Genomic DNA, 57,671 nt, shown 5'->3' with positions numbered 1-57,671 from the left:
GTAGCCGATGCCCTTGACGGTCTCGCGCACGATGCTGGGGATGTCGACGTAGGTGTCCGTCGTGATCTCGCCCACGACGATGACCTGGCCGGTCGTCACGAGCGTCTCGCAGGCGACCCTGGCTTGGGGGTCCTCGGCGATGATGGCATCGAGCACGGCATCCGACACCTGGTCGGCCATCTTGTCCGGGTGGCCCTCGGTGACGGATTCGGACGTGAACAGCGTTCGACGGGGCACGTGAGCTTCCTGGGGGCGACGTGGAGGAGGAGGTTAACCCAGGCGTGTGACGACGAGGTCCCAGAGCTGGCCGGCGACCGCGGACTTCGAGGCGCGGGCGAGGTCGTGGCGACCCCCGTCGCGGTCGAGGACGAACACCTCGTTTGTGTCCACCTCGAACCCGGCATCGCGGCGGCTGACATCGTTGACGACGAGCAGATCCGCGTTCTTGCGTTCGAGCTTGGCGCGAGCGTGTGCCTCGACGTCGTGGGTCTCGGCGGCGAAGCCCACCAGGAGCGGTGGCCGGCCCGCCACGTGGTCCGCCCCCAGTTCGGCGAGGATGTCGGGGTTGCGGACCAGTTCGAGCGCTGGCGGGCCGCTGTCCTTCTTCAGCTTCGTCGCGCTCGTCTCCGAGGGCCGGAAGTCCGCGACCGCGGCGGCTTTGACGATGACGTCGGCGGTGGGGGCGAGGTCGATGACCGCCTTCTGCATCTCGACGGCCGTCACGACGTCGTGACGCTGGACCCCGGATGGCGTCGCGAGGTGGGTGGGGCCCGCGACCAGGTGGACCTCGGCGCCTCGCCGGGCGGCCTCGGCCGCGATCGCGAAGCCCATCTTGCCGCTGCTGCGGTTGCCCAGGAACCTCACCGGGTCCAGCGGTTCCCGCGTTCCGCCGGCGGTCACCACGACCCGGCGTCCAGCGAGGTCGGAGCGGCGTCCGAGCTCGGTGACGATGACCTCTAACAGGTGCTCGGGTTCGACGACCCTCCCGGCGCCGACATCCCCGCCCATTAGCTCGCCCTCGGCCGGACCGACGAGCACTAGCCCGCGTTCGCGCAGTGTCTTCGCGTTCGCTCGGGTGGCGGGGTGGTCCCACATCTCGGTGTGCATGGCCGGTGCGACGACGACGGGGCAACGCGCGACGAGAACCACGTTCGTGAGGAGGTCATCCGCGAGGCCGTGAGCGAGCTTGCCGATCACGTGCGCCGTAGCCGGCATCACCACGATCACATCGGCGTCCTGGCCGAGGTGAACGTGCGGCGCCTGGTCGACGTCGTCCCACACCTCGGTGCGGACGGGGCGCCCCGTGATCCCCTCGAACGTCGCGGCACCCACGAAGTGGGTCGCGCCGCGGGTGAGGATGGTGTCGACGGTCGCGCCGGCCTTGACGAACAAGCGCGCGAGGATCGCCGCCTTGTAGGCCGCGATGCCGCCGCTGACCCCCAGGACGACCCGGGCACCTGTCAGCGTCGACACGGTCGGCCTACGCCTCGTCGTCCTCGCCGCCGATGAAGGCGAGCGGGTCCTCGACCGTCTCCGCGGGCTCCGACGGGACGATCTTGGCCTGACCGATCTCCTCGAGCGCGATCGACAGCGGCTTGTTCGACTCCGTCGTCACCAGGGGCGGGACGTGCTGGGCCAGGCCCTCCCCGAGCTGGGCGTAGTACTCGTTGATCTCGCGGGCGCGCTTGGCGGCGAGGTGGACGAGCGTGAAGCGGCTGTCGACCTTGTCCATCAGGTCGTCGATGCGTGCGATGGTGCGACCTCCAGGAGGAGAGAGAAGGGACTTGCGCACAGGGTACCGGGCTAACGGCCCGACTCGATAGCCGTCACCACATCGTCCACGCACGTGTCGAGGTCGTCGTTCTCGACCACGTGGTCGAAGTGCCCCTGGGCCTCGAGCTCCTCGCGTGCGGTCGCGAGACGAGCGGCGATGGCCTCGTCCGCCTCGGTCCCCCGGTGTCGCAGGCGCCGCTCGAGCTCCTCGAAGCTGGGCGGGGCGATGAAGACGAGGATCGCCTCGGCGCTCGCCGCCCTGACCTGCAGCGCTCCCTGGACCTCGATCTCGAGCAGGACGTCGAGCCCGGCAGCACGCGCGTCGGCCACCGGCTGGGCGGGGGTGCCGTACCGCGCCCCGGCGTAGGGCGCCCACTCGAGCAGCGCGTCCGAGGCCACGAGTGCATCGAACTCGGCGTCGTCGACGAAGTGGTAGTGGACACCGTCGGTCTCCCCCGGGCGCGGGGCGCGTGTCGTGACCGACACGGACGGGATCGCGTGCTCGAGACGTTCGACGACGCGACGCAGGACCGTGCCCTTGCCCACCCCGCTGGGTCCGGACAGCACGACGAGACGACCGGTCCGCCCGCCGTCGGTCACGTGTCGAACGCCTCGAGGAGCGCTTCCCGTTGGTTGGCGCCGAGCCCCTGGACGCGGCGGTTGGAGGCGATCCGCAGCTGCTCCATCAGCTGGCGGGCGCGGGTCTTGCCGATGTTCGGCATGGCCTCGAGCAGCTCCACCACCTTCATCTTCGCCAGCGCGTCCGTGGAGTCGGCCCGCTCGATGACCTCGCGGAAGGACACCTCGCCCGTCTTGAGCATCTGCTTGAGCTCGGCACGGATGCGGCGCGCCTCCGCGGCCTTCTGCAGAGCCGCACGGCGCTGTTCGGGATCGAGTCGTGGGACGGGCACGATCACCGACCCTAGCGCCTCGTCGATCCCTGGACGGGAGCGCGCAGTCCGGCTCGCGCCCCGACCTCCGCTGCGTGGAGGTTCTGCCTCACCGGCGAGGCCAGGTCTCCACGGAGCGGGGGTGGATCGCGCCTACGCTCGGTCAGGCGATGGACGGGAGCCGGGGCGGTCGAGAGGCTGGCCCTCGGCGCAGAGCGGGCAGCCGTCGGGGTCCCAGGTCTGCGCCTCGACGCGGAGCAGGGCGGTGAGGGGGAAGTCCTCGCTGCGGTCGACGATGGCGGCGTAGCCGACCACCTCGCCGCCCTCTGCTTCGACGACGACGGCCGCTTCCTGGGCGGAGCCGCCGGTGGTCACGACGTCCTCCACGACCAGCACGCGCTCACCGACGGCGACGTGCTGGCCCCGGCGCAGGGTCATGCGGCCATCGCGGCGCTCGGTGAACACGAAGCGCGTTCCGAGCGCCCGCGCGACCACGAACCCCGCGAGCACTCCACCGAGCGCCGGTGATGCCACAACGCCGACCGCGAGATCGGGGCGATCCTCGCGGAGGCGGTCCGCCAGCATCTCCCCGAGCCGGAGGGCGAGATCGGGGTCCTGCAGCGCCAGCGCACACTGCAGGTAGGTGTCGCTGTGCCTGCCGCTCGACAGCTCGAAGTGGCCGGTGCGGTGGACCTGCAGCCGGCGGAACTCCTCGGCGACGTTCACGCGGCGATCTCCGCGAGGATGGAGCGCACGGCGGCCACGGGGTCGTCGGCTCGGACGATCGGCCGGCCGATCACCAGGTGGTCGGCGCCGGCGGCGATGGCCTCGGCAGGTGTCGCCCCGCGCGCGTGGTCGTCGTTCGCGCTGCCGCTCGGGCGGATGCCCGGCGTCACGACGAGGGGTCCGTCACCGAGGACGGCACGGACCACGGCAAGGTCGCGGGGTGCGCACACGACCCCGTGCGCTCGTGCCGCGACCGCGAGGCGGGCGAGGCGGGGCACTTGGTCCTCGGCGGCGGGTTGTCCGACGTCGTCGAGGTCGCGGTCGCTCATGCTCGTCAGTGCCGTCACAGCCAGAACGAGCGGGGACATGCCGTTGCCCACTGAGGCCCCCGCGGTCAAGCCCTCGACCGCAGCCTCGACCATGGCGGTCCCCCCACTGGCGTGCACGGTCAGCATGCGGACCCCGAGGCGTCCCAGAACGCTCGCCGCACGACGCACGGTGGTGGGGATGTCGTGCAGCTTCAGATCGAGGAACACGTCACCGAACCGCCCGACCTCGGTCACCGCGTCGGGGCCGTGCGCCCCGTACAGCTCGAGCCCCACCTTGAACGCCCCGACCTCGCCTTCGAGCCGGCGCGCGAGGTCCACCGCCTCGTCCAGCTCGTGGACATCGAGCGCGACGATCAGCGGGTTCACGCCTCGCGGTCCGGCATCTGCACCGCGCCCCGCAGCTCGGACAGCTTGGCCACGCCGTGGTCGGCCATCCACGTGCGCAGGCCCGCCAGCAGATCGTGGGCCGCGAACGGATCAGCGAAGTTCGCGGTGCCGACGGCGACGGCACTGGCACCGGCGAGCAGGAACTCGACGACGTCGCGAACGGTGCGCACGCCACCCATCCCGATGATCGGGATGTCCGGCATCGCCTGGTGGACCTGGAAAACGTTGCGCACCGCGACGGGGCGGATGGCTGGCCCCGATAGCCCACCGAGGACGTTGGCGAGGGTGGGGCGCCGGGACTCGACGTCGATGGCCATCCCGAGGAGGGTGTTGATGAGTGACAGGCCGGTGGCACCGGCGTCGATGACGGCACGCGCCACTGAGACGATGTCGGTCACGTCGGCGGTGAGCTTGCCGAAGACGGGGACGTCCACGGCCCGCGTGACGGCGGTGATCACGTCGGCGGACGGCTCGGGGTGGCAGGCAAAGACCAGGCCCCGGTGGTCGACGTTCGGGCAGCTGAGGTTGACCTCGACCCCGACGACACCGGCGCGACCACGGAGCCGGCGGGCCACCTCGGCGAACTCGTCGACGCTCGTGCCGGCGATGGAGACGATCACCGGAACGCCCTTGCCCTGCAGCCACGGCAGGTCCTTGGCGAGCCACCCGTCGATGCCGGGGTTCTGCAAGCCGATCGCGTTGAGCATCCCCGAGGGGGTCTCGGCCATGCGCGGCGGGGGCAGTCCCTCGCGCGGTTCGAGCGTGATCGACTTCACCACCACCGCACCCAGCGTCGCAACGTCGTAGAAGCGGTCGATCTCGGCACCGCTCGCGAAGCAGCCCGACGCGGTGACGATGGGGTTGTCCAGGGACAGCGCCCCCAGATCGGCACGCACGTCGACGGTCACTCGTCCGCGCCTTCCTCGATGGGCGTGCCGGGCTCAGCCACGTCCTCGACGGCGTCACCGTCGGGCACGTGCCACCGCGAGACGTCCCATCCGACGCGTGTTCCGCTGAACACCGGGCCGTCGATGCACGCCCGCTTCATGCGGAGCTGGCCCGTCTTCGCCGAGCGGATCGGGATGACGCACGTCCAGCACACGCCAACGCCACAGGCCATGTGCTCCTCGACCGCGATCTGGCAGGGGATGCCGCGTTCCTTGGCGCGGAGGCTGACGGCACGGAGCATGGGCATCGGTCCGCAGCCGTAGATAACCCGCGTTCCGGTGGCCGCGATCACGTCGTCCATCGCGTCGGTCACGAGTCCTTCGACGCCCAGCGAGCCATCCTCGGTCGTGAAGGTCACGCTGGCCGTCATGCGCTTGGCCTCGATGGCGTTGTAGATGCGCTCCGCGTTCGCCGCCCCGACGATCATGTCCACGCGCAGCCCCGCCCGGGTGAGGACCTCGGACAGGAAGAACAGCGGGGCGACGCCGTACCCCCCGCCGACCAGGAGGCACGGCACGTTCTGTTGCGGGATCGGGAACGCGCTCCCCAGAGGCCCGACGACGTCGACGATGTCGTGGGTCTGCCGCTCGGCTAGCCACGCCGTGCCCGGCCCGTGCGCGTCGAGGACGAAGTCGATGGTGCCGGCGATCGGTCCCTGGCTCGACACGCGGTGGATCGAGAAGGGGCGGCGCAGGATGGTGCCGGGGCCCTCGACCGCGACGTTGACGAACTGACCCGGCTTCGCGCGTTCAGCGATGTCGGGCGCCGCGACGGTGATCGTGTGGTAGGCGCCGTCGCGACGTCGCTGGATCACCTCGGCGAGGACCTTCAACGGCCCGTCACCCGGACGCCCGAAGACGTTGGGGTCGCGGCTGCGCAGGTAGGTGGTCACGCCGTGCCCGACTGGTAGCGGTACTGGTACTCCTGGAGCGATCTGACCGTGCGACGACCACCGAGCGACTCGATGCCCTGGATCGCCGCGAGGATCCCCGCCATCGTCGTGATGCAGGGGATGCCGTTCTGGACCGCGTACTGGCGGATCTCGTAGCCGTCGCTGCGCGCCCCGATGCCGAACGGGGTGTTCAGCACGAGCTGGACGTGGCCGTCCTGGATCAGCTCGCCCACGTGGGGCGAGCCTTCGCTGACCTTGCCGACGACCTTCGCCGGGACCCCGGCGCGGTTGAGCACCTCGGCCGTGCCCTCGGTGGCGACGATGTCGAACCCGAGGTCGATCAGACGCTTGACCGGGAAGACGATGTTGCGCTTGTCGCGGTTGGCGACCGAGACGAAGACCGTGCCGGAGGTGGGAAGGACCATCGAGCCGGTCCCGGCCTGCGACTTGGCGAACGCGGCGCCGAAGTCGAGGTCGATGCCCATGACCTCGCCGGTCGAGCGCATCTCCGGACCGAGCAGCGCATCGACGCCCGGGAAGCGGTCGAAGGGCAGCACGGCCTCCTTGACCGCGATGTGCTCGGGGCGCGGACCGGTCACGGCGTCACCGGCAGGGAGCAGACCAGCTTCGCGGAGTTCGGCGAGCTTCTCCCCCACCATGACCCGGGCAGCGATCTTCGCCAGGGCGACCCCGGTGGCCTTCGACACGAACGGGACCGTCCGCGACGCCCGAGGGTTGGCCTCGATGACGTAGAGCAGGTCGTCCTTGAGCGCGAACTGGATGTTGACGAGCCCCACGACACCGAGGCCCGCGGCGATGGCCTGGGTGTGGTCGCGGACGGCCCCGATCTGGCTGCGGCTGAGCGTGATGGGCGGGACCGTGCACGCTGAATCGCCCGAGTGGATCCCGGCCTCCTCGATGTGCTCGAGGACGCCGCCGACGAAGACCTCGTCGCCGTCGTAGACCGCGTCGACGTCGATCTCGATGGCCCCTTCCAGGAACCGGTCGACCAGGATCGGCTGGTCCGGAGCGGCCTCGAGGGCGCTGGCGAGGTAGCCGCCGAGCATGTGCTCGTCGTAGACGATCTCCATCGCCCGTCCGCCGAGCACGTAGGAGGGCCGGACCAGGACCGGGTAGCCGATGCGCCCCGCGATGGCTCGGGCCTCCTCGAAGCTGCGTGCGATGCCGCCTGGGGGCGAGGGGATGTCCAGCCGTTCCAGCAGCGCCCCGAAGCGCCCCCGGTCCTCGGCGGCGTCGATCGCGTCGGGCGACGTACCCAGCACCGTGACGCCCGCCCGCTCGAGCGCATGCGCGAGCTTGAGCGGGGTCTGGCCCCCGAACTGCACGAGCACGCCGACGGGCTGCTCCCGGTCGCAGATCGCGATCACGTCCTCGAACGTGAGCGGCTCGAAGTAGAGACGGTCCGCGGTGTCGTAGTCGGTCGAGACCGTCTCGGGGTTGCAGTTGACCATGATGGTCTCGTAGCCGGCCTCCGCGAGCGCGTAGACCGCGTGGACGCAGCAGTAGTCGAACTCGACCCCCTGCCCGATGCGGTTGGGGCCGCTGCCGAGGACCATCACCTTGGGTCGGTCGGAGCCGGTGACCTCGTCCTCGTCCTCGTAGGTCGAGTAGTGGTAGGGGGTGTGGGCCTCGAACTCCGCCCCGCAGGTATCGACGGTCTTGAACACCGGGGTGACCCCCGCCTCGAGGCGCCGGCGGCGGACCGCCTGCTCGGTCGTCTCGAGCAGGTGCGCGAGGTGGGCGTCGCTGAAGCCGTCCCGCTTGGCCGCTCGCAGCAGCTCGACGGGCATAGCGTTGAGGTGCTCGGCGGCGCGCACCTCCTTGCGGCGCTCGATGAGCTGGCGCAACTGGTCGACGAACCACGGGTCGTACGCGGTGAGCTCGGCGACGGTCTCGACCGACCACCCTCGGGTCAGGGCCTCGTCGACACCGCGGAGTCGCGCGACGTGAGGCCGCGTGAGCCACGCTTGGAGCGCCTCGTCGTCGATGTCGAGCGCGGCATCCGCCCCGAAGCCGACACGCCCGTCCTCGAGCGAGCGCAGCCCCTTGTTGAGCGCCTCCTTGAACGTCCGGCCGATCGCCATCGCCTCGCCGACCGAGTGCATCCGCGTCGTGAGCGTGTCGTCGACGCCGCGGAACTTCTCGAAGGCGAAGCGCGGGAGCTTTACGACGACGTAGTCGATCGTGGGCTCGAAGGCGGCGTAGGTCTCCCGCGTGATGTCGTTGGGGATCTCGTCGAGCGTGTAACCGAGCGCGAGCTTCGCCGCGATCTTGGCGATCGGGAACCCGGTCGCCTTCGACGCCAGCGCCGATGACCGTGACACGCGCGGGTTCATCTCGATGATGAGCTGGCGCCCGGTGGCGGGATCGACCGCGAACTGCACGTTGCTGCCACCGGTCTCGACCCCGATGCGGCGCAGGCACGCGAACGCGGCGTCACGCATCTGCTGGTACTCGCGGTCGGACAGCGTCATCGCGGGTGCGACCGTGATCGAGTCGCCGGTGTGGACACCCATCGCGTCGAGGTTCTCGATGGAACAGATCACCACGCAGTTGTCCGCGCGGTCGCGCATCACCTCGAGCTCGTATTCCTTCCACCCGACCACCGACTCCTCGACGAGGATCTCGTGGACCGGCGACTCCGCGAGCCCCTGACGGACCTTGTCGATCAGTTCGGTCTCGTCGTAGGCGATGCCGCCGCCCTTGCCTCCCAGGGTGTAGGACGGCCGCAGCACCAGGGGGTAGCCGAACCGCTCCGCCGCCTCGAGCGCCCCGTCCACCGAGCGCACGTAGACCGACCCGGGGCTCTCGAGCCCGATCTCGGTCATCGCGTCCTTGAAGCGTTGGCGGTCCTCGGCGGTCTGGATGGCGTCGAGGCTGGCCCCGAGCATCTCGACCCCGAACTCCTCGAGCACGCCGGCCTCGGCCAGGTTCACGGCGAGGTTGAGACCGGTCTGGCCGCCCAGTGTCGGCAGCAGCGCGTCGGGGCGCTCCTGGGCGATGACCTCGCGCACGGTGTCGACGGTCAGGGGCTCGATGTAGGTGGCGTCGGCGAACGCCGGGTCGGTCATGATCGTGGCCGGGTTGGAGTTGACGAGCACCACGCGGAGGCCCTCCTCGCGGAGGACCTTGAGCGCCTGGGTGCCCGAGTAGTCGAACTCGCAGGCCTGACCGATGACGATCGGCCCGGATCCGAGGACCAGGACGGAGGAGAGGTCGGTGCGCTTGGGCATGTACTCCCTAGGTCACATCGACGAGCCGGGCAGCAGCGGCTCGGACTTGTCCTCGTCACCGGGACGCGGCGGCGCCGCGTCGAGCATCACGATGTCCTCGGTGTTGACGAGGATGCAGCCCGACTCGCGCGCCTCGACCCCCGGGAGGGTGTAGGTGCAGTCGGTCACGGCCATGTACTTGACCTGGCCGAGGTTGAGCACATCGGAGATCCGGCGCTGGTAGGCGCCCGGCTTGATGTGGGCGAGCCCGTCGATCACCGCCCCGTTGCGCGCGTAGATCTTCACGCGCACCGGTCGCGTCCGTACAACCGCTTCGTCAGCCACTGGATCGACTCCCCATGAGGTGGTTGAACCGTTCGAACAGGTACCGCGCGTCGTGCGGCCCGGGCGCGGCCTCCGGGTGGTACTGCACGCTGAACGCCGGGACGTCGCGGCAGGACAGTCCCTCGCACGTGTCGTCGTTGAGGTTGACGTGGCTGACCTCGACGACGCCGTGATCGGCGGTCCGGTAGACGCCCTCGTCGATCTCGTCCCCGAGGGTCCGGCCGTCCACGGCGAAGCCGTGGTTGTGGCTGGTGATCTCGACCGTCCGGTCCTCACGGCGCAGGACCGGCTGGTTGACGCCGCGGTGTCCGAACCGGAGCTTGTACGTCTTGGCGCCAAGTGCCGCCCCGAGCAGCTGGCTGCCGAGGCAGATGCCGAACAGGGGCATCTCGCCGAGCAGCGCACGGGCCAGGTCGATCCCGTACGTCACCGCCGCCGGGTCGCCGGGGCCGTTGGACAGGAACACACCGTCCGGGTCGTGGCTGCGGACCTCGTCGACGGTGGCGGTCGCCGGCAGCACGCGGACGTCACAGCCGGCGCGCGTGAGCAGCCGGAGGATGTTGCGCTTGATGCCGTAGTCGAGTGCGACCACGCGGAAGCGGGCGTCGCCGTCGGCCGGCACGTCGTAGGGCTCGCGTGTGGAGACCTCGCCCGCCAGGTCGGCGCCGACCATCCGGGGGCTCTCGCGGACGCGATCGACGAGCTCGTCAGCGTCGAGCACCTCGGTCGAGACGGCGCAGCGCATCGCACCCTGGCTGCGCAGGTGACGGGTCAGACGACGGGTATCGACGCCCTCGACCCCGACCACACCGGCCTCCGCGAGGGCGGTGGTGAGGTCGCGTTGGCTGCGCCAGTTGCTGGGTCGGCGGGCTGCCTCGCGCACGACGAAGCCGGCGACCTGCACGCGGTCGGACTCGGCGTCGTCGTCGTTCAGGCCGTAGTTGCCGATGTGCGGGGCCGTCATCGTCACGACCTGTCGGCGGTACGAGGGGTCGGTCAGGACCTCCTGGTAGCCGGTCATGGCGGTGTTGAAGACCGCTTCGCCGAAGGCGGTCCCGACGGCTCCGAAGCCGGTCCCGCGGAGGGTCGTGCCGTCCTCGAGGACCAGCAAGGCGTTCGCGCTCACGCGACCACCTCACCGTCGCGCAGTGTGAACCGGCCACGGAGCAGGGTGTGCACGGGACGGCCGACGAGCTTGCGCCCTTCGAACGGCGTGTTGCGTGCGCGCGAGTGCAGTCTGCGCCCCTCGACGGTCCAGCGGGCTTCCGGGTCGATGACGGCGAGGTTAGCGGCGGCCCCCACGGCGACTCCGGCGCCGTGCTCACCCACGTCACGCACCCGTGCGGGACCGGTCGTGAATCGCGCCACGGCGGTCAGGGCGTCGATGACGCCCGGTTCGATCAGCTCGGTGAGCACCACCGCGAAGGCAGTCTCGAGGCCCAGCATCCCGCAGGGGGCGTGGTGCCACTCCTGGTCCTTCTGCTCGGGGGGGTGGGGGGCGTGATCGGTCGCGACCGCGTCGATCGTCCCGTCGACGAGCGCTCCCCGGAGCGCGGCCACATCCCGCGAGGTACGCAGGGGCGGGTTGACCTTGAGGTTGGCGTCGTAGGAGCCCAGGAGGCTGTCGTCGAGGGTGAGGTGGTGGGGGGTCACCTCGGCTGTGACGGTGACGCCCTGCGCCTTGGCCCGCCGGATGAGGTCGACCGCGCCGTAGGTGCTCACGTGCGGCACGTGCAGCCTCGCCCCGACCCCGGCCGCCAAGATGAGGTCACGCGCGATCATGATCTCCTCGGCTTCGTGGGGCCACCCAGCGAGGCCGAGGAGGGAGGACATCGCGCCCTCGTTCATCTGGGCGTCCTCGGTGAGGCTGGGGTCCTCGGCGTGGTTGCAGATCACGACGTCGAAGGCGGTGGCGTACTGCAGCGCCCGGCGCATGACGAGCGGGTCGGCGACCGGCTTGCCGTCATCGCTGAAGAAGTCCACGCCGGCGACGCGGAGGAGATCGCCGAACTCGGTGAGGGTCTCCCCTGCCAGACCGCGCGTGATGGACCCGACGGGGAAGACATCTGCGCGGCCGATCTCGTTGCCGATGCGACGCACCGAGTGAGCCACGGCGGCGGTGTCGGTCACGGGATCGGTGTTGGCCATCGCGCAGACGGCGGTGTAGCCGCCCGCTGCGGCCGCTGCGGTCCCGCTGGCGATGTCCTCGGCGTCCTCGAAGCCGGGTTCGCGCAGGTGGGTGTGCAGGTCGACGAACCCGGGCGTGACCCACAGAGCGGCGCAGTCGACGACCTCGGCGTCCGGCGCGTCAGCGGTGAGGTGGGATGCGATCTCGGCGATGGCCCCGTCCACGATGCGCACGTCCGTGACCGCGTCGTGCCTCGACGCGGGATCGAGGACCCGCCCGCCCTTGAGCAGCAGCTCAGGCATCGGTGGTCTCCTTCGCCCCGTCGCGCCCCAGCAGCAGGTACAGCACGGCCATACGCACGGCGATGCCGTTGGTGACTTGGTCGGTGATGATGGCCTCGTGCTCGTCGGCCACGTCGGCGGCGATCTCGACCCCGCGGTTCATGGGGCCGGGGTGCATGACGATGGCGTGGTCGGGCAGACGGGCCAGCCGCTCGGCGTCGATGCCCCAGTGACGGCGGTACTCGCGGACGCTGGGAAAGAACTGGCGGTGCATCCGCTCGCGCTGCACCCGCAGCACGTAGAGCACGTCGAGGTCCGCCAGCACCGGGTCGAGAGTGCTCGTGAACGGCACGTCCCACGCGCTGGGGTCGGGAGGCATCAGCGTCGGTGGCGCGACCACCGTCACGTCCGCCCCCACCATCCGCAGGGCCTGGACCTCGGAGCGGGCCACACGGCTGTGCAGGACGTCGCCGACGACCGCGACCTTCAGGCCCTCGAGACGGCCGTGCGCGCGTCGCATCGTGAACAGATCCAGCAGCGCCTGGGTGGGGTGCTGGTGCCAGCCGTCCCCGGCGTTGATGACGTGCGCGTCGACCCAGCGCGTCAGCTGCAGCGGGGCGCCGGCGGCGGCGCTGCGCACCACCACCGCGTCCACGCCCATCGCCTGCAGCGTCAGCGCGGTGTCCTTGAACGACTCGCCCTTGCTGACGCTCGAGCCTTTGGCCGTGAAGTTGATGACGTCCGCGCTGAGGCGCTTGGACGCGACCTCGAAGCTGATCCGTGTCCGGGTGGAGTCCTCGAGGAAGAGGTTGCAGACCGTCCGGCCGCGCAGGGTGGGCACCTTCTTGATCGGCCGCTCGGCGATCTCGCGCAGCGACTCGGCGGTCTCGAGGATGAGCTCGATCGCGTCAGCGTCGAGATCCTCGATGCTGAGCAGGTGGTCCAGCGTCGGGGACGGCGGGGCGGTCGTCGCGGTCACTCGTCACCCTCCTCGACGATGATGACACCGTCGCGATCGTCGACCTCGTCGACGAGGACGCGGATCTCCTCGTCCTCCGCGGTCGGCAGGTTCTTGCCGACGTGGTCGGCCCGGATCGGCAGCTCGCGGTGGCCGCGATCCACCAGCGCGACGAGCCGGATCGCGGCGGGGCGTCCGACCTCGAAGACCGCCTCCATCGCGGCGCGGATGGTGCGACCGGTGTAGAGCACGTCGTCGACGAGCACCACGGTGCGGCCGTCGATGTCGACCGGGAAGTGGGTCCGGCCCAGCGGGAGCGGGCCGCGGTGTCCGATGTCGTCGCGGTAGAGCGTCACGTCGAGCTCGCCGCGCGGGACCTCGGTCCCCGAGATCTCCTCGAGGAGGAGCGCGAGTCGCTCCGACAGGTGCACGCCCCGGGTGCGGATGCCCATAAGGACGAGATCGTCGAGCTGGGGGTGGCGCTCGATGAGCTCGTGGGCGAGCCGGCGCAGGGCGCGAGCCACGTCGTCGCCGCTGAGCACCTCGCGGCCCGGAGCACGAACGCCCGTCACTGCCGGACCTGGCTCGGTCGGCGCGGACGGGCGTACTGGCGCAGCAGCCGCTGCATCTAGCTCCCTTCCCGGCCTCACGGGACCGGTCGTTAAAGGGAAGGTCGCGCCAGCGTACCCCGTGCCCCCACCCCCGTCGACCACCGCCGCCCCGCCCGGCCGCCACCTCATCGCGACGACAACACGCCTCCACGCGCGTTTCCGTCAGCCGCCCCGAACCTCGCCCCGGATCGCCTCCAGGACACCGTTGATGAACCGTGGCGAGTCGTCGGTCGACAGCGCCTTGGCCGCCTCGATGGCCTCGTCGATGACCACCGCGGCCGGTGTACCCGCGTGGTGGATGAGCTCGTAGGTGGCGATGCGCAGGATGGTGCGGTCGACCGCTGGCATGCGCGGGACCTTCCAGCTTCGCGAGTGCCGGCCGATGATCTCGTCGAGCTCGGCGAGGTGCTCACCGACGCCCCGCACGAGGTCGCGACCGAACGGGTCGAGCGCAGGATCCTCATCACTTCGGAACCGCTGGAGCGTGTCGACGGGGTGCTCGCGCCGGACGTCTGCCTCGAACAGCACGTCGAGCGCGCGCCGACGGGCGACCGCTGGTTGGAACGTGTGAGGTCGCTGCCCGGGGGTGTCGGTCACGCCCGCGACTGGTACTCGCCGCTGCGGGTGTCGACCCTGATGCGCTCGCCCTCGTTGATGAACAGCGGTACCTGCACGACCACGCCGGTCTCGAGCGTCGCCGGTTTCGTGGCGTTCTGCACCGTGTTGCCGGCGACGCCGGGTTCGGTCTGGGTCACCTCGAGGGTCACCGACGCCGGTAACTCGACCCCGACGATCCGGCCTTCGTAGTCGAGCACCTCGATGGTGTCGGACTCCTTGATCCACCGCGCGCTGTCCCCGATGGCATCCGCCGCGACGTGGGTCTGCTCGTACGTGGTGGTGTCCATGAAGACGAGGTGCTGCCCGTCGTTGTACAGGTACTGCAGTTCCTTCTTCTGGATGATCGCCTGAGGCACGTCCTCGCCCGCGCGGAAGGTCTTGTCGAGGACCTTGCCGCTCTCGACGTTGCGTAGCTTGGTGCGCACGAACGCCCCGCCCTTGCCCGGCTTGACGTGCTGGAACTCGACCACCTGCATCAGGTTGTCGTCGACGATCAGGGTCATGCCGTTCTTGAGGTTGTTGGTCGAGACCATCGGTGTCCCTTCAGGGCATCGGCGCGACGCGTCAGAGGACGAGCAGGTCGCGCGGCAGATCGGGTGGGGTCGCGGTGAGGACCTCGGGCGGTCCGTCGTCGGCGACGACGACCGTGTCCTCGATCCGGACCCCGCCGAGACCGGGGAGGTAGATGCCCGGCTCGACGGTGATCGTCATGCCACGCCTGAGCGTACCAGTCGCCTCGGAGCCCAGGAGCGGGGCCTCGTGGATAGCTAGGCCCACACCGTGCCCGGTGCCGTGGACGAAGCGTTCGCCGTAGCCCGCCTCCTCGATGATGTCGCGGCAGGCGGCGTCGACCGCCTTGGACTCGACGCCGTCAACGACGGCGGCCACGGCCGCCGCTTGGGCGCGGACGACGATCGCGTGGACGTCGACCAGCTCGGGTAGCGGATCGCCGAGCGCGAACGTGCGCGTGCAGTCCGCGTGGTAGCCGTCCAGCCGCGCCCCGAAGTCCACCTTCACCAGGTCCCCTTTCGCGAAGGGACGCTCGCCAGCGCGGTGGTGCGGGATGGCGGAGTTGGGGCCAGACGCGACGATGGTGTGGAACGCCCGGTCCTCCGCGCCACGTTCGAGCATGGCCGCCTCGAGCCACAAGGCGAAGCGGCGCTCGGTGATGCCGACGTCGACGCGCTCGAGGGTCGCCGTCAGCGCGTCCACCGTGACGGCACACGCTGCCCGGAGGGTGGCGATCTCGGCCTCGTCCTTGACCTGACGCAGCTCCTCGACCTCGTCCTCGACCGCGACCGCCTCGACCTCTTCCTCGGCCAACGACTCGCGCAGGTCCTCGGCCGCCTGCCAGGGCAAGGTCCCCGCCTCGAACCCACACCGCTGCACGCTCTGCACCGCTTCGACCGTCTCGTCGACCACGCCACGAGAGCTAACGACGACGACACGGAGCTCACCTACCTCGGCGGCGGCCTGGGTCTCGTAGCGGCCGTCGGTGATCAGCACGTCAGCGTCGGCGCTGGGTCCGACGACCAGTCGACCGTTGGAGCCGGTGAACCCGGTCAGGTAGCGCACGTTGACGAGATCGGTGACGACGAGCGCGTCCACCTCCACGTCCTCGAAGCGCGCCCGCAGGCGGTCGCGGCGTGCTCCCCTCATGCGCGTGCCAGGTCAGCCGCCGCTCTCACGGCCAACCGGTAGCCCAGCGCCCCGAACCCCGCGACCGATCCGGCGCACGCCGCCGCGACGACGGACCGGCGGCGGAAGTCCTCGCGCGCGTGGACGTTCGACAGGTGCACCTCGATGCACGGCACGTCGAGCACGTCGATCGCGTCGCGCAGCGCATAGCTGTAGTGGGTCAGCGCACCCGGGTTGATGATCACGGCCTCGCTGCCGTCGGACCGCGCAGCGTGGACCCGGGTGACGAGGTCGCCCTCGGACTCGAACGCGGCGTGCTCGAGCTCGGCGTCGACGCTCGCAGCCTCGTCGGTCGCGGTCGCCACCAGCTCGTCCAACGTCAGCCTGCCGTACTGCTCGGGATCGCGGCTGCCGAGCTGGCTGAGGTTGGGGCCGTGCAGGAGCAGGATCTTCACAGCGTCATCTCCACCTCGTCCAGGACGGCGTCGACCGCGTCGACCGGGGGTGTCACGAGCACCGGCTGCGCGACGTCCGCGAGCAGCACGAAGCGCACGTCCTCGTCCGCCTTCTTGTCACGGAGCATCGCCGCCCAGATGTCGGCACGGTCGAGGGCCGGGGCGCGGACCGGTAGCCCGAGCCGCTCGAGCAGAGCCTCCCCCCGCTGCGCGATCTCGGGCGGCGTGATGCCGAGCCGGACACCGAGCCGGAGAGCCAACACCGTCCCGATGGACACGGCCTCACCGTGCAGCAGCCCGTGGTACTCGGTCACCGCCTCGAGGGCGTGCCCGTACGTGTGGCCGAGGTTGAGGTGGGCACGCTCGCCCGACTCGCGCTCATCCGCGGCGACGACGGCGGCCTTGACGGCCGCGGAACGCTCGACGAGGTCCTGGAGCACGTGAGGTTCGCCGGCGGTGACCGCGTCGGCCTGCTGCTCGCACGTGTCGAGGATGGAGGGGTCCCGGATGAGCCCGTACTTGACGACCTCACCCAAGCCCTCGATGAGGGTGCGGGGCGCGAGGGTCTGGAGGGTCGAGACGTCCGCGACGACCGCGATCGGCTGGTGGAAGGCGCCCACGAGGTTCTTGCCCAGCGCGAGGTTGATCGCGGCCTTGCCTCCGATGGCGGCGTCGACCTGGGCGAGCAGCGTCGTGGGGAGGTGCACGAGGGCGATGCCACGGTGCCACGTCGCGGCGATGAACCCGGCGAGATCCCCGACGACGCCGCCCCCCAGCGCGACGATGACGTCGTCACGGCCGAGGGGCCACTCGGCCAGCGCCAGCCACAGGCCAACGCAGATGTCGGGGGTCTTGGCCCCCTCGCCGTCCGGAACCTGGTGCGTGCGGACCTCCAGACCCGCTCTGACCAGGCTCCCGAGCACCGGTTCGAGGTGGTGCTCCGCGCTCGGCTCCTGGGTGACGATCGCCGCCCGGCGTGCCGAAGCCGGCAGGATCGCGAGCTCGTCCAGTCCCGCCAGCAGGTCGCGTCCCACCAGGACCTGGTAGGAGCGCTCCCCGAGCTCGACCCGGACGATGCTCACGGACGCGACGCCTGCTCGGGAACGGACGGGGCGGCCCTCAGGGTAGTGCCGCGCGCTCGGCGTCCGACAGCACGTCGCCGGCGGCGACGGCCGCGTCGAGCACCGCCATCGCGACCTCGGGGGGCGGGGCGGTGGCATCGACCGTCGCATCAGCGGTCGAGCGGTAACGCGCCTCGCGCTCCTCCCAGATGTCCGCGAGCGCCGCGCCGGCATGCAGCAGCGGCCGACCTGTCGCGTTGGCGACGCGCTCGGCGAGCACCTCGACCGGGGCGTCGAGCAGCACGATCCAGGCGCTCTTGCGCAGCATCTCGACGTTGCGGTCATCGAGCACGGCGCCCCCGCCGAGCGCGATCACCACGTCGGTTCGGATGCACGCCTCGGCGACCAGGTCACGCTCGAGCTCGCGGAACCTCGACTCGCCCTCCGTCGCGAAGATCTCGCTGATGCTGCGCCCCGCCGCTGCCTCGACCTCCGCATCGGTGTCGATCACCTCGCGTCCGATCCGAGACGCCACGAGGTCGGCCACTGTCGTCTTCCCGCTGCCCATCATCCCCGTCAACGCGATGTTCCGTGTCACCGGGCCGCGACTTCCTCGAGGAACGACGCGAGGTTGCGCGTGACCTCGGCGACGGTGTCGCCGCCGGTCTTCTCCAGCAGCGCATCCGCCAGCTCGTACGCGACGACGGCCTCGAGCACGACCCCTGCGCGCGGGACGGCGCAGGCGTCGGAGCGTTGGGTGATGGCCTCGGCCGGTTCCTTGGTGGAGATGTCGACCGTCTTCAGCGGGCGTGGGAGCGACGACAGCGGCTTCATCGCCACCCGTACGACGATCGCCTCGCCGGTGGTGATGCCGGCCTCCGTTCCCCCAGCGCGGTTGGTCGTGCGCGTGAACCCGCCGTCGCGGTACTCGATCTCGTCGTGCGCTCGCGAGCCGGGGCGCGCGGCGGTGCGGAACCCGTCGCCGATCTCGACGCCCTTCATCGCCTGCACGCTCATGCAGGCGGCGGCGAGGCGCGTGTCGAGCTTACGGTCCCAGTGGACGTGGCTGCCGAGACCCGGTGGGGCGCCGTAGGCGATGACCTCGATGACCCCGCCCAGGGTGTCGCGGTCCGCGACCGCCGCGTCGATCGCGGCGATCATGCGCTCCTCGCCCCCGCGGTCGAGGGTGCGGACCGGACTCTCGTCGACGGCGTCCAGCTCATCCGGTCCCGGGACGCGGTGCTCGTCGGTGACCGTCGCGTCGCCGATCGAGATGACGTGGCTGACGATCGCGATCCCGACCTCGGCCAGCAACGTTCGCGCGAGCGTCCCGACGACGACCCGGGCCGCGGTCTCCCTCGCACTCGCGCGCTCCAGCGCATCGCGGACGTCGTCGTAGCCGTACTTGAGCGAGGCTGCGAGGTCGGCGTGGCCGGGGCGCGGGCGGGTCAGCGGGGCGCCGCGACCGGTCGCGAGCACCGCGTCGGGATCGTCGGGAGCCTCCGGCGCCATCGCCTGCTCCCACTTGGGCCACTCGGTGTTGTGGATGACGATGCTGACCGGCGAACCCAGCGTCCGACCGTGTCGCACACCGCCCAGCACCTCGAGCCGGTCGACCTCGAAGTCCATCCGCGGGCTGCGCCCGTAGCCCATCCGGCGCCGCGCGAGCTGACGAGCGAGCTCGTCGGTGGAGACCGCCAGCCCGGCGGGTAGACCCTCGCAGACAGCCGTCAGCGCCGGACCGTGCGATTCACCCGCCGTCAGGTACCGGAGTCGGCCCACACATGTCCTCGCCGCGGTCGGCCGACGAGCCTACCGACGCGGCCACGCGCACCGCCTACCACCTACGGTCTACGGAGGCTCAGATCTCGTTCCAGGCGGTGATCCGGACGACCGAATCGAGCGGCAGCAGCAGGTCGCCATTGTGCGTCAGCTGGAAGTTGCCCCCCACCGAGTTGACGTCGACCGGTGAGCCGAAGCTCGAGGTGTTGCAGGCGTCCTCGGCCAGTAGCGCGCCGGTGTACGCGGCGGTACCGCCGGCATCGATCTGCTCGTGAGCCGCGAGGACGCCGTTGATCTCCGAGGACGAGTTACCCGCGATGACGATATCGCGGTCCGCCAGGTACATCAGGTCCTTGAGCAGCGGGTTGAGGTCCCCACCCCCCAGACCGGTCACGAAGATGTTCCCGTCGTCGCGTCCGTTCAAGGTGCAGCCGCTGCCCGTGTCTGGGCGCTCGCCCGGGTTGATGTCGCCCTTCCCGTCGGCCAGAACGGTGAGCTGCGGGGTCCCCGAGATGTTCCCCTCGACCGACGCGTTGAGTTCGTGGACGTAGTAGACGCCGTCCTCAAGCGTGAACGCGCCGCCACCCGCTCGCCAGTGTTCCGGAGCCCCACGCGGCGGGTTACCGCTGTCGGCTTCGAGCCGCCAACCCCGGAAGTGCGCGCTCTGACCTTCCGTCCACAGGATGTCGCCCTGACACGGCGCGACGATCGTGCGGGTACCCGCCCCGTCCTCGGTGTAGGGACGGCGGACCGTCCCCACCCCTGATGCGTCGTAGCAGAGCTCGTACCACTCGTCCTGGTGCGTCGTGACCTCGTCGTCACGGACGCTGCGTGCGCTGATGGGCGGCAGCGTGAAGACCGTATCGGGGGTGTGGCCTGAGTCCGGCCCCGTGGCGGAGCCACCGGCGGGTACGTAGCCATCCGATCCCGTCACGTTGCCGTCCGGATCGGCGCACGACGTGGTGTCTGCACCACCCGAGAGCGTCACGGTGCCGTTGGAGTGCACGTCTGCCGACACCCCGCAGATGTCGCCGCCGAAGTTGAGGTTGCCGTTGGTGAGGATCGCCTGTTGGGGCGAGAAGAAGCCCTTGTCCCACTCGATCTTGATCACCCGCGTCTTGACCGGGTTAGCCCGGTCGGGGACGAAGCCGACCCCGAAGACCCACGGGAGGGCCGTACCGTCATCCAGCTGCGGCCGAATGCCGCAGGCCTCACCGTCCGACTGGGTTGACACGAGCGTGCACGAGGTCCGGGCGACGTCGACAGCCCACTGCGTTTCCTGGTCCTGTGTCGCGGTCAGGTCAGCGCTGTCGGCGTCGCCGTCGCCGTCGGCGTCGTAGTGGTGCGGTGATCCGCCGAAGGACGTGACCAGCTCATCGTCGTCGTTCAGGTCGACGATCACGTGGTCGACGCCAGCCTCGGCGACGTGGATCGCGTTCTCGAAATCGCGCTCGCTGCCCGTCTGGCGGGACTCAGTGATGGCGCGGGAGGTGAACAGGATCGCCAGCCCGGAGAGCACGATCACGCCCAGGAGTGCCATGAAGAGGGCGACGCCGTCCTCGTTCTCGTGGTAGTTACGCCACATTGCGCAGCCTTATCGTCGCGTCCATCGTGAGATCCTCCGGGCCAGAAGCGTCCTGTACATCGAGGACGAACGTCACGGTCACCACGCGCGTGGCGGTCACAGGCGCCTCGAGACCGCCGAACACCTCGGTCGTGGTCAGCGTCCGGGCGATCACGCGGGCCTCGGAGGCGGTCTGGGCGTCCGTCCACCGGATCAACTGGAACTCGCCGGTCGCGGCGCTGGTGACGCAGCTCGTCGAACCGAGCGGCGCGACGCAGTAGTTGATGGTCTCGGAGGTCTGACGCAACCCGTCCTGGTTCTGATCGGTCCACCACCGCAGCATCCACGGCGTCGAACCCTCGAGTACCCGACGACCGGCACGCAGCTCCTTACGGACGCGATCGAGCGAGATCCGGCCATCGTCCATCACCGTGCGTAGTTCGTCGCCGAACTGGTTCGAGCGCTGTGTCGCGATGATCACGGACGTGGTCGCGGCGGCTACGACGCCCAGGATCACCATGACCACCAGCAGTTCCACGAGCGTGAACCCGCGTTGATCGTGGTATCGGGCCGGGACCGCGCTCACGACGTGCTCACCGAGATGTTCAGGTTCGACATCAGCCGGTCGGCAGCGTCCGACGGATCGTCGACGTCGTAATGCACGTGGCAGTTGGTCGTGCTCGAGCTCGCACAGGCCAGCCTGAGACGCAGGAAGTCGTTCGGCGCGAAGGTGACGCTGCCGGCGGTCACCGGGAGCGAGACGGTCGCGCGGGTCCAATCCGGGGAAGTGCCGTCGAACGGCACGCTGAGGGAGCCGCTGGCCACCGTGTCGATGAAGTTCCGCGAGGCGTCGAGGCGCTCGAGCAGCACGTCGAAGACGAGCGTCGCCGGCCCTGGACTTCCGGTCACCGCGGCCTCGGTGGTGACGTAGAGGGTGAGGTTCGCGGTGTCGGAGACCTGCGACGCCGCCGTGAACTGGTGATCCCACATCGCGACGTCGGCCGTGTTGCCGGGTCGCAGACGCAGGCCCGGGTTGCAGTCCTGGTCGGCCGCGGGACCGCTGCCACAGCGGTCGTAGGTCAACAAGACGTTGGTGTACTGCGGTCCGGCTGTGCTCATCGTGTAGAGGCGGGGCGAGAGGTTCCGGTTCGGTTCGCCGTTCTTCTCCGGATGGTGGAGGAACAGCGAGGTGCCGCTGGCGGTCCCGGCCGCGACGATGGAGTTCTCGACGTCGTGCAGGACGTTCTCGTCGAACGCCGAGTGGACCCTGACCGTGAAGGTGGGCTCGGGATCGAGGGCGATCAGGTTGCCGAGGGAGTCCTGCGGCGTGTAGCACAGCGTCAGTGGCACCGACTCTCGACGCGCCACAGGGGCGGGGCTATCGGGGCGAAGGTCCGCGGTGACATCGGTCATCGGCTCGAGCGGGTCTCCGATCCGCGCCCAGCCGAACCAGCTCGCACCGGGGAGTCCGCCCGGAACGCTGAAGCCTTGCCGGCTCACGACGCCGGTGCCCGGCTCATCGACCGACCGGGTGGTGAACGAACCCGCAACCAGGTCACCCGTGAGGTTGGTGACGTAGAGCTGCCAGCTGTAGCTGTCCTTCTCGCCGATGTTGGTCAGGAAGTGGTCGAAGCAGACAACCTCGCCCTCGGCGCCGGTCTCGGACAGCGTCGCCGGATCCAGCGCGAACGCCGGCAAGGGGAGGCCTCGACGTGCCTCAGCCACGAGAGTGGCTTCGCGTACCGTTCGCGCTCCCGCCGCGGGGTCATCCCACGTGACGATGGTCGTGACGCGCTTCTCGCTCATGGGGTTACTGCCGTCCGGTGCCAGGACCCAGGTCACGTACGTCGTCGCGGTCAGGGGTCCCTCCACGACCACCGGTGGCACCCCTCCACTGGCGCTCGTCAGGACAGGCTCGCCCTCGAAGTCCGCCGGTCCCGTGTAGGAGGCTGCGTCTAGCGCGATCGTCGACCACGAGAGCGACCGCGCATCCTCGATGACCGAGGACGCCAGCTGGGTTGCGTTCTGACGATCCCGTGAGACCCGCAGGGACTGGAGGCTCGCGAGAGCCGCGGACGCCAGGGCCATGATGGCCACCGACAGGATGAGGATCGCCATCATCATCTCGATGAGGGAGAGACCATCCTCGGCGTCACGCTCCCGCCACAAGCGAGCGACTCGAAAGCGGCTCAGCACCCTTGCCTCCTGTAACGCGCGTGCAGGCATGCGCCAGCGCGCTCTTAACCGTTATCGGACCGTGGGGTTCACGACTTAACCCCGAAGTTGACCAGCGGGTCGCCGACAGAGGATTGCACGGCGCTGCCTACCCCGCCCGAACTGCTACTTGAGGACGCGATCGCCCTCGCAGAGCGTGAAGGCGTCGTCGCCGAAGAGCAAGGTCACACAGGGCGGGTCGATGCCGAGGACCTCGAAGTTAGTGGCGAAGACGGCACCGTCGGTGACGTCGAACAGTTCGTTGTCCACCTGTACCCGTGCGACCGCCCGACCGCTGTCGTCGACGAACACGTCCACCAGGCTCACGACCCGACCGTCGCAGACGACCTCGCCGTTCTGCGTGCAGCCATCACCCGTCGTCGTGTCGTCACCAGTCGTGTCATCGCCGGTGGTCGTGGTGTCGTCCCCGGTCGTGGTGTCGTCGCCGGTCGTGGTCGTGTCGGCCCCAGTAGTCGTCGTGGTCTCGCCGCCGGTGGTGCCACCTGTCGTCGGCTCGGCGGGACGCACGGGGCTGAAGGGGTCGCGGACGAGGAAGATCTCGTACGTCTCGATCGGGAGCGCTTCCTCCTGGGCCACCAACGTGGAGGTCTGAAGCCGATCCTCGGCGACATCCGTCAGGACGGGCGAAGCGTGCGAGGAGGTCGGGGCGCGGTCAGGCCCTCCCACCAGTGGCCGTGCGAGGAACAGGGCCGCAGCGGCGAGGAGAGCGAGCACCGAGGCGGTGACCGCGGCCCTCCGCAGTGGGTACGAGGCGACGTGGAAGCGGCTCATGCGGCGTCCTCCACCTCAGCGTCGATGTCACCCTCCAGCTCCGCTTGCCCCTCTTCCACCACGCCGGGGGAAGCCCCGGGGGCAGGTTCGGTGGCGGCGTCATCGGCAGTCGTGGGAGGTCCAACGACGAACATCTGACCAGTGGCACTCAACGTCAGCGTCGGGTACTCAGCCACGGCCAACGCCACCGTTTGCCACCGGATCGCGCGGGGCGAGATCGAGGGGTCCTCGACCCTCCGGAAGAAGTCCACGATCTGGAAGTAGCCACCCTCGACGCTCACGCTGACGTTGATCACACCGAAGTCGGCTCCTTCAACCTGAGCCGGACGGGCCGGAGCGACCGTGATGAGCCGGGCGCCTGCCTCGTCAGCGGCGAGCTGCAACTGTCGGAGCGCAGCGGGCAGGTTGGGTTCGGTCGGTAGCACGGCTGTGGTCGCGGCGATGGCGGCCTCGATCTCCGGAGCGCGTGCGCGGACCTCTTCGAGACTGGCCAGACGGGAGCGCAGCTGCGCTTCTTGCTGCTGGACCGTGGCGATCTCCTCCTCCACCTCGCCGACCTCATCCATCTTCGGCTTGAGCAGGAACAGGTAGTACGCGACAACGACGAGGGCGGTCACGAGCACGGCGACGAGGACGGCCTGACGGTTCATCGCAGTTCCTCCGGGAGTCCCGCCAGGTACCGCCCAGTGAGCGCTTCGGGTCCGAGGAAGAAGTCGAACGTGAACGTCGTGATGTCGACCTCATCGAGACTCGAGGAGGAGAAGAAGACCTCCCGGAAGGCAGCGACCTTGTCGAAGGACAGCAGCACGCGCTCGACGCCAGGGGCGTGGCCGAGCAGCGTCTCGGCGGAGGCCGTGACCTGACCGAAGCTCGTCCCCTCCTCCTCGGCCGGTTGGAGCGTCGCGGAGAGCGTGAGGAACGCCATGTCCGAGGGCGTGACGGCCGCTGCATCCTGGAGCAACCCCGCGACCGAGATCTCCAGCGCCATCGCGGATGCGATGAGTTCGTTCTTCGCGGCGAGTTCGGTCTCGAGGTCCGCGAACGCTTGGAGGGCCTGGACCTCGGCCTGGAGCTGGTCACGGGACTGCTCCGCCTGCGCCAGCTCGTCCCGCTTGTCGTTCACGCGCCCTATCTGCATCCAGTAGAGGAGCCCGAGCAACACGACCACGACGAGCCCCACGACAGCCAGGAGGCCGCGCTGGCGCCGGGCGACGTTGCGTTCCTCGACCTCGCGTGGGAGGAGGTTGACGCGAACGCTCATTCGACACCTCCCAGCGCCAGGCCGATGGAGGTCGCCAGGATGGGTTCGACGTCGGCGAGATCATCGCGGCTGTAGGAGGTCCCCTTCACGGGGAGGTGGTCTAGCGGCCGACCGACCTCGACCGGCAGCCGCACCGCGTTCGCCAGACGCTCGGGTAGTCCGGCAAGCTTCGAGCCGCCGCCCGAGAGCACGACGCGTCCGATACGGGCACTGCCGGTCTGGGCCTGGTAGTAGTCGAGCGAGCCGCGCGCCTCGTCGACGAACTGGTTGGCGCGGTCGTCGATGATGCGACGGGCACCCTCGTCCCCGGCACCGCTGAGCCCCGTCTGGATCTTCAGCGCTTCCGCGTCGGCGTGGGCGATGCCGAGTCCCGACGCCAGCGCCTCGGTGATGTCCGACCCTCCGAGCACCAGGATCCGTACGAAGCGGGGGGTGCCGTTCTCGTGCACGACGATGTTGGTCACGCCAGCACCGATATCGATGAGGACCTCGCTGCCCTGTGACACCGAACGCTCGTTGGCCAGCGCTCGGAGGATCGCGAACGAGTTGAGATCGACACCGGCGGGACGCAACCCGGCGTCCGAAGCGGCCGCGATGTGGGACTGCACCATGTCGCGGTGGGCGGCAACGAGGAGCAGGCGCTGCATGCGCTGGTCACCCTCGGTGTACTCATCCAGACGGTGGTAGTCGAGTTCGGCGTCCTCGACGGGGATCGGGATGTACTCCTGCACCTGGAAGCGCAGGGAGTCGCGCAGCTCCTGCTCCTCCATGTAGGGCAGGTCGATCTGGCGCACGACGACGCGCTGGTTGGCGACACCCAGCCAGGCGTTCTTCTCCTTGATGCGGGCGTCGCTCATGAGCTGCTTGACGGCGGCGCTGACCGCGGAGACGTCGATGATCTCGCCCTCACGGACGGCACCCTCGGGGAGGGCCACACCGCCGAAGTTGACGAGGGTCGGCTGACCGCGGGTGACGGTGACCTGGCTCACCTGCACGCCGCTGCTGCCGATATCGAGACCGACCGCGCTCTTCGCCATCAGCCCTCATCCTCTTCGGCGTGGACCGACCCGGCCGCGAGGTACGCGTCGAGGTCGCTCTGGCGGATGCGGTAGTTCTTGCCCACCCGGATGGCCGCGAGCGTGCCGCCCTTGATCAGCCGGTAGACGGTCATGTTGGACACGCGCAGGAGGGCGGCCACCTCGGCGACCGTCAGGAGCCGGTCCGCGCCCGGCCGCTCCGCGCCCACGTCTGCCCTCTCCGCCTGCGGGCCGATCCGCCCCGTTGGGGGCGCCGACCCATCCGGACGGCGCCGTTCCCGACGCCCGGCACCACATTAGTAACACCTGCCACACCGTGCGTCAAGCTTCACGCACGCAACAACAACGTACGTCGGCAACAACACGGGTCGACTTGAGTCCCACGCACCGTCACACCTCGGAGACGTCTGGTGGTGGACAACTACGGGACCCCGAGCCATCGCTCGAGCACCCCCGCGGCGGGTTCCCCCGCCAGGACAGCGACCAGTGACCCCAGCGCGAGGTAGGGGCCGAAGGGGATGCGCGACGCCAGTTTGACCCGCCCCGCCGCGATGAGGGCACCGACGATGACCACCCCGGCGGCCATGGTGCCGTAGAAGAACACCACGAGTTCCCATCCCCCGAGGTAGCCAACGACCAGACCGATGGACGCTGCGAGTTTGACGTCCCCCATCCCGAAGCCGGACTGCCCACGTAGCAGGCGGAACAGCTCCGACATCATCAGCATCGCGGTCGGCAACGCCAGCCCGGCGACCAGGGCACGGAGGAGATCGGTCCAGGCGTCATCGAGTGCAGCGGCCAGGACGAGCAGCGGCAGCAGGGCCAGGGGCAGCCGGTAGGTGAGCTTGTTGGGGATGATGCGGTGCTCGAGATCGATGGCGGTCGCGACCACCAACGCCCACACGAACACGAGCAGCGCCGGGAGGAGCCACGTGGCGCCGTGCACGGCCGCCGTGGCTGTGAACAGCAGCGCGGTGGTCCCCTCCACTGCCGGGTACCGGGCGGCTATGGGCTCACCGCAGTGACGGCATCGGCGCCGCAGCAGCAGCCAGGAGACGACGGGGATGTTGTCTCGCGCACGGATCGGCTGCTGGCAGTGCGGACAGTACGACTCGCGGGGCGTGACGACCGAGCCGCCCCGCGGCCAGCGGTGGATGGCGACGTTCGCGAACGAGCCGAGCAGCAGGCCGATCACGGCCGCTAGCGCCGTGGCCAGAACGTTGGACATCCCTAAACCCCTGCCTCAGACGTTGTTACGAACAGCAGTGTGCCGGGTGACCTTGGTCACCCGGCACACTTGGTAGAGAGACGGATCAGTAGGTGTTGACGCAGGCGGTGTTCTTCGGCTTACCGTCGGCGCTGTCGTACGTCCAGACCGTCGCGGATGAAGTGTGCGACGCGCTCATGCAGTAGCCCGTCGGGCTGGTACCCGCGGACACGACGGAGAAGACGATGTTGTCGGAGACGTTGAAGCCCTGGAACTCGAGGCCTGCCTGGTCCACTGCGTAGGCGCCGGTCTCCGTGAAGATGCCTTCCTGGATGACGGCGGCGTTGCGTAGGTCGGACTTGGCGGCCGAGTCCCACGCCTTCTCGCGCTGGTTGAGGAACACGGGGATGGCGATCGCGGCCAGGATGCCGATGATGATGACCACGACCAGGAGCTCGATCAGCGTGAAGCCCTCTTCGCGCTTGTCGAGGCTCTCGCGGAGCTTGCGGAGCATGTTGGTCCCTTCGGTACGTATGGATATGTATGTGACCGGCCACTTCTTCCGGGCACGTACCCGGCGGCCTGTCCCTCAATCCATCGTCGCCGAGGGCCTCCACCTTTAGAGATCCGTCGGAGGAATCTCGTGGACGCAGCGTGACCGATGCGGGGCGTAGAGCCGCTCCTGTGGCAGATGTGAACACGCAGCGTGAAGAACCGCCGCCCACTAGCCCAGCTGGTGGGCTGAGAGGCCTACTCGACCAGGTCGATGACCTTGAAGATCGGCATGTAGAGGGCGATGACCATCGCGCCGACGATCCCACCCAGCACGGCGATCATGAGCGGCTCCATCAGGGCCGTCAGCGACTCGGTGGTCGACTCGACCTCCTGGTCGTAGAACTCGGCGATCTTCTCGAGCATCGTGTCGACCGCGCCGGTCTCCTCCCCCACCGCGATCATCTGCACGACCATGGGCGGGAAGACCTCGTGGTCGGCGAGGGGGGTCGCGATGGACTCACCCTCACGCACCGACTCCTGGACGTCCCTGACGGCGTCGGAGATGGGACCGTTGTTGACCGTGTCCGCCGTGATCTCGAGCGCCTGGAGGATGGGGACGCCGGCCTTGAGGAGCGTCCCGAGGTTGCGGCTGAACCTCGACAGCGCGATCTTGTGGAACAGCGGTCCGAAGACGGGCGCACTCAGCTTGATGCGATCGAGTTGGTACCTGCCTCGCTCGGTGGCGCGGATGCGCTTGTACGCCTGCCACGCCGCGATGGGCAACACGAACAGGGTCACCAGCCCGATCGGTGAGCTGACGAAGTCGGACGCCGCCATCAGGACCTTGGTCGGCAGCGGCAGCTCACCGCCGAGGTCCTCGAACATCCCCACGAACACCGGCACGATGAAGATCAGCATGACCGCGGTCAGCAGGATCGCCAGGATGAACACGATCACGGGGTAGGTCAGGGCGGCCTTGATCTTCCCGCGCAGTGCGACGTCCTTCTCGAGCGTGTCGGCGATGCGCAGCAGCACCTGGTCGAGCATCCCGGCGGTCTCGCCGGCGCGCACCATGGCGATGTAGAGCTTGGGGAAGGCGTCGTGCTCGGCCATCGCCACTGACAGCGACTGGCCGCCCTCGACCTGGTTGCGGACCTCGTCGACGATGCGCGCGAGCTCCTTGTTCTCGGTCTGCTCGGCGAGGATCGTCAAGGCGCGCAGCAGCGACAGGCCGGAGTTGATCATCGTGGCGAACTGGCGGCTGAAGATGGCCAGGTCCTTGAGCTTCACCTTGGGGGCGAAGCCGGGGATCGTCAGCTCCTTCTGGAGGCTCGACTCCCTGACCTGGTCGATGCGCACGGGCGAGTAGCCCATGCTGCGCAGTTTCTGGGCCACCGCTCCCTGCGAGTCGGCCTCGAGCTCACCCGAGATGAGCTTGCCGGCACGGTCGCGGACCTGGTAGCTGAACTTGCTGGCCATGGTTGGTCTCCCTTAGCTCGTCCCGCGCCCGACGAGGCGGTTGAACTCGTTCATGTTGCTACAGTTCTCGGCGGCCTCGTCGTAGGTCACCGTGCCACGCTTGACGAGCGTGGCCAGCGACTGGTCCATCGCGACCATGCCGTGCTTCGCCCCCGCCTGGATGGCGGAGTAGATCTGGTGGGTCTTGCCCTCGCGGATCAGGTTGCGGACACCGGGTGTGGCGACCATGACCTCGCAGGCGACCGTACGCCCCGCCCCGTCCGAGGTCTTCAGCAGCTGCTGACACACGACGCCCTGGAGCGCCCCGGCGAGCTGCACGCGGATCTGCTCCTGCTGGTGGGGAGGGAACACGTCGATGACGCGGTCGATCGTCTGCGGGGCATCCTGGGTGTGCAGCGTCCCGAAGACGAGGTGGCCGGTCTCGGCCGCGGTCAGCGCGATCTGGATGGTCTCGAGGTCACGCATCTCGCCGACCAGGATCACGTCCGGGTCCTGGCGCAGGACGTGCTTGAGCGCCGCGGCGAAGCTGTAGGTGTCGGTGCCGACCTCGCGCTGGTTGACCACCGAGCGCTTGTGGCGGTGGAGGAACTCGATCGGGTCCTCGACCGTCATGATGTGCACCGGGCGGTTGGTGTTGATCAGGTCGATCATCGAGGCGAGCGTGGTCGACTTGCCGGAGCCGGTCGGACCCGTGACCAGCACGAACCCGCGCGGCATGTAGGCGAAGTTGGAGACCTGGCTGGGGACACCGAGGTCGTCGAGCGGCTTGATCTCGAACGGGATGACACGCATCACCGATCCGACCGAGTCGCGCTGCATGAACACGTTGACGCGGTAGCGGGCCATGCCCGGCACCGCGTAGGACATGTCCAGCTCGAGCTCGTTCTCGAACTTCTCGCGCTGCTTCTGGGTCATGATCGAGTACAGCATCTTGCGCAGCTCGTCCGGCGTGACCATCGGGTACTCGTCCAGCGGCGTCAGGTCGCCGTGGACCCGGATCGTCGGCGGGATGCCGCTGGTGAGGTGCAGGTCGGATCCGCCCCGCTCGACCAGGGCGACGAGCAGCTCGTCGAGGTCGATCGTCGGGCGCTCCTCGGCCATGGTGATCCGGCCGCCGGGCTGCGCCATCGGCTCCGTCGCTGCCCGTGAGGGCGCCTCGGCGACCTGCAGGGGCCCGGCGTCGTCCATGGTGAGGTGCGCGATGGCGTCGTGGAGCTGGCGCCGCGCGGACAGGGCCAGGACCACCGCCAGGCCCGTCTCGGCCTCGATCTTCTCCTTGGCACGGGTGTTCTTGGGGTCAGCCACGGCGACGACGAGCTCGTCCCCGTCGCCGAACCTGACGGGGAGCGCCTCGAGCTCCTCCGCCAGCGCACGGGACACCATCTGGGCCGCTGTGGGGTCCACCGCCCCGCCCGACACCTCGGCGTAGGGCATCCCCAGGCGGGCTGCCAACGCCCGAACGAGGTCGATCTCGGTGGCCAGCCCGAGCTCGATCAAGGACTTCGCCAGCGTCCCGCCGCTGCTCTGCTGGTGCTCGGTGGCGGTCGCGAGCTGTCCCTCGTCGATCACTCCCTGCTGGACGAGGATCTCGCCGAGTCCCTGTGCCATTTTCGCGCTCCCTACTGCATCTCGCCGTCAGACGACGACGCGAGCGACCTCTTCGATGGTCGTCATCCCGAGCAGGACCTTCGCGAGACCGTCCTCCCTCAGGGTACGCATACCCTGACTGATAGCCACGCGTTTGATCTCCTCCGACGACGCCCGCTCGACGGTCAGCCGCTCGATGTCCTCCGTGACGCTCATCACCTCGTGCAGCGCCAGTCGGCCCTTGTAGCCGGTGTTCCCGCACGCCTTGCACCCGACGGCGCGGAACACCTCGGGCCTCTGTTCGACGGTATCGGCATCCAGACCGGCTTCCTGGAGTGTCGCCATCTCGGGTCGGTACGGCTCCTTGCACTTGCTGCACAGCCGTCGCGCCAGACGCTGGGCGAGGACCGCGTCGATCGCGGACCCCACCAGGAAGGGCTCGATGCCCATCTCGGTGAGCCTCGTCACCGCTGAGGGCGCGTCGTTGGTGTGCAGGGTCGACAGGACCAGGTGGCCCGTCAGGGCTGCCTCGATGCCGATGTGGGCGGTCTCGCGGTCACGCATCTCACCCACGAGCACGATGTCGGGGTCCTGACGCAGGATCGAGCGCAGTGCCGAGGCGAACGTCAGGCCCGCCTTGACGTTGACCTGGACCTGGTTGACGCCGGCGAGGCGGTACTCGACCGGATCCTCGGTCGTGACGATGTTGACCTCGGGACGGTTGATGACGTTCAGGGTGGCGTAGAGCGTGGTCGACTTCCCCGAACCGGTCGGACCCGTGACCAGGATCATGCCGTAGGGCTTGCGGAACGAGCTCTCGAAGCGGGCGTAGTTCTCCTCGAGGAAGCCCAGGTCCTTCAGCTCGAGCAGGATCGAGGTCTTGTCCAGGATCCTCATCACGAGCTTCTCGCCGTACACCGTCGGCAGCGTCGACACACGCAGGTCGATCTGCTTGCCGCCGACGACCAGCCCGATGCGGCCGTCCTGGGGGATGCGACGCTCGGCGATGTCGATCTCGGCCATGATCTTGAGGCGCGAGGTGACGCCCGACTGGATGCTCTTGGGCGAGTGCATGATCTCGTGCAGGACGCCGTCGATGCGGAACCGGACGCGCATATCGCGTTCAGCCGGCTCGATATGGATGTCCGACGCCCCGTCGTTGACCGCCTGGGTGATCAGCAGGTTGACGAACTTGACGATCGGAGCCTCGTCCGTGACCGTCTTGATGTCCGCGAGCTCGTGAGGCTCACCGGCGGCCTCGCCCATGTCCTGGGCCATCTCCTCGATCTCGTCCGACATCCGGTGGTAGCGCTTGATGGCGTCGGCGATGTCCTCCTTGGTGGCGACGACCGACTTCACGTCGAGGCCAGTGATCGCGCGGATGTCGTCGAGCGCGAAGACGTTCGCCGGATCGCTCATGGCGACGACCAGACGGCCGTTCTCGTAGCCGATGGGCAGAGCGTTGTAGCGCCGAGCGAGGGTTTCGCTGATCGCGGTCACCGCTGTGGCATCGACCTCTTCGTCGGACAGGTCGACGAAGTCCATGCCGATCTGGGTCGCCAGTGCGCGTACGAGGTCGCGCTCAGTGACGTGACCGCGGTCGATGAGCACCCGCCCCAGCGACCGACCGTGCTGTTGCTGGATCTCCTGCGCGGTGCGGAGCTGCTCGTCGCTGATCAGCCCTTCCTCGATCAGGATCTGCCCGAGCTGGCGCACCTCAGGCCTCCTGCGCCAGCGGAGCCGCGGCTTCGCTCGGTTCACCGCTGAGGTGACGCAGGACCGCGTGCAGAAGGGTCACGAGGGCCATCTTGACATCGTCGCGCTCACGCGCGTCAACCGCGACGACCTCCACGCCATCGGGGATCTCGAGGCGTCGTCGGACCTCGTCGACGGTCCCTTCGGCGTCGCCCTCGACCTTGTTGGCAGCGACGATGAAGGGCACCTGGGCGATATCGGTGAAGAACTCGAGGATGCGCCTGGCCTCGTCGAGCGACTCATCCCGCTGCACGTCCACCATCAGCACGAAACCGAGCATGCCCTCGGCGAGGATCTCCCACATGAAGTCGAAGCGTTCCTGGCCGGGGGTGCCGAACAGGTAGATGGACAGGTCCGCCGCCACGGTGATGCGGCCGAAGTCCATCGCGACGGTGGTCTGCTCCTTCATCTTGCGCGTGTGATCGCTGACCTGTCGCTCGGTCGACAGGACCGTGATCTCGGAGATGGTCTGGATGAAGGTCGTCTTGCCCGCCCCGAACGGCCCGGTGACCACGACCTTGACGGTCCGGGGGTTGCCGCGTCTGGTGCGTCGCGTCATCACAGCCCCCTGACGCCCTCGATCAGGCGCCGCACGAGATCGGCGTCGATCGTGGGGTCGGTACCGAGGCGCTCGCTTTCCTCGGATCCGCCTCCGTTGCTGCGCACAGCGGAGGGCTTCGCGGTGAGGGGCTGGGGCGTGACAGGCCGTTCGTCCGCTGTCGCGACCGTGGGCTGCTCGTCCACCTGCACATCCGAGTCGTCGGCAGCTTCGGGTCCGGTAGCCGGGGCCTCCTCGACCTCGTCGGAGACGTCCGCGACCTCGGGCTCCTCGGAGGTCTCGGGTTCCTCGTCGACGTCCGGCGACTCGGTTCCTACCACAGTCGCTGTCGTGCCCCGAGGAGGCGCTACTGCCCTGTCGATCGGCTCACCGCTCTCGACGCGGCGCAGCAGATCCTGTTGCTGGAGCATGGCAGCGACCGATGACGGCCCCTCGGTCTCCACGTCGCGCACCTCGAGCATCCCCGCACCGACCATGCCGTACAGCAGCTTGCAGGTCGCGAACTGGCCCTGCCCGGCGAGCTCGACGAGATCGTGGACCGTGCGCCGCCCGTCCACGAGGGTGAGTAGCCGCCACTCCTCCGGCTTCAGGCTCACCTCCACGCCTGCCTCGGTCGGCGACGGGGCGATGGCCACGGTCGCATCCATCGACGGGATCTTCTTGCGGACGGCGTGCCACTCCTCGAGGCGGCGGGAGCCCTCCATGATGAGGTTCTCGACCGACGCGGCGAGCTCGGTCGGCTCGTCGATCACGGCGTCCTCGCCCTCGGTGTCGAACTGGAAGCTGCCGTTCGACCACCGCATCAGGTCGAAGACGGCATCCTGGACCTGCTCGCGGACGAACGTCTCGAGCGTCTCGGCGTCGAGCACGCCCTCCTTGACGAGGATCTGGCCCAGCCGCAGTGCGCGGCCGCGGGAGGCGTCGTCCTGCTGCTTCTCCAGCGCCCTCTCGAGCTGGTCGGTCGCGACCATCCCCGCCCCGACGAGCCGCTTCCCGAGGGCCATCCGCCCCGTCGTGGAGACCGCGAAGTACACCTGACCGTCGCGGAAGTAGACCTCTCCCGTCGCGCTGTCACGCTGGAGGTGCAGGCACCCCGTCTTCTTCGTGAAGGCGAGCAGTTGGAAGATGTCCGGCAGGGTGAAGCTCTCGAGCGTCCCCTCGAGCACACGTCACCCCCTGCTGCGGTCGTCGATGCGAGGTGGTTCGGTCACTGCCAGGCAGCTTCCGCGGCGGTGTCCGGCACATCCGGGTAGACGTCCGTGTCGCCGCGTCCTTCCATGAGCAGGTCTCCGATGCGTGCGGCTGCACGCCGCATCTCGAAGAGCATGAAGCCGATCTTGGCGGTCCGGCGCGCCACCGCCGCGAGGACGGCCTCGTCCTTGGCCGACATGAGGAACACGAACCCGTGCTCGCCCTCGACGAACACCTGGTTCAGCTGACCGCGTCCCAGGCCGATCGCCGCCTGTTCCCCGAGCGAGAGCAGGGCGGCGGACATCGCCCCGAGCCGGTCCTCCTCCATCTCGGGCGGCAGTGCGCTCGCCATCGGAAGACCGTCGAACGAGACCACCGCCGCAGCCTCGACGTCCGGTGAGCTGCGGATGAACTCGTCGAGGGCCGCCGCGAGACGGTGCGCCTTGGTGTCCGACATGTCCTGATCCTCCTCTGGTCGTGACGACACGACCCTTGCCGGCTACGGGGTGCCGCTACCGGGGGTCCGCGTCTGCGCACACCTCGGAGGCCGTCCCGAGCCGGCTCCTGTTGTCAACGTCGGCAGCGTCCCCACGTCGCTTGAGTACTCGAGGAGCGGGAGCACACGACGAGCGAACTGCTGTGCGAGGTAGGGTACTGGTGCGCTAGCGCGGCGAGAGGGCAGCCAGTGCGGCGGCCGAGAGCGTGGCGGCCGGAGCCTCACGCCCCGTCCACCGCCGGTAGGACAGGGCCGCCTGCGCGATCAGCATGCCGAGCCCGTGGTGCGCCTCGGCTCCTGCTGCCCGCGCATCGGCCAGGAACGGCGTCTCGGGCGGGTTGTAGACCAGGTCGTAGGCGACCTGGTGGTTGCGCAGCTCGTGGAACGGCTCGGGAAGCCGCTCCGAGCGCATCCCGAGCGGGGTCGCGTTGATGACCAGGTCGGCGGCGGCCACCACCCGCTCGACCTCGGTGCTGTCGGCCAGCGCGGTGCTCGACCAGGCGTCCGCTCCGGCCTCTCCCGCCAGCGCGGCGACGTCCGCTGCCGCGTCGCCGTCCCGGCCGGCGACGGTGACGTCCGCCGCCATGCGTCCGAGCGCGACGGCGACCGCGCGCGCCCCGCCCCCGGTACCCAGGATCACCGTGCGCAGGCGGCTGCGGAGCCCCAGCTCCTCGCTGAGGACCTGGTGCAGGCCGCGCGCGTCGGTGTTGTCCCCCAGCAGCCCCTCCGTGGTCCAGACCAGGGTGTTGACCGCCCCGACCAGCTCCGCCTCGTCGGTGACCTCGTCGCACAGCCGCAGCACGGTGCCCTTGTGCGGCACGGTGACGTTGGCACCCACCGCGCCCACCGCCGCGAGCGCGTCGACGACCGTGCGGAGACGGTCCGGAGGGGTCGGCAGGGCCAGGTAGACCAGGTCGAGACCCTGCTCCTCGAACGCGGCGTTGTGCATCGCCGGGCTGACCGAGTGACGCGCGGGCCACCCCAGGAGTGCGACGAGGCGCGTCGAGGCCGTCGCGCGCAACGTCACGGGGCGCAGTCGCTCTCGCGGAACTCCGCGACCTTCTGGTTGTGCTCGTCGAGGGTCCGGGAGAACTCGTGCCGCCCCGAGCAGTCCGCCGACAGCACGTAGTAGAGGAACGCGGTCTCCTCGGGGGCGAAGAACGCCCGGATGGAGGCCGCCCCGACCCCGGAGATGGGCGTCGGAGGCAGACCCTGGACCAGGTAGGTGTTGTACGGCGACTCCACCTCGCAGTCGGCCTGCAGGACGCGTTCCCGATGCTCGCCCAGCGCGTAGAGGCAGGTCGCGTCGATCTGCAGCGGCATCCCCTCCTCGAGCCGGTTCGCGATGACGCCCGCGACCACGGGGCGTTCCTCGTCGATCCGGGTCTCGCGCTCGATGAGGCTCGCGGCGACCAACCCGTCGTAGAGCTCGTAGCCGGCCGCGGCCTTCGCCTCGACCTGCTCCTCCGGGATCGTGTCGACCACCTGGCCGAGCTGGTCGATCATCCGCTGGAGGACGTCCTGGGGGGTCGCCTCGGCGAACATCTCGTAGGTCTCAGGGAACAGCAGACCCTCGTAGGGCTCGCGGACGTCGGGACCGAAGTCATCGAGGGGCGGTACCCAGTCCGGGAGACTCAACGCGCCCTCGTCGAGGACGGCGCGGTACTCCTCGACGCCGTAGGGCGACTGCTCGGCGAGCCGCGCGAGGGTCTGCTCCACCGTCAAGCCCTCCTGGACCGTGAACCGGAACGTCTCCCGTGCGAGTGGGCCTCCGAGCAGGGCGTCGATGGCCTCGTCCACGCTCATCCCGGTCTCGAGGTCGTAGGTCCCGGCCTGGAGGCTGTCGTCGAGATCACGGCTGCGCGCCACGAGGCGGAACGCCAGCGCCGACCGGACGACCCCCTCCTCCTGGAGCAGATCCCCCACGGTGGCGGCGGTCGCGCCCGAGCTGACCTGCACCGCGACCGGCTCACCGGGACCCGACTCGCCACGCAGGAGCCAGCTGACGTAGTACAGGCCGCCCCCCACGAGGAGCACGACGACGACGCCGATGACGAGGAAGATCTTCGAACCCCGGCTGAGTGCCACCTCACCGTCTCCCGTGCCGGCGCGAGTCAAGCCACGTCTGCAGGATCAGCGTGGCAGCGACGCGGTCGATGGAACGCCGCCGTTCGCGTCGCCGCGCACCCTGCTCGATCATCACGCGCTCCGCCTCGGTGGTGCTGAACCGCTCGTCCCACAGGTCCACGGCGAGGTGCTCGGGCAGCCGGTCGGCGATGTCGCGGGCCCGGTGCGCCGCTGGTCCCTCGCGACCCTCCAGCGTACGCGGTAGGCCCAGGACGATGCCCACGGCGAGCTGCCCGTCCGCGGCCTCGGCCAGCTTCGCGGCGATGGTGGCCGCGTTGTCGTCGGGGTCCACCGACAGCGTGTCGAGCGGCGTCGCGACGGTCTGGGCCGGGTCGGTCAGCGCCAGACCGATTCGGACGTCGCCGAGATCGACGCCGAGGACGCGGCCCTGAGGTGGGACGGAACCGCTCACGCGTCACGGATGGCGGTGCGGGCATGGTCCGCCGCCACCTCGAGCGCCTGGTCGAGCGCCTCACCACCCTTGCCACCGGCCTGCGCGAGATCGCCCTTGCCGCCCGCTCCGCCACCGACGACCTGCGCAGCGGGCTGCAGGATGGGTCGCGCCTCGATGCCGGCGGAGGCGAGATCGTCCGACACGACCGCGACGAGTTGGGCCTTGCCGTCGTCCTGCGCGGCACCGGCGATCACCACCGCCTTGGTCGCGAGGTGACCTCGGATCTCCAGTGCGAGCTGTCGGAGCTCGTCCATCGTGACGCCGTCGTGGCGGGTGGTGACGACCGCGAGTCCGTCGGGTGTGCGGTCCACCTCGTCCGCCAGCTGCTTCGCCTGTTGCGACAGGCCGGCCGAGCGCACCTTGGCGAGTTCGCGCTCGGCGCTCTTCAGGCGCTCGAGCAGTCCCTCGACACGGGCGACGGCCTCGTCGGTCTTCACGTCGAGGAGGCGGCTGATCTCCTCGGCGACGAGTCGTTCGCGGGAGACGTACCGCAGCGCATCGAGCCCGGTGAGGGCCTCGAGACGCCGCGTGTTGGCGCCGATGGACTCCTCCCGGACGACGTGGACCGTACCGATGGTGGCACCGGACCCGACGTGCGTCCCGCCGCAGAGTTCCTTGGAGAAGTCGCCGATCGTGACGACGCGCACGATCTGGCCGTACTTGTCCCCGAAGTTGGCGACCGCGCCCGCCGATTTGGCCTCGTCGATCGGGAGGATCTCGGTGCGCACGCTGGGGTCGTCGAGCACGCGGCGGTTGACGGCCTCCTCGATCTCGACGAGACGGTCGCGCGGGACCTGCTCGAAGTGCGGGAAGTCGAAGCGGAGCCGACCCGGCTCGACCAGCGACCCGGCCTGCTGCGCGTGCGAGCCCAGGATGTCCTTGATGCTCGCGTGGAGCACGTGCGTCGCACTGTGCGACCGCGCGGTGGCCAGACGCAGTCCGGGATCGACGCGCGCCTCGAGAGGCTGGCCGGCGGAGACCTCGCCCGCTACCACGCGAGCGCGGTGCACGATCAGACCCTCGATCGGCTCCTGCGTGTCGATGACCTCGAGCCGGCCGGTCGTGGTCTCGAGGATGCCGCGGTCCCCTACCTGGCCACCACCCTCGGCGTAGAAGGGGGTGCGCGGCAGGACCACCTCGACCTCGTCCCCCTCGGTCGCCGACTCGACGATCCCCCCGGGTGTGACGATCGCTCCCAGGTCAGCCTCCGCCCGGAGGGCCTCGTAGCCGAGGAAGTCGGTCGCACCCACCGTCGCGGCGATGTCGCGGTAGACCTCGACCGGCACCCCGTCACCGCCCCGCTTCATCGCCGCGCGAGCGCGCCCTCGTTGCTCCTGCATGAGCTCCTCGAACCGGTCGCGGTCGAGCGTCAGCCCGGCTTCGGCCACGATCTCGCTGGTGAGGTCGATGGGGAAGCCGAACGTGTCGTGGAGCTTGAACGCGGTGTCGCCGCTGAGGGTGGCGCCGTCGGGACCGCCCGCGGCCGCGATGGCCTCGTCGAGCAGACCCAGGCCTTGGCGCAGCGTGCGGGTGAACTCGATCTCCTCCGCGGCGGCCACCCGGGTCACCAGCTCGCGTTGGCCTTCCAGCTCGGGGTAGCCGGGGCGCATCGTGTCGATGACGCGGTTGGCCAGGGCCTCCATCACGGGCTCGTCGGTGCCGAGGAGGCGCGTGTGACGGACCGCCCGGCGCAGCAACCGTCGCAGGACGTAACCGCGGCCCTCCTTCGAGGGCAGGACCCCGTCGGCGATCAGGAAGGCCGACGTGCGCGCGTGCTCGGCGATCACACGCAGGCTGACGTCGGCGTCGTCGTCCTCGCCGTAGCCGTGGCCGGTGAGTTCCTGGGCGAGCACGAGCATCGGGGCGAGCACGTCGGTGTCGTAGATCGTCGGCACGCCCTGCTTCAGCATCGACATGCGCTCGAGCCCCATGCCGGTGTCGACGTTCTGCGCCGGCAGGTCACCCAAGATGTTGCCCTCATCGTCGAGTCGGAACTGCATGAAGACGAGGTTGTAGAACTCGAAGTAGCGCTCGTCGTCGACGGCAGGCCCGCCCTCCTGGCCGAACTCCGGGCCGCGGTCGTAGTACAGCTCGGTGTTGGGGCCGCCCGGACCCGCGACGTGCATCCACCAGAAGTTGTCCTCGGCACCGAGACGTTGGATGCGCTCCGCGGGGACGTCGGTCTCCTCGAGCCACAGCTGCTCGGACTCGTCGTCGTCCTCGTACACCGTCGCCCAGATGCGGTCAGGGTCGAGCTCGTAGTGCTCGACCGACAGCTCCCACGCCCACGCGATCGCCTGACGCTTGAAGTAGTCACCGAAGCTGAAGTTGCCCAGCATCTCGAAGAACGTGAGGTGGCGGGTGGTCCTGCCCACGTTCTCGATGTCGGTGGTGCGAGCGACCTTCTGGAAGCTGGTCGCACGGGGGTGGGGCGGGGCGGCGTCGCCGAGCATGTACGGCTTGAACTGCACCATCCCGGCGGTCGTGAGTAGCAACGTCGGGTCGTTGGGGATCAGCGACGACGACGGGAAGCGCTGGTGGTCGCGCTCCTCGAAGAAGCGGAGGAACGTCTCGCGGACGGTGACCGAGTCCAAGTGGTGCTCCGGAGGTGCGGCGTGCGGGGCGGGTCGTGGTACCGGGCTCAGCGGCCGCGGGCGATGTCGCGCATGGTCGGAACGCGGTACTCGGCACGCAGCTCGGCCTCGTGCTCGGCGGCAGCGACCCGCGCGTTCTCCAGGAAGCGCCGGACCGAACCGGCCGCGCTGCCGGCAGCCCGGCCACCGCTGCGCACGAGGTTGGTCGGCTTGACCGCGTTCGCCGCCGAGTCGAGCCTCCTCATGACGATGGCGCCGACCACCAGGCCCGCTCCGAGCCCGAAGATCAGCAGCAGGAGTCGCTTGATCACGTCAGTCCTTCATCGCCTTGGCAGCCTTGGTGATCCCGGCCACGTACGCCGCTCCCTTGATGAGCGGGTTCGACAGCGTGGCGTGCACGACGCCAACGAGCGAGTCGGCCGTCGTCGTGATGTTCTGCACCCCGGCCACGATGGCGTCGACCCGAGCGAGCTCGACGTTGATGCCACTGACGGTCTCGTTGAGCCCGCCGATCAACGGCACCGTCTGATCGGTGATGCCCTTGACCATGTCCGCGACGTTCGCGAGCACTCGCAGCAGCATCATCAGCACGGCGGACAGCGCGATGACGAGCACCCCCCAGAAGCTCGCTGCGATGATCCACGCCCAGTCCGAGCCGCTCACGTCGTGCTCCCTCCCTCGTCGGTGGATCGCTGCCAGAGCCGTGCCAACCGTTCCTGGACCGACCCCTCGTCGCCGTAGGGCGACGGGTCGTACAACCTGCGTCCGACGAGCTCGTCCGGCAGGTACTGCTGTGCCACGTAGCCCTCGGGGTGGTCGTGAGGATAGAGGTAGCCCGTGCCGTGACCGAGCCGAGCTGCGCCCGGGTAGTGGCTGTCACGCAGGTGCGCGGGGACCGGGGCGTTCCCTGCCTCCTCCACGGCGGCGTGACCCGCCTTCATGGCGCGCTTGACGCTGGCGGACTTCGGGGCGGTGGCGAGCCGGATCGCCGCGTGGACGAGGTTGTACTCCGCCTCGGGCAGGCCGACCCGGTCGAGCGCCTCGAACGCGGCCACGGCGGTGGGCAGTGCACCGTCGTCAGCGAGCCCCACGTCCTCGCTGGCGAAGATGACCATGCGTCGGGCGATGAAGCGCGGGTCCTCCCCCGCCTCGAGCATCCGCAGCAGGTAGTAGACGGCGGCGTCCGGGTCGGTGCCGCGCATCGACTTGATGAACGCGGACACGATGTCGTAGTGCTGGTCAGCGGCGCGGTCGTAGCGCAGGCGGCGGGTCGCCGCTTCGAGCGCGTCCAGCGAGATGACGGTCCCGGCGCCGTCACGATCCTGCTCGCTCGCGGCAACGCCGAGCTCGAGGGTGTTGAGCGCGGCCCGTGCGTCGCCGTCGGCGAGTGCGACGAGGTGGTCCATCGCGTCGGGCTCGACCACGGCCCGGCCCGCGAGGCCGCGCTCGGTGTCGGTCAGCGCAGCCGCCACGATCGCGCGGACGTCGTCGTCCGTCAGTGCCTCCAGTCGGACCAGCTCGCAGCGCGAGAGCAGCGGGGCGTTGACCTCGAAGAACGGGTTCTCGGTCGTCGCTCCGATGAGCACCAACGTGCCGTCCTCCACGACTGGCAGCAGCGCGTCCTGCTGGGCCTTGTTGAAGCGGTGGATCTCGTCGAGGAACAGCACCGTGCGTCGACCGTTCGCCCGGAGCCGGTCGCGAGCACGCTGGATGACCTCGCGCACGTCCTTGACCCCCGCGGTCACGGCCGAGAGCTGCTCCCAGGCGGCGGTGAGCTGGCCCGCGACGACGTGGGCGACCGACGTCTTGCCGCTGCCAGGTGGGCCCCAGAGGATCAGGCTGATCGGCTCGCCCCGCTCGAGCAGCGTCCGGATCGGGCGTCCCGACGCGAGCACCGCCTCGTGACCGACGAGCTCGTCGAAGGTCCGGGGCCGCATCCGGGCGGCCAGCGGCCGCGCGTCGGACGCCCCGCCTGCGCCGGCGCCCGGCCTGGGCGGGGCGTCGGCGGGCTCGTCGGGCAGCTCGAACAGGCTCTCGGTCACCCCGCGAACCTACAGCCGCCTCGCGGCTCGGGCTGCGCTGCGTGGAGAGTTGGCCTCACCAGTGAGGCAGAACCTCCACGGAGCGGGGTCAGGGTCGGGGCGCCTCGGGCTGCGCTGCGTGGAGAGTTGGCCTCACCACTGAGGCAGAACCTCCACGGAGCGGGGTCAGGGTCGGGGCGCAGGGATGAGGTGGTCGGGCGGCGAACCCACGCGTAGAGGACCGACGAGGGGATGGCCCGTGCTGCGCCGCTTCGCACTGCTCGCACTCGCCACCGGCGTGGTGGCCGCCACCACCCCGGCGCCGGCCGCGGTGCCAGTCGCCCCGGACCGGACCGCCGGGACGGTCACGGCCCCGACGGCTGCCGACGCCGCGGCCCGCGCTGCCGTGCGGGCGTTGCCGCGTGCGACCGCGGTCAACGACGCAGACGGAGACGGGATCTTCGACGACCTCGATGCTTCCCTTACCACGGCCGGCGTCGACGAGCGCATCGGCGTCATCGTCGTCTTCCGCGCGGGCATCTCGGGGGCGGAGGGCGCGACGCGTGTCCGAGCGGTCGCTCCCGACGCTCGCCTGTCTCGCACGTTCCACCTGATCGCGGCGGTGGCCGGGGCGCTGACACCTGCGGAGATCGTGGCCGTCGCGGGGCTTGACGAGGTACGGCAGATCGAGCTCGACCGCGTCGGCGCCCCCGAGCTCGGCACCGCGACCCACGTGATGGGTGCTGACGCCGCGGTCGACACGCTCGGGATCTCCGGTGACCTGGATGGCGTGCCGAGCAGCGTCTCGGCGACCGACGTCGGCGTGGCCGTGCTCGACACCGGGTTCCAAACGAGCCATCAGGAACTCGACGGCTCCAAGCTGGTCGCGTGGTACGACGCGGCCACCGGGGCCAGTCAACCGTCCGACGACCATGGGCACGGCACCCACGTCGCCAACATCGCGGTCGGCTGGGGCGCGAGCCCCCAGCACCGCGGCGTCGCCCCGGGGGCGTCGTTGATCGGCGTGCGCATCAGCGGAGGCGGCGACACGACGTCGAACGCCATCGCCGGCTACGAGTGGATCGTCGACCACATGGCGGAGTTCAACGTCCGGGTGGCGACGATCAGCTTCGGGTTCGGTACCGCCACCGACGGGACGACCGCGCTGGAACTGGCGGTGGATGCGACCTGGGACGCAGGCATCGTGACGTTCAAGTCCAACGGCAACGGCGGCCCCGGCAACGGCACCATGACCGTCCCGGCCGCCGCCCGCGGGATCCTCGCCATCGGCAGTCTGCTCGACCCGTTCGGGGCGGGCGCTGGCTCGTACGGTTTCACGCTCAGCGAGTTCTCGAGCCGCGGCCCGACCTCGGACGGGCGCATCAAGCCCGACCTCACCGCGCCGGGCGACACCATCAGGGCCGCGAACGCCGAGACGACGTCGGGGTACGTCAACAAGAGCGGCACGAGCATGGCGTCTCCGTTCGCGGCAGGAACGGCGGCGTTGATGGTCGCGGCCGATCCGTCGCTCGCACCGGACGAGGTCCGTGAGCTGCTGTTCGCCACCGCCGAGGACCGTGGTGCCGAGGGCGCCGACAACGACTTCGGCCACGGCCGCATCCAGGTGTACGAGGCGGTGGCCGCGGCGCTCGCGGGCGCGGGCCAACCGGTGGACGGGACCCCACCGGACGCGCCGGCGCAGCACACCATCAGCGGCGAGATGGGGACCGAGGTCTTCACCGCCAGCTTCGAGGTGCCGGAGGGGGCGGGCGGCTTCCCGATCGGGGCGAGCATCCTCACCGACGGAACCCTGCTGTACGCGGAGATCCTGAGGCCCGACGGGTCAGCGGGCATGCCGGCGCGGCTCGCGCCCATCAACACGGCCGACCGCCAGCACAACTACAGCTTCTTCCCGGTGGAGCCCGGCACCTACACGCTCCGGGCCATCGCCACCCCCGGCAGCACCATCACCGGCGACATCAGCCACCCCTGATCCCCCTCGCGGCCCCGCTCCGTGGAGACCTGGCCTCACCAGTGAGCAACATCCTCCACGCAGTGAAGGTCGGCCCGTGCGGTCAGGGTCGAGGTGGGGCGGTGGGCTCGAGGCGGAGGCCGACCTCGTCGAGGGCGCGCGGCTCGTAGGGGGCCGGGGCGTCGGTCATGGGGTCGCTGCCGGACTGGGTCTTGGGGAAGGCGATCACGTCGCGTATCGAGGAGCGCCCCGCGAGCAGCATGACGATGCGGTCGAGGCCGAAGGCGATGCCACCGTGCGGCGGAGCGCCGTAGCCGAGCGCACGGAGGAGGAACCCGAACTTCGCCTCGGCGCGCTCGTCGTCGATACCGAGGAAGCGGAACACGCGACGCTGGAGCTCGGGGTCGTGGATACGGGTCGACCCACCTCCGAGCTCGACACCGTTGAGGATCACGTCGTAGGCCCGGGCCCGGGCCTCGCCTGGCGACTCCTCGAAGCGGTCGCGCCACTCCGGTGCCGGTGACGTGAAGGGGTGGTTGGCCGGCGTCCAGCCGCCTTCGTCGGTCGGCTCGAACAGCGCCATGGGGAAGATCCAGAGGAACTCCCACCGCGACTCGTCCACCAGTCCGCGCGCCTTCGCGAGGGCCACGCGCAGCGCCCCCATCAGTTCGTACGCGAAGCGGGTCTCCCCCGCCCCGAAGAACAACGCGTCACCGGGCGACGCGCCGGTCTCCCGCAGCACGCCGCCGATCTCCTCCTCCGACATGTACTTGGCCAGCGGTGATCGCAACGAGCCGTCGTCCTCGACGACCGCCCACGCGAGCCCCTTCGCCCCGCGGGCCTTGGCCCAGTCGGTCCACTCGTCGAACTCCCGACGAGTGAGCTCGCCGCCAGCCGGAAGCGCCAGGGCCACGACCGAGCCGCCCGACTCGAGGACGGCCCGGAAGACCCCGACCTCGGTCGCGGCGAAGATCCCGTCGAGGTCGGCGAGCTCGACGTCGAAGCGCAGATCGGGCTTGTCGGTGCCGAAGCGGCGCAACGCCTCGAAGTAATCGAGGCGCGGGAACGGCAGGGGCACCTCGACGCCGAGGACCTCGCGCCACACCTCGGCGAGGATCTCCTCGGTGATGCCGATGACGTCCTCCTCGTCGCCGAAAGACAGCTCGAGGTCGAGCTGGGTGAACTCGAGCTGGCGGTCGGCGCGCAGGTCCTCGTCCCGGAAGCAGCGGGCGATCTGGTAGTAGCGCTCGAGCCCCGCGACCTGGAGCAGCTGCTTGAACAGCTGTGGCGACTGCGGCAACGCGTACGTCGATCCCGGCTGCAGGCGCGAGGGGACGAGGAAGTCCCGCGCTCCCTCGGGGGTGGCCCGGGTGAGGATGGGGGTCTCGATCTCGATGAAGTCGTTGCGTTCCATGACCCTCCGGATGACGGAGTTGACCTGTGCTCGTAGCGCCAGGCCGAGCGCCATCACCGGGCGCCGCAGGTCGAGGTAGCGATGCTTCAGGCGCACCGCTTCGTCGATGTCGACGTCGTCCTCGATCGGGAACGGCACGGTCTCGGACTCGGCCAGCACCTCGAGCGACTCGGCGTAGACCTCGACGTCGCCGGTCTCGAGGTTGGGGTTGGCCATCCCTTCGGGGCGTGCGCGGACGACACCCACGACGCGGATGACCCACTCGCCGCGCACGCGATGCGCCGCTTCGAGCGCCTCGCCCGCCTCGGGGTCGGCGACGACCTGGACGATCCCGGTGCGGTCACGCAGGTCGAGGAAGGCGAGGCCGCCGTGATCGCGGCGGGTGTCGACCCATCCGGCCACGGTCACCTTCTCGCCGGCGTGCTCTGTGCGGAGCGTGCCCGCCCCGTGGGTGCGCAGGGCGCCGTAGGGCGTGATGGTCACGGCGTGGTTCCTCCGTCGGTCATCGATCGGTCGGTCGCCAGCTCGGTCCGGCCGTCGCCAGCGAGGAGCACCTGCACCCGCTCCTCGAGCGCCTCCACGGGGACGTCGACCTGCTCGCCGGAGCGCAGGTCCTTGACGCCGACCGTACCCGCCGCCACCTCGTCCGCCCCGCGGACGATCACGAACCGCGCGCCTCGCCGGTCCGCGTACCTGAGCTGCTTCTTCATGCGGGCGCTGTCCACGAAGAGATCGGCCCGCACCCCGGCGCGCCGGAGTCGGGTCGCCAGCGCGATGGCATCGCCACGCAGCGAGTCGTCCATCACGGTGACGACGACGTCCGGAGCCGACTCGGACACGTCGGCCTCGCCGAGGAGCAGCAGGATGCGCTCGACACCCAGCGATCCGCCGGTCGCGGGGATCTCGCGTCCCGAGAACATCCCGAGCAGTCCGTCGTAACGACCGCCGGAGCCGATGCTCGAGCCCAGACCCGCGTGCCTGATCTCGAAGATCGGACCGGTGTAGTAGTCGAGGCCGCGGGCCAGGTAGGGCGCGAACGCCACCTGCCCCCGCTGCAGGTGACCGTCGACGAGTTCGATGACGGTGTCGACCTCACCGAGCCCCGCGCTCCCTCGCTCGGTCCGCCCGAGCCGCTCGCGGACACGATCGGCCGCGTCGTCGGCCTCGAGATCCGCGCGGAACCGCGCCGCCGCCTGCTCACTCACGCCGCGCTCGGCCAGCTCGGTCGCGACCCCCTCCGGGCCGACCTTGTCGAGCTTGTCGATCGCGACGAGCGCGCTCTGCTCGAGCTCGGGAGGGATCGCGTACGCCTCGATCAGCCCTCGCAGGGCGGGGCGGGAGTTCAGCTCGAAGGTGTAGCCATCGAGACCCAGGGCGGTCAGAGCCGCGTCGAGCGTCAGCAGCGTCTCGGCGTCCGCGACGAGGGAATCCGCCCCGACCGTGTCCGCGTCGCACTGGGTGAACTCACGGAAGCGGCCGTGGCCGGGCCGGTCGGCTCGCCACACCGTGCCGAGGTGGTAGCGCTTGAACGGCGTCCCGAGTTCGGGGTGAGCCGCGATGTAGCGCGCCAGCGGGACGGTCAGGTCGTAGCGCAGGGCGAGGTCGGCCTCGCCGGTCTCCCCGTGCTCGCCTCGGCGGAGGATCTTGAAGATGAGCTGGTCGCCCTCCTCGCCGTACTTGCCGGTGAGCACCTCGAGACGCTCGAAGGCCGGGGTGTCGATGGGGGCGAACCCGTGGCGCTCGAACACCTCACGGATGAGCGCGAAGACGCGCTCGCGCCGTGCCACCTCGGGCGGGAGGTGATCGCGTGTCCCGGAGGCAGGACCGGTGTCGATGCTGGCCAAGGTCCCTGCCTTCAGATCTGGAGGCGGCGGGCCTCGTCGACGAACGGGTTGCGCACCCGTTCGGTACCGACCGTCGTCTCGGGACCGTGGCCGGACAGGATCAACGTGTCGTCCTGGAGTGGCAGGACCGTGTCGACGATCGAGCGGTACAGCGCAGCGGTGTCGCCGCGCGGGAAGTCGGTGCGGCCAACGGACCCCTGGAAGATCAGGTCACCGCTGAAGAGCACGTCCGCTGCGGGTCGGGTGGTGCGGTCGAAGCGCACCTCGGCTTCGTCGAGTCCGCGACCGAGGAAGGTGAGGTGACCGGGGGTGTGCCCGGGCGTGTGCCGGGCGTCGAAGGTGATGCCGGCGTAGGTCAGCGTGGCGTCGCCGGACAGGGCCTCGAGGCGCTCGGTCGGCGGCTCCCAGCGCAGGCCGAAGGTGCGCTCGAGGACGGTGTTGGCGTCCTCACTCGAGCGCGCCCCGCTGAAGCCGATGACCGGGGCGTCCCAGAGCCAGCGGTCGTCCTCGTGCATGATGACGGGCACGTCGAGGCTGCGGGCGAGGTCCGGCATGGCCCAGAAGTGGTCGAGGTGGCCGTGCGTTAGCAGGATGGCCTCGCAGCTCACGCCTTCGGCCTCGAGGATCCCGGGCACGTGGTCGGCACCGGTCTCGCCGGGGTCGATGATCACCGCCGCGCCGACGGCGCGGTCGCCCACGACGAAGCAGTTGGTCTGCCAGCGGCCGAGGGGCACGCCGACGACGAAGCGATCACGCGACACGGGACTCCCGAGGAGATGCGATGCGACGAGAAGGCTAGCTACTTCTTCTTCTGTGGCACGACCCGGTACGCGTCGTAAACCGCCTCGACCTTCCTGACCGACCGCAGCACGTACTCGAGGTGGGCCGGGTCGCCGAGCTCGAAGGTGAACCGTAGAACCGCGACGCGGTCGCGCCGTGTGGCGACCTGAGCGCTCATGATGTTGATGTGCAGGTCCCCCAGCACGGCGGTGATGTCGCGCAGCAGGTGCTTGCGGTCGATGGCCTCCACCTGGACGGTGACGAGGAACGTCGCACTGACCTGGTCGTTCCAGCTGACCGGGATCAGGCGCTGCTCCTCCTTCGTGAGGTCCCCGACGTTGGGACAGTCCTTGCGGTGCACGCTCACGCCGCGTCCACGGGTGACGAAACCCAGGATCGCGTCCCCCGGGACGGGGGTGCAGCAGCGGGCCATCTTCACCAGCATCCCGTCGGCGCCGGCCACGTTGATGCTCTCGGTCGCGGGCGCTGGACCATCCAGCCGCACGGGTAGCTCGTCCGCGGGCTGCGTCGAGGTGTCGGTCGAGTCCGTGAGGTGGTCGACGAGGTGCTGCACGACCGTCGTCGCTGCGACGTGGCCGTCGCCGACCGCACGGAACAGGGCGTCCGGCTCGCTGTAGGACAGCTCGTCCACGACGGTCTCGAGCTCGCCCGCCGCCATGATGCGCGCGACCGACAGGCCCTTCTTCCGCAGCGCCCGACCGATGGCGTCGCGGCCGCGCTCGATCGCGTCCTCGCGACGCTCGCGGTTGAAGTACGCGCGGATCTTCGTGCGCGCGCGTTGCGACGCGACGAACTTCAGCCAGTCGCGGGTCGGACCCGCGTCCTCCGCCTTCGACGTCAGGATCTCGACGTGGTCGCCGTTGACGAGCGTGTGATCGAGCGGGACGAGACGATCGTTGACCTTGGCCCCGATGCAACGGTGGCCGACCTCGGTGTGCACCGCGTAGGCGAAGTCGACCGGAGTGGCTCCGGCCGGCAGCGCCTTGACGTCGCCCGCTGGCGTGAAGACGAAGACCTCGTCCTGGTACAGCTCGAGCTTCAGCGACTCGAGGTAGTCGTCGGACTCGACGTCCTGCTGCCACTCGAGCATCTGGCTGAGCCACTGCATGTCGGTGGTGCCGCCGCTGCGCTCGTCCTCCTTGTACTTCCAGTGGGCAGCGACGCCGTACTCCGCCGTGTGGTGCATCGCCTTGGTCCGGATCTGCAGCTCCAGCGGACGACCCTTGGGACCGACGACGGTCGTGTGCAGCGACTGGTAGAGGTTGAACTTGGGCATCGCGATGTAGTCCTTGAAACGCCCCGGGACGGGGCGCCAGGTCGCATGGATCTGGCCGAGCACCGCGTAGCAGTCGCGCACGCTGTTGACCATGATGCGGATGCCGACGAGGTCGTAGATCTCATCGAACTCCCGTCCCCGCAGCACCATCTTCTCGTAGATCGAGAAGTAGTGCTTGGGCCGCCCCGTCACCTCGGCCTTCACGCGTAGCTCGCGCAGTTTCTCGTGGACCTCGGCGACGACCTCCTCGATGTAGGCCTCACGCTCGGGGTTGCGCTCGCTGACCATCGCGACGATCTCGTCGTAGCGCTTGGGATGCAAGGTCTGGAACGACAGGTCCTCGAGCTGCAGCTTGAAGGTCTGCATCCCCAGCCGGTGAGCGAGCGGGGCGTAGATGTCGAGCGTCTCCTGCGCGATGCGCTTCTGCTTCTCGCGTGGCAGGGCGGAGATCGTGCCCATGTTGTGCAGACGGTCCGCGAGCTTGACGAGCAGGACGCGGATGTCCTGCGCCATGGCGAGGATCATCTTCCGCAGCGTCTCGGCCTGCCGCTGTTCGCGCGACTCGACCTTCAGCTTGTCCAGCTTGGTGACCCCGTCGACGAGGTGGGCGACCTCCGAGCCGAAGTACTCCTCGATCTCCTCCAACGACGCCGGCGTGTCCTCGACGACGTCGTGCAGGAGCGCGGCCATGATCGAGGCGGTGTCCAGACCGAGGTCGGCGAGCTCGGTCGCGACCTGGATCGGGTGGGTGATGTAGGCCTCGCCAGAGCTGCGCTGCTGTCCCTCGTGAGCGACCTGCGCGTACTCGTACGCGCGCACGACCTCACGCAGATCGACGCGTGGGCTCGAGGCCCGGACGTGGGCCGCCAGCTCGGTCAGCTCGTCGGGGATCCCGACCGTGCCGATGGGCAGCCGTGCCAGAACCCCCTTCATCCCCGACGGAGGTCGGGGCGGGGGTGGAAGCTGGCGCTGCTCGCGCCCCGTCTCGGTGGACAGTGGCGCCTCCTACGATCGGTCCGCTCTACCACCGAGGGTAGCGAGGGGCCGACACGGGGTCCCGGCACCGCGCAGGGTGGTGGTGCTTCAGTAGGTCAGTAAGGAGACGTGCTCGTAGGCGCTGATGCGGTCGGCGCCGCCGAGGAAGCCCAACTCGAGCAGGAAGCCCATCCCCACGACCTCACCACCGAGGCGCTTCACCAGCTCCGCGGTAGCGTTGGCCGTGCCGCCGGTCGCGAGGACGTCGTCCACGATCACGACCCGCTCGCCGATGTCGATGGCGTCCTCGTGGATCTCGAGGGTCTCGGTGCCGTACTCGAGCTCGTAGTCGATCGAGGTCGTCGGCGCCGGGAGCTTGCCCTTCTTGCGGACGGGCACGAACCCTGCCCCGAAGTGGTAGGCGACGGGAGCAGCGAGGATGAACCCGCGCGCCTCGATCCCCACGACCTTGTCCACCGTCCCGCGGCCGAAGTGCACCACGAGCGCATCGACCGCGGTCGAGAACGCCACGTGGTCGAGCAGCAGCGGTGTCACGTCCTTGAAGGCGACGCCGGCCTTCGGGAAATCGGGGATCTCGCGGATGCGGCCGCGGAGCACCTCGACGTCGAGATCGATGCGCACGCCTACCCGCCTCCGCGGCGCTGCCGCCGGCTCTTCCTACCGGTACCACGGACGTAGCCGGGGAGCTCGCCGTCCTCGGTCTTCACGGCGGTGCGGGGCGCGGCCGTTCCGCTCACCGTCTCCGCTTCCCGTTCGGCCTCCGCCTCGTCCGCCGCCCGTCGACGCTCGGCCTTCGTGCGCAGCTTGGCCATCTCGGGCTCCCGCTCACGCCACCACGCCAGGAACGGCCCGGCCACGAACAGCGACGAGTAGGTGCCGGTCGCCATCCCGATGAACAGCGCGAGCGCGAGGTCCTGCAGGGTCGCCGCCCCGAGGAGCTGCGCTCCCAGGAACAGCAGTGAACCCACGGGGAGCAGGGACGTCATCGAGGTGTTCAGCGAACGCCACATGACATCGTTCATGGCGCCGTTGACGAGGTCGCCGTAGGTCCTCATGCCCGCCTGCCCGAGCCGTGGTGTGACCTCCTCGATGCGGTCGAACACCACCACCGTGTCGTACAGCGAGTACCCCATGATGGTCAGGATGGCGATCACCGTGGCGGGACTGACGGTGAACCCGACGAGCGCGTAGATCCCGGCGGTCAGCGTGAGGTCGTGGATCAGGGCGAGCACCGCCGCGCCGGCCATCTTCGGCTCGAGCCGGACCGAGATGTAGATGACGACGACGATGAGGAAGACGATCAGCGCCTGGAGAGCCTTGCGCGAGATCCGATCACCCCAGGTGGGCCCGACGAACGTGACCTGGGTCTCCTGACTTCGCGTCAGCTCCTCGAGCGCCCCGCGCACCGCCTGCTCCTCGGGGCTCCCCGGCTCCATCTCCTCCATCTGCACGAGCGCGCCGGTGGCGCGGTCGCCATCGGTCGTCACCTGAGCCTTCACGTCGGTGGCGCCGGCTTCCTGGGCGGTCTCGCGCAGCTCGGCCGCGGTGACCTCGGCGTTGCCGAGCCCATCGAGGACGAAGGAGGTGCCGCCCCGGAAGTCGATGGACAGGTCGAGCTTGGGGCCGACCAGACCGAACACGCTCACGACCAGGAGGGTCCCTGAGACGATCACCCACAGCCGGCTGCGGCCGACGAAGTCGAAGTTGGGGCGCCTCATCGGGATCCTCCTGCGACCGGAGCGGCCTGCTCGGCACGGACGGACGACGCCGAAAGCACCCGCGTCCGGCCCATCAACGTCACCGTCGGACGGGTGAAGAAGTAGAGGATGACGATGTCGAGGACGGTCGACAGGCCCAGGGTGAGCGCGAACCCTCGCACCGGGCCGACCGCGAGGAAGTACAGGATGATGGCCGCCGCCAGCGTGACGGTGTTCCCCGCGAGGTTGGTCCGGAACGCGCTCGAGAACGCGCGCTGCACCGCTGTCCTCATGGTCCGACCGGTCGAGACCTCGTCCCGTAGCCGTTCGAAGTAGATGATCGAGGAGTCCGCGGTGATCCCGATCGACACCACAACGCCGGCGATCCCGGCCAGCGTGAGCGTGAAGCCGAGCTTGCCGAGCAGCGTCATCGTCCCCGTGATCAGCAGCCCGAAGATGGCGAGCGCCGAGATCGCCACCAGACCCAGCCACCGGTAGAAGAAGGTGAGGTAGATCGCGACGATGACCAGGCCGATGGCGCCGGCGAGCAGCCCGGCGTCGAGCGAGTCGCGACCGAGCGTGGGTGAGACCGTCTCGAACGTCGAAGGCTCGAGGGTGATCGGCAGGGCACCGGTCTTGAGCACGAGGGCGAGGTCGCCGGCTTCCTCCTGACCGCCGTTCGTCGTGATGATCGCGGTACCGCCGGTGATGCCGGTGTTGCACGCCACCTCGGGGTTCATCGCGGGTGCGCTCTCGACGATGTTGTCGAGCACGATCGCCAGCAGTCCCGGCCGTCCCTGGTCGCGTTCGCACGCGAGCTGGCCCGTGATCTCGGCGAACGCTGACCCGCCTTGACCGCTGAGGTCGAGCTGCACGTCCCAGTTCTGCTCCACGTTGCCGCTCTGGACGTGCGTTCCGGACCCGGGCACCGTGATCGCGTCGTCGATCTGCGAGCCGCCGAGCGCCGCCGCACCGACCCGGTACTTGGTCGGGCTCTCCAGCGGCGCGCCGGTCGCGGGGTCGGTCCCCTCGCCGCAGACGACGCCTCCCTGGTCGTCGGGAAGCTCGGTCTCCTGCAGCTGATCGCACGTGCCGGCCTCGTCGTACGCGGGCGTGCCGGGGGTGATGATCTCCTCGACCGGTCGGAACGTCAGGTGCGCGGTACGGCCGATGACCTCGCGCGCACGCTCCTCGTCCTGCAGCCCGGGGAGCTGCACCAGGACGTCGTTGCCCTGGCGCGAGATCTCCGGCTCCGCGACGCCGAGGCTGTCGACCCGGCTCCGGATGACATCGATCGTCTGGTCCAGGACGTCGCTGTCGACCTCGTCTCCTGGCTGGGTGACCGGCGAGAGGATCGCGCTGATGCCGCCCCTGAGGTCGAGCCCCAGCTGCGGCGTCGCGCCGGCGATCAGGAAGCCCGCGGACGTGCCGGCGATCGCCAGCACCACCACGAGCGACGCGATGAGCTTGCCCTTCACGCTGCCTCCAGTGGTCCGGCGCCTCAGGCCAGCGGTGTGCCGTTGGCCGATATCCTGAACTCGCAACCGAGGGTCCGCGCCGCGCGGCGGCACAGGATCATCCGGTCGAGGAAGATCTCGAAGTACTCCAGCACCGTGCTGCGGCTCGTGTCCAGCTCGAGCTCGAGCGTGATGGTCGCGGCGTCCCCATCCACCCGCAGGAACGAGTGTGTCACGGCGTCGTTGACGCGGTCGTGGATGTCCGCTGCGGTGTCGGCCCCCTTCCGGACCCTCGAGCGGTGGACGTCGGCCTTGTCAGCCAGGATGACCGCCGCCCCGACGGGTCCGATGCTCGATCCGTACTGCTCCTCGTGGTTGCCCACCGCGCTGAGCACGATGCCGATGCGGTAGGGGTCGACGTCCAGTCGGCGCAGCGCGTCGTAGCCGATCCAGGCCGATGACAGGCCGTGGTAGCCACGGCTGACGACGTTGCCGACATCGTGGAGGTAGCCGCCGAGCGCGGCGAGCTCGCACAGCTCCGGCTCGGCTCCGAGGTGGTGCAGCACGTTGTAGGCGATGCGGCCGACGAGGTTGGCGTGCCGGAAGCCGTGCTCGGTGAACCCCTGCGCGGCCAGGAACTGATCGGCGAGCTTGATGAAGGCGGACACGATCGGGTCGCGCTGGAGCTCCTCCAGGACGTCGACCTTCGCGCCGGTCCGTCGCTCCGCGTCGAGGGCGACGACCTCGCCCTCCTTGACCGCGTCTCCCGCATCGACGCCGCGGAGGAGCGCCTGCTCCGCCGACTCACGGATGATGCTCGCAGGATCCGACAGCGCCGAGGGCGCGTCGTCTCGCGCCGCGTCCGAGTCGGTCTCAAGTAGCCCGGAGGGCGGTAGTCCATCTGCGTCGGTCTCAAGTAGCCCGGAGGGCGGTAGACCATCTGCGTCGGTCTCAAGTAGCCCGGAGGGCGGTAGACCATCTGCGTCGGTCTCAAGTAGCCCGGAGGGCGCTAGACCATCTGCGTCGGTCTCAGGTAGCCCGGAGGGCGGTGGGCCAGCTGGATCGGCGTTCGCCTCGGTCACGAGACCGCCTCGTCCTCGTCCGCGGTCTCGTCCGCCGTCTCGTCCTCTGTCACCGTCCTGGCGATAGCCGACTTCTGGAAGCGCAGGACCACGTCGGGGTTGACGAGCAGGTCGAAGTAGTCGTCGCCGACAGCCTCGATGCGGCCGTGCAGTCCGCCGATGGTCACGACGTCGGCGCCGACGTCGAGCTCGGAGATCAACTGCTGGTGCTCACGCTGGCGCTTCTGCTGTGGTCGGATCATGAGCAGGTACATGACCACCATGAACAGGGCGAGGACGATCAGTCCCCCGGCGCTCTCCATGCTGAGATCCTCTCCAGACGCGGGGTTGTGGACGCCGACGGTACCGCCCCGACGCGGGCAGCACGGAACCGAACCCGACCGGGTGCGCGCTACTCGAACAGCGACGGTGGGGCGTCGGGCGCACCGGTCGTGGGGATCGGGACGTCGAGGTGTGCGAAGGCGCCAGGTGTGGCGATGCGCCCACGGGGCGTGCGCTGGATCAGGCCCGCCTGGATCAGGAACGGTTCGACCGCGTCCTCGACCGTGTCGGGCTCCTCCCCCACGGCGGTCGCCAGGGTGCTGAGTCCGACCGGGCCTCCGGCGAAGCGCAGGGCGATGGCCTCGAGCACGCGGCGGTCGAGCCGGTCGAGACCGCGTTCGTCGACGTCGAAGATGGCGAGCGCCGCCTTCGCGACGTCGAGGTCGACCGTCCCCTCGGCCTCGACCTCGGCGTAGTCGCGCACCCGGCGCAGCAGCCGGTTGGCGATCCGGGGCGTGCCACGAGCACGTCGTGCGATCTCGCGCGCCCCGTCGTCGGTCACGGTGACCCCGAGGATCCCCGCCGAGCGGTGCACGATGGCATCGAGCTCGTCGGGGGCGTAGAACTCCAGGTGCGCCGAGAAGCCGAAGCGGTCGCGCAGCGGCGAGGTCAGCAGGCCGGTCCTGGTCGTCGCCCCCACCAGGGTGAAGCTCGGCAGCTCGAGCCGGATCGATCGCGCCCCGGGCCCCTTGCCGACCACGATGTCGAGCTGGAAGTCCTCCATCGCCGGGTAGAGCACCTCCTCGACCGCTCGCGGCAGCCGGTGTATCTCGTCCACGAAGAGCACGTCGCCGGGCTCGAGGTTGGTCAGGATCGCCGCGAGGTCACCGGGGCGCTCGATCGCGGGCCCGGAGGTCGCGCGCAGCGACGCGCCGAGTTCAGCGGCCACGATCGCGGCAAGCGTCGTCTTGCCCAACCCGGGTGCGCCCGACAGCAGCAGGTGGTCGGCCGCCTGACCGCGTCCGAGCGCACCCGCCAGGATCAGCTCGAGCTGGCGCCGCACCCGTTGCTGACCGACGAACTCGTCCAGCTTCCGCGGGCGCAGCGACACCTCGATGTCGTCCTCGCCGGCGAGAGGCGCCGGCGACACGACCGGGTTGCGGTCGTCGGTGGGGCTCACGACGCCACGCCGATCCCGGTTCCCCCGACCGTCCGCAGCGCCTGGCGCAGCAGCTCGGCGGGGTCGCCCTCGGCGTCCAGACCGGCGACGGCGGCGTGGATCTCGGCGGGGGCGTACCCGAGCGACTGGAGGGCCTCGCGGACCTCGCCCACAGCGGTGGGTGCGACGTCAGCGCCGGGCAGCTCGGCTGTGGCGTCGCCGCCGAGCTTGTCGCGTAGCTCGAGGACCAGCTTCTGTGCCGACTTGCGTCCGATGCCGGGGATGAGCGTCAGGACGTCGACGTCCCCGTCCGCGACCGCGCGGCGCAGCGCGTCGGCCGGATGCGTCGCCAGCGCGGCGAGCGCGAGCTTGGGGCCCACGCCCGAGGCGGACAGGAGCACCTCGAACAGGTCGCGCGCCTCGCGGTCAGCGAAGCCGTACAGCGTCATGGCGTCCTCGCGGACCTGCAGCGACGTGTACAGCTCGACGGGCTCGCCGCGAGGCGGGATGCGCGACGCGTCGGTGAGGTGGACCAGGTAGCCGATCCCCTGCACGTCGACGACGACGGAGGTCGCGGATCGGTCGGCCACCCGGCCGCGGAGCATCGCGATCACGCCGCACCTCCCGTCGGCGGCGCGGTGGACCCCGGCGCCGTGCCGCCGGCGATGCGGAGGTGGGGGCGCTGGAGCACCGACTCCCAGCCCTTCGCGCGCCCCGCCGGGGCGGAGGCCGCCGCGATACCGCGAGCGCGCAGCAGGTGCGTGAGCGCCACCGCGTACGCATCCGCGAGGTCCGCGGGCGACGGGGTCTCGTCGAGCCCGAGCTGGGCGCGGACCATCTTGGCGACACCGTCCTTGTCGGCGTCGCCGTACCCGGCCACCGACAGCTTCACGTCGTTGGGCGAGTAGTGCACGACCGGCACGCCGGCCTCGGCCGCGGCCAGTAGCGCGACCCCGGCGGCCTGGCCGGTCGCCATCGCGGTGCGGACGTTGCGGGAGAAGAGCACGCGCTCGCAGGCAACCACGTCGGGATGGTGCTCGGCGATCGCCCGTGCGACCGCCACGTGCACATGCTGCAACCGCTGCTCGAGGGCCTGGCTGGCTGGTGTGCGGAGGACCTCTGCGGTGATGGCACGAGGCGACGCGGGCGGTCCCTCGACCACCGCGATCCCGCACCGGGTAAGTCCAGGGTCGACGCCGAGCACGCGCAGCGACACGACCTACCTCCTCCGCCCCACGGCTCTCCGTCCGAACAGGTGTTCAGAGGCTAACAGCGGGGCGCGACCGCGCCGAGCACCTCCCGCACCCTGCCTGGAGGATGTGCCTCACCTGAGTGCTAGCACGACACCGGTGAGCGACCCCGCATGCAGCGGTCACGGGGCGGTGGCGGCCTCGAGGAGGTCATCGGTGATGTCGAAGTTGGCGTAGACGTCCTGCACGTCGTCGCTCTCGTCGAGCAGGTCGAGCAGCCGGATGACCCTCTTGGCGTCGGCGGGATCGGTCACGGGGACGTTGGTAGCCGGGACCATGGTCGAGCCGGCCTCGAGGATCCTGAAGCCCGCTTCCTCCAGCGCCTTCCGGAGCCCACGGACGTCGGTCGCGTCGCACCACGCGACCAGCGATCCACCGTTGTCGTCGACGTCCGACAGACCTGCGTCAAGTCCCGCCTCGAGGATGGCGTCCTCGTCCGCCCCGTTCGCCTCGACGACGACCTGGCCGCGGCGGCTGAAGAGGTAGGCGACCGAGCCCGGGTCCGCCAGCGTTCCCCCGACCTTGGTGAACGCCGCCCGGACGTCGGAAGCGGTGCGGTTGCGGTTGTCGGTCA

59 protein-coding genes (1 of these 59 running past the window's edge) are annotated in these 57,671 nt (G+C 69.8%); 1 reads left to right on the top strand and 58 read right to left on the bottom strand.

The window, feature by feature from the left end; all coding sequences use genetic code 11:
* From metK to KY469_12705, 45 genes are all read right to left on the bottom strand, one after another.
* On the bottom strand, positions 1 to 180 hold the 5' end (the start) of the coding sequence (metK, locus tag KY469_12925; protein ID MBW3663998.1) for a methionine adenosyltransferase. The gene continues 948 nt to the left of window position 1, outside the view; the window shows 180 of its 1,128 coding nt (coding positions 1-180); it begins with the start codon at positions 178 to 180; its stop codon lies off the left edge, out of view.
* A 90-nt stretch (positions 181 to 270) separates the two neighbouring features.
* Positions 271 to 1,464, bottom strand: a complete 1,194-nt coding sequence (gene coaBC, locus KY469_12920) for a bifunctional phosphopantothenoylcysteine decarboxylase/phosphopantothenate--cysteine ligase CoaBC (GenBank protein MBW3663997.1) — start codon at positions 1,462 to 1,464, stop codon at positions 271 to 273.
* Positions 1,465 to 1,480: 16 nt separating this feature from the next.
* Positions 1,481 to 1,732 carry a DNA-directed RNA polymerase subunit omega gene (gene rpoZ / locus KY469_12915; GenBank protein MBW3663996.1) on the bottom strand — a complete coding sequence of 84 codons (252 nt, stop codon included), beginning with the start codon at positions 1,730 to 1,732 and terminating at the stop codon, positions 1,481 to 1,483.
* A gap of 71 nt (positions 1,733 to 1,803) precedes the next feature.
* A complete protein-coding gene (gene gmk, locus KY469_12910; GenBank protein MBW3663995.1) occupies positions 1,804 to 2,373 on the bottom strand; it encodes a guanylate kinase in 570 nt (189 codons plus the stop codon).
* Entirely contained in the window at positions 2,370 to 2,684 is a 315-nt protein-coding gene (locus KY469_12905) for an integration host factor (GenBank protein ID MBW3663994.1), read from the bottom strand. The genes gmk and KY469_12905 overlap by 4 nt, the downstream gene beginning before the upstream one ends.
* A gap of 132 nt (positions 2,685 to 2,816) precedes the next feature.
* Positions 2,817 to 3,389 carry an orotate phosphoribosyltransferase gene (pyrE, locus tag KY469_12900; GenBank protein MBW3663993.1) on the bottom strand — a complete coding sequence of 191 codons (573 nt, stop codon included), beginning with the start codon at positions 3,387 to 3,389 and terminating at the stop codon, positions 2,817 to 2,819.
* Positions 3,386 to 4,084, bottom strand: coding sequence for an orotidine-5'-phosphate decarboxylase (pyrF, locus tag KY469_12895; protein MBW3663992.1), 699 nt, complete (start codon positions 4,082 to 4,084; stop codon positions 3,386 to 3,388). The genes pyrE and pyrF overlap by 4 nt, the downstream gene beginning before the upstream one ends.
* The gene (locus KY469_12890; protein MBW3663991.1) at positions 4,081 to 5,013 is read right to left on the bottom strand and encodes a dihydroorotate dehydrogenase; all 933 of its coding nucleotides are present in this window, start codon (positions 5,011 to 5,013) and stop codon (positions 4,081 to 4,083) included. Before KY469_12890 ends, pyrF begins: the two co-directional genes overlap by 4 nt.
* Entirely contained in the window at positions 5,010 to 5,945 is a 936-nt protein-coding gene (locus KY469_12885; protein ID MBW3663990.1) for a dihydroorotate dehydrogenase electron transfer subunit, read from the bottom strand. The genes KY469_12890 and KY469_12885 overlap by 4 nt, the downstream gene beginning before the upstream one ends.
* Complete coding sequence (gene carB / locus KY469_12880; protein ID MBW3663989.1) at positions 5,942 to 9,199, bottom strand: carbamoyl-phosphate synthase large subunit; 3,258 nt, start codon at positions 9,197 to 9,199, stop codon at positions 5,942 to 5,944. Before carB ends, KY469_12885 begins: the two co-directional genes overlap by 4 nt.
* 12 nt (positions 9,200 to 9,211) lie before the next feature.
* On the bottom strand, positions 9,212 to 9,490 hold the full coding sequence (locus KY469_12875; protein MBW3663988.1) for a hypothetical protein: 279 nt from the start codon (positions 9,488 to 9,490) through the stop codon (positions 9,212 to 9,214).
* 25 nt (positions 9,491 to 9,515) lie between these two features.
* Positions 9,516 to 10,634, bottom strand: a complete 1,119-nt coding sequence (carA, locus tag KY469_12870) for a glutamine-hydrolyzing carbamoyl-phosphate synthase small subunit (protein MBW3663987.1) — start codon at positions 10,632 to 10,634, stop codon at positions 9,516 to 9,518.
* 11 nt (positions 10,635 to 10,645) lie between these two features.
* Complete coding sequence (locus KY469_12865; protein ID MBW3663986.1) at positions 10,646 to 11,953, bottom strand: dihydroorotase; 1,308 nt, start codon at positions 11,951 to 11,953, stop codon at positions 10,646 to 10,648.
* Positions 11,946 to 12,878: an aspartate carbamoyltransferase catalytic subunit gene (locus tag KY469_12860; protein MBW3663985.1), complete on the bottom strand. Its 933-nt coding sequence runs from the start codon at positions 12,876 to 12,878 to the stop codon at positions 11,946 to 11,948. The genes KY469_12865 and KY469_12860 overlap by 8 nt, the downstream gene beginning before the upstream one ends.
* A 29-nt stretch (positions 12,879 to 12,907) precedes the next feature.
* The gene (gene pyrR / locus KY469_12855) at positions 12,908 to 13,630 is read right to left on the bottom strand and encodes a bifunctional pyr operon transcriptional regulator/uracil phosphoribosyltransferase PyrR (protein MBW3663984.1); all 723 of its coding nucleotides are present in this window, start codon (positions 13,628 to 13,630) and stop codon (positions 12,908 to 12,910) included.
* 33 nt (positions 13,631 to 13,663) lie between these two features.
* The gene (gene nusB, locus KY469_12850; GenBank protein ID MBW3663983.1) at positions 13,664 to 14,098 is read right to left on the bottom strand and encodes a transcription antitermination factor NusB; all 435 of its coding nucleotides are present in this window, start codon (positions 14,096 to 14,098) and stop codon (positions 13,664 to 13,666) included.
* Positions 14,095 to 14,652 carry an elongation factor P gene (efp, locus tag KY469_12845; protein MBW3663982.1) on the bottom strand — a complete coding sequence of 186 codons (558 nt, stop codon included), beginning with the start codon at positions 14,650 to 14,652 and terminating at the stop codon, positions 14,095 to 14,097. The genes nusB and efp overlap by 4 nt, the downstream gene beginning before the upstream one ends.
* Before the next feature lie 31 nt (positions 14,653 to 14,683).
* A complete protein-coding gene (locus KY469_12840) occupies positions 14,684 to 15,778 on the bottom strand; it encodes a Xaa-Pro peptidase family protein (protein ID MBW3663981.1) in 1,095 nt (364 codons plus the stop codon).
* Positions 15,775 to 16,212 carry a type II 3-dehydroquinate dehydratase gene (gene aroQ, locus KY469_12835; protein ID MBW3663980.1) on the bottom strand — a complete coding sequence of 146 codons (438 nt, stop codon included), beginning with the start codon at positions 16,210 to 16,212 and terminating at the stop codon, positions 15,775 to 15,777. The genes KY469_12840 and aroQ overlap by 4 nt, the downstream gene beginning before the upstream one ends.
* Positions 16,209 to 17,294 (bottom strand): 3-dehydroquinate synthase, encoded by a 1,086-nt coding sequence (gene aroB, locus KY469_12830; GenBank protein MBW3663979.1) that lies wholly within the window; start codon positions 17,292 to 17,294, stop codon positions 16,209 to 16,211. Before aroB ends, aroQ begins: the two co-directional genes overlap by 4 nt.
* Positions 17,295 to 17,331: 37 nt before the next feature.
* Positions 17,332 to 17,844 (bottom strand): shikimate kinase, encoded by a 513-nt coding sequence (locus KY469_12825; GenBank protein ID MBW3663978.1) that lies wholly within the window; start codon positions 17,842 to 17,844, stop codon positions 17,332 to 17,334.
* A 23-nt stretch (positions 17,845 to 17,867) separates the two neighbouring features.
* The gene (gene aroC, locus KY469_12820) at positions 17,868 to 19,055 is read right to left on the bottom strand and encodes a chorismate synthase (protein MBW3663977.1); all 1,188 of its coding nucleotides are present in this window, start codon (positions 19,053 to 19,055) and stop codon (positions 17,868 to 17,870) included.
* A 79-nt stretch (positions 19,056 to 19,134) separates the two neighbouring features.
* Positions 19,135 to 20,640, bottom strand: a complete 1,506-nt coding sequence (locus tag KY469_12815; protein ID MBW3663976.1) for a hypothetical protein — start codon at positions 20,638 to 20,640, stop codon at positions 19,135 to 19,137.
* Positions 20,630 to 21,205, bottom strand: a complete 576-nt coding sequence (locus tag KY469_12810; protein ID MBW3663975.1) for a prepilin-type N-terminal cleavage/methylation domain-containing protein — start codon at positions 21,203 to 21,205, stop codon at positions 20,630 to 20,632. Before KY469_12810 ends, KY469_12815 begins: the two co-directional genes overlap by 11 nt.
* The gene (locus tag KY469_12805) at positions 21,202 to 22,815 is read right to left on the bottom strand and encodes a prepilin-type N-terminal cleavage/methylation domain-containing protein (protein MBW3663974.1); all 1,614 of its coding nucleotides are present in this window, start codon (positions 22,813 to 22,815) and stop codon (positions 21,202 to 21,204) included. Before KY469_12805 ends, KY469_12810 begins: the two co-directional genes overlap by 4 nt.
* Before the next feature lie 144 nt (positions 22,816 to 22,959).
* Positions 22,960 to 23,625, bottom strand: a complete 666-nt coding sequence (locus KY469_12800) for a hypothetical protein (GenBank protein MBW3663973.1) — start codon at positions 23,623 to 23,625, stop codon at positions 22,960 to 22,962.
* On the bottom strand, positions 23,622 to 24,275 hold the full coding sequence (pilO, locus tag KY469_12795) for a type 4a pilus biogenesis protein PilO (protein MBW3663972.1): 654 nt from the start codon (positions 24,273 to 24,275) through the stop codon (positions 23,622 to 23,624). The genes KY469_12800 and pilO overlap by 4 nt, the downstream gene beginning before the upstream one ends.
* Positions 24,272 to 24,886, bottom strand: a complete 615-nt coding sequence (locus tag KY469_12790; GenBank protein MBW3663971.1) for a hypothetical protein — start codon at positions 24,884 to 24,886, stop codon at positions 24,272 to 24,274. Before KY469_12790 ends, pilO begins: the two co-directional genes overlap by 4 nt.
* Complete coding sequence (gene pilM / locus KY469_12785) at positions 24,883 to 25,923, bottom strand: type IV pilus assembly protein PilM (protein ID MBW3663970.1); 1,041 nt, start codon at positions 25,921 to 25,923, stop codon at positions 24,883 to 24,885. The genes KY469_12790 and pilM overlap by 4 nt, the downstream gene beginning before the upstream one ends.
* The gene (locus KY469_12780; GenBank protein ID MBW3663969.1) at positions 25,923 to 26,159 is read right to left on the bottom strand and encodes a helix-turn-helix domain-containing protein; all 237 of its coding nucleotides are present in this window, start codon (positions 26,157 to 26,159) and stop codon (positions 25,923 to 25,925) included. The genes pilM and KY469_12780 overlap by 1 nt, the downstream gene beginning before the upstream one ends.
* A 185-nt stretch (positions 26,160 to 26,344) precedes the next feature.
* Positions 26,345 to 27,151, bottom strand: a complete 807-nt coding sequence (locus KY469_12775; GenBank protein MBW3663968.1) for a prepilin peptidase — start codon at positions 27,149 to 27,151, stop codon at positions 26,345 to 26,347.
* A gap of 85 nt (positions 27,152 to 27,236) precedes the next feature.
* Positions 27,237 to 27,644, bottom strand: coding sequence for a prepilin-type N-terminal cleavage/methylation domain-containing protein (locus KY469_12770; protein MBW3663967.1), 408 nt, complete (start codon positions 27,642 to 27,644; stop codon positions 27,237 to 27,239).
* Positions 27,645 to 27,880: 236 nt separating this feature from the next.
* Complete coding sequence (locus tag KY469_12765; protein ID MBW3663966.1) at positions 27,881 to 29,104, bottom strand: type II secretion system F family protein; 1,224 nt, start codon at positions 29,102 to 29,104, stop codon at positions 27,881 to 27,883.
* A 12-nt stretch (positions 29,105 to 29,116) separates the two neighbouring features.
* A complete protein-coding gene (locus KY469_12760) occupies positions 29,117 to 30,712 on the bottom strand; it encodes a PilT/PilU family type 4a pilus ATPase (protein ID MBW3663965.1) in 1,596 nt (531 codons plus the stop codon).
* 27 nt (positions 30,713 to 30,739) lie between these two features.
* Entirely contained in the window at positions 30,740 to 32,407 is a 1,668-nt protein-coding gene (pilB, locus tag KY469_12755; protein MBW3663964.1) for a type IV-A pilus assembly ATPase PilB, read from the bottom strand.
* Between the two features lies 1 nt (position 32,408).
* On the bottom strand, positions 32,409 to 33,005 hold the full coding sequence (locus tag KY469_12750) for an ATP/GTP-binding protein (protein ID MBW3663963.1): 597 nt from the start codon (positions 33,003 to 33,005) through the stop codon (positions 32,409 to 32,411).
* Positions 33,005 to 34,171, bottom strand: coding sequence for a DUF4388 domain-containing protein (locus KY469_12745; GenBank protein MBW3663962.1), 1,167 nt, complete (start codon positions 34,169 to 34,171; stop codon positions 33,005 to 33,007). Before KY469_12745 ends, KY469_12750 begins: the two co-directional genes overlap by 1 nt.
* Positions 34,172 to 34,212: 41 nt before the next feature.
* Positions 34,213 to 34,653 (bottom strand): roadblock/LC7 domain-containing protein, encoded by a 441-nt coding sequence (locus tag KY469_12740; GenBank protein ID MBW3663961.1) that lies wholly within the window; start codon positions 34,651 to 34,653, stop codon positions 34,213 to 34,215.
* Positions 34,654 to 34,858: 205 nt separating this feature from the next.
* The gene (gene aroE, locus KY469_12735) at positions 34,859 to 35,719 is read right to left on the bottom strand and encodes a shikimate dehydrogenase (protein MBW3663960.1); all 861 of its coding nucleotides are present in this window, start codon (positions 35,717 to 35,719) and stop codon (positions 34,859 to 34,861) included.
* Positions 35,716 to 36,780, bottom strand: a complete 1,065-nt coding sequence (gene mltG, locus KY469_12730) for an endolytic transglycosylase MltG (GenBank protein MBW3663959.1) — start codon at positions 36,778 to 36,780, stop codon at positions 35,716 to 35,718. The genes aroE and mltG overlap by 4 nt, the downstream gene beginning before the upstream one ends.
* 1 nt (position 36,781) lies before the next feature.
* On the bottom strand, positions 36,782 to 37,231 hold the full coding sequence (gene ruvX / locus KY469_12725; protein ID MBW3663958.1) for a Holliday junction resolvase RuvX: 450 nt from the start codon (positions 37,229 to 37,231) through the stop codon (positions 36,782 to 36,784).
* Positions 37,228 to 39,867 carry an alanine--tRNA ligase gene (gene alaS / locus KY469_12720; GenBank protein ID MBW3663957.1) on the bottom strand — a complete coding sequence of 880 codons (2,640 nt, stop codon included), beginning with the start codon at positions 39,865 to 39,867 and terminating at the stop codon, positions 37,228 to 37,230. Before alaS ends, ruvX begins: the two co-directional genes overlap by 4 nt.
* Before the next feature lie 47 nt (positions 39,868 to 39,914).
* Positions 39,915 to 40,178 carry a hypothetical protein gene (locus KY469_12715; protein ID MBW3663956.1) on the bottom strand — a complete coding sequence of 88 codons (264 nt, stop codon included), beginning with the start codon at positions 40,176 to 40,178 and terminating at the stop codon, positions 39,915 to 39,917.
* A 1-nt stretch (position 40,179) separates the two neighbouring features.
* Positions 40,180 to 40,530, bottom strand: coding sequence for a DUF948 domain-containing protein (locus KY469_12710; GenBank protein MBW3663955.1), 351 nt, complete (start codon positions 40,528 to 40,530; stop codon positions 40,180 to 40,182).
* Positions 40,527 to 41,804 carry a replication-associated recombination protein A gene (locus KY469_12705; protein ID MBW3663954.1) on the bottom strand — a complete coding sequence of 426 codons (1,278 nt, stop codon included), beginning with the start codon at positions 41,802 to 41,804 and terminating at the stop codon, positions 40,527 to 40,529. The genes KY469_12710 and KY469_12705 overlap by 4 nt, the downstream gene beginning before the upstream one ends.
* Positions 41,805 to 42,147: 343 nt before the next feature.
* Here KY469_12705 and KY469_12700 point away from each other — a divergent pair, with 343 nt between their 5' ends.
* A complete protein-coding gene (locus tag KY469_12700; protein MBW3663953.1) occupies positions 42,148 to 43,881 on the top strand; it encodes a S8 family serine peptidase in 1,734 nt (577 codons plus the stop codon).
* Between the two features lie 82 nt (positions 43,882 to 43,963).
* Here KY469_12700 and aspS read toward each other — a convergent pair whose 3' ends face one another.
* The 13 genes from aspS to KY469_12635 form a co-directional block, all read right to left on the bottom strand.
* A complete protein-coding gene (aspS, locus tag KY469_12695) occupies positions 43,964 to 45,733 on the bottom strand; it encodes an aspartate--tRNA ligase (protein MBW3663952.1) in 1,770 nt (589 codons plus the stop codon).
* 20 nt (positions 45,734 to 45,753) lie between these two features.
* Positions 45,754 to 47,109, bottom strand: coding sequence for a histidine--tRNA ligase (hisS, locus tag KY469_12690; GenBank protein MBW3663951.1), 1,356 nt, complete (start codon positions 47,107 to 47,109; stop codon positions 45,754 to 45,756).
* 20 nt (positions 47,110 to 47,129) lie between these two features.
* Entirely contained in the window at positions 47,130 to 47,879 is a 750-nt protein-coding gene (locus tag KY469_12685; GenBank protein MBW3663950.1) for an MBL fold metallo-hydrolase, read from the bottom strand.
* 38 nt (positions 47,880 to 47,917) lie between these two features.
* A complete protein-coding gene (locus KY469_12680; protein MBW3663949.1) occupies positions 47,918 to 50,128 on the bottom strand; it encodes a bifunctional (p)ppGpp synthetase/guanosine-3',5'-bis(diphosphate) 3'-pyrophosphohydrolase in 2,211 nt (736 codons plus the stop codon).
* 150 nt (positions 50,129 to 50,278) lie between these two features.
* Complete coding sequence (locus tag KY469_12675; GenBank protein MBW3663948.1) at positions 50,279 to 50,806, bottom strand: adenine phosphoribosyltransferase; 528 nt, start codon at positions 50,804 to 50,806, stop codon at positions 50,279 to 50,281.
* Between the two features lie 8 nt (positions 50,807 to 50,814).
* The gene (secF, locus tag KY469_12670; protein ID MBW3663947.1) at positions 50,815 to 51,909 is read right to left on the bottom strand and encodes a protein translocase subunit SecF; all 1,095 of its coding nucleotides are present in this window, start codon (positions 51,907 to 51,909) and stop codon (positions 50,815 to 50,817) included.
* Positions 51,906 to 53,366: a protein translocase subunit SecD gene (gene secD, locus KY469_12665; protein ID MBW3663946.1), complete on the bottom strand. Its 1,461-nt coding sequence runs from the start codon at positions 53,364 to 53,366 to the stop codon at positions 51,906 to 51,908. Before secD ends, secF begins: the two co-directional genes overlap by 4 nt.
* Before the next feature lie 23 nt (positions 53,367 to 53,389).
* Positions 53,390 to 54,040 carry a phosphohydrolase gene (locus KY469_12660; GenBank protein MBW3663945.1) on the bottom strand — a complete coding sequence of 217 codons (651 nt, stop codon included), beginning with the start codon at positions 54,038 to 54,040 and terminating at the stop codon, positions 53,390 to 53,392.
* A gap of 383 nt (positions 54,041 to 54,423) precedes the next feature.
* Positions 54,424 to 54,729 (bottom strand): preprotein translocase subunit YajC, encoded by a 306-nt coding sequence (gene yajC, locus KY469_12655; GenBank protein ID MBW3663944.1) that lies wholly within the window; start codon positions 54,727 to 54,729, stop codon positions 54,424 to 54,426.
* 89 nt (positions 54,730 to 54,818) lie between these two features.
* Positions 54,819 to 55,868 carry a Holliday junction branch migration DNA helicase RuvB gene (gene ruvB / locus KY469_12650; GenBank protein MBW3663943.1) on the bottom strand — a complete coding sequence of 350 codons (1,050 nt, stop codon included), beginning with the start codon at positions 55,866 to 55,868 and terminating at the stop codon, positions 54,819 to 54,821.
* Positions 55,865 to 56,452 (bottom strand): Holliday junction branch migration protein RuvA, encoded by a 588-nt coding sequence (gene ruvA / locus KY469_12645; protein MBW3663942.1) that lies wholly within the window; start codon positions 56,450 to 56,452, stop codon positions 55,865 to 55,867. The genes ruvB and ruvA overlap by 4 nt, the downstream gene beginning before the upstream one ends.
* Positions 56,453 to 56,457: 5 nt before the next feature.
* Positions 56,458 to 57,063 carry a crossover junction endodeoxyribonuclease RuvC gene (gene ruvC, locus KY469_12640; GenBank protein ID MBW3663941.1) on the bottom strand — a complete coding sequence of 202 codons (606 nt, stop codon included), beginning with the start codon at positions 57,061 to 57,063 and terminating at the stop codon, positions 56,458 to 56,460.
* Positions 57,064 to 57,219: 156 nt separating this feature from the next.
* On the bottom strand, positions 57,220 to 57,671 hold a 452-nt coding region (locus tag KY469_12635; GenBank protein ID MBW3663940.1), incomplete at its 5' end, for a YebC/PmpR family DNA-binding transcriptional regulator.

The organism is Actinomycetota bacterium (assembly GCA_019347575.1).
Lineage (GTDB): Bacteria > Actinomycetota > Nitriliruptoria > Nitriliruptorales > Nitriliruptoraceae > JAHWKY01.
This window is presented reverse-complemented; position numbering and strand designations above follow the sequence as displayed.

Excerpts from the sequence above, each read along its gene's own strand:
- secF (MBW3663947.1), bottom strand. The coding sequence starts at position 51,909 with ATGAGGCGCCCCAACTTCGACTTCGTCGGCCGCAGCCGGCTGTGGGTG.
- KY469_12760 (MBW3663965.1), bottom strand. The coding sequence starts at position 30,712 with ATGGCACAGGGACTCGGCGAGATCCTCGTCCAGCAGGGAGTGATCGAC.
- KY469_12740 (MBW3663961.1), bottom strand. The coding sequence starts at position 34,653 with ATGTCGGACACCAAGGCGCACCGTCTCGCGGCGGCCCTCGACGAGTTC.
- carB (MBW3663989.1), bottom strand. The coding sequence starts at position 9,199 with ATGCCCAAGCGCACCGACCTCTCCTCCGTCCTGGTCCTCGGATCCGGG.
- KY469_12825 (MBW3663978.1), bottom strand. The coding sequence starts at position 17,844 with ATGATGGGCAGCGGGAAGACGACAGTGGCCGACCTCGTGGCGTCTCGG.
- pilM (MBW3663970.1), bottom strand. The coding sequence starts at position 25,923 with ATGGCGAAGAGCGCGGTCGGTCTCGATATCGGCAGCAGCGGCGTGCAG.
- rpoZ (MBW3663996.1), bottom strand. The coding sequence starts at position 1,732 with ATGGACAAGGTCGACAGCCGCTTCACGCTCGTCCACCTCGCCGCCAAG.
- ruvA (MBW3663942.1), bottom strand. The coding sequence starts at position 56,452 with ATGCTCCGCGGCCGGGTGGCCGACCGATCCGCGACCTCCGTCGTCGTC.
- KY469_12775 (MBW3663968.1), bottom strand. The coding sequence starts at position 27,151 with ATGTCCAACGTTCTGGCCACGGCGCTAGCGGCCGTGATCGGCCTGCTG.
- KY469_12815 (MBW3663976.1), bottom strand. The coding sequence starts at position 20,640 with ATGTGGCGTAACTACCACGAGAACGAGGACGGCGTCGCCCTCTTCATG.
- KY469_12750 (MBW3663963.1), bottom strand. The coding sequence starts at position 33,005 with ATGACGCGACGCACCAGACGCGGCAACCCCCGGACCGTCAAGGTCGTG.
- KY469_12865 (MBW3663986.1), bottom strand. The coding sequence starts at position 11,953 with ATGCCTGAGCTGCTGCTCAAGGGCGGGCGGGTCCTCGATCCCGCGTCG.
- KY469_12680 (MBW3663949.1), bottom strand. The coding sequence starts at position 50,128 with ATGAAGGGGGTTCTGGCACGGCTGCCCATCGGCACGGTCGGGATCCCC.
- KY469_12705 (MBW3663954.1), bottom strand. The coding sequence starts at position 41,804 with ATGCGGCCCCGGACCTTCGACGAGCTCGTCGGTCACGAGGCGGTGCTC.
- KY469_12765 (MBW3663966.1), bottom strand. The coding sequence starts at position 29,104 with ATGGCCAGCAAGTTCAGCTACCAGGTCCGCGACCGTGCCGGCAAGCTC.
- pilO (MBW3663972.1), bottom strand. The coding sequence starts at position 24,275 with ATGAACCGTCAGGCCGTCCTCGTCGCCGTGCTCGTGACCGCCCTCGTC.
- efp (MBW3663982.1), bottom strand. The coding sequence starts at position 14,652 with ATGGTCTCGACCAACAACCTCAAGAACGGCATGACCCTGATCGTCGAC.
- KY469_12800 (MBW3663973.1), bottom strand. The coding sequence starts at position 23,625 with ATGAGCCGCTTCCACGTCGCCTCGTACCCACTGCGGAGGGCCGCGGTC.
- yajC (MBW3663944.1), bottom strand. The coding sequence starts at position 54,729 with ATGGAGAGCGCCGGGGGACTGATCGTCCTCGCCCTGTTCATGGTGGTC.
- KY469_12840 (MBW3663981.1), bottom strand. The coding sequence starts at position 15,778 with ATGAGGGGAGCACGCCGCGACCGCCTGCGGGCGCGCTTCGAGGACGTG.
- KY469_12790 (MBW3663971.1), bottom strand. The coding sequence starts at position 24,886 with ATGAGCGTTCGCGTCAACCTCCTCCCACGCGAGGTCGAGGAACGCAAC.
- pyrR (MBW3663984.1), bottom strand. The coding sequence starts at position 13,630 with ATGAGGTGGCGGCCGGGCGGGGCGGCGGTGGTCGACGGGGGTGGGGGC.
- KY469_12770 (MBW3663967.1), bottom strand. The coding sequence starts at position 27,644 with ATGCTCCGCAAGCTCCGCGAGAGCCTCGACAAGCGCGAAGAGGGCTTC.